Source organism: Roseofilum acuticapitatum BLCC-M154 (assembly GCF_030068475.1).
Taxonomy (GTDB): domain Bacteria; phylum Cyanobacteriota; class Cyanobacteriia; order Cyanobacteriales; family Desertifilaceae; genus Roseofilum; species Roseofilum acuticapitatum.
This window is the reverse complement of sequence record NZ_JAQOSP010000063.1, coordinates 57,672-115,342: the sequence shown is the minus strand read 5'-3', so window position 1 is coordinate 115,342 and position 57,671 is coordinate 57,672. Positions and strand designations below refer to the sequence as shown.

The 57,671-nt window shown below is 44.6% G+C and carries 45 protein-coding genes and 1 tRNA gene (1 of these 46 only partly in view); 21 read left to right on the top strand and 25 right to left on the bottom strand.

Annotated elements, in window-relative coordinates; genetic code table 11:
- Positions 1 to 370: 370 nt before the first annotated feature.
- Both PMG71_RS09155 and trxA read right to left on the bottom strand, forming a co-directional pair.
- Positions 371 to 441: transfer RNA gene (locus PMG71_RS09155), tRNA-Gly, on the bottom strand.
- A 104-nt stretch (positions 442 to 545) separates the two neighbouring features.
- A complete protein-coding gene (trxA, locus tag PMG71_RS09150; protein WP_283753363.1) occupies positions 546 to 863 on the bottom strand; it encodes a thioredoxin in 318 nt (105 codons plus the stop codon).
- 88 nt (positions 864 to 951) lie between these two features.
- On the opposite strand from trxA, the gene fabG reads away from it, so the two are divergent.
- Complete coding sequence (gene fabG, locus PMG71_RS09145; RefSeq protein WP_283753362.1) at positions 952 to 1,698, top strand: 3-oxoacyl-[acyl-carrier-protein] reductase; 747 nt, start codon at positions 952 to 954, stop codon at positions 1,696 to 1,698.
- Positions 1,699 to 1,757: 59 nt separating this feature from the next.
- On the opposite strand, the gene PMG71_RS09140 is transcribed toward fabG, so the two are convergent.
- Complete coding sequence (locus PMG71_RS09140; protein WP_283753361.1) at positions 1,758 to 2,834, bottom strand: ATP-dependent 6-phosphofructokinase; 1,077 nt, start codon at positions 2,832 to 2,834, stop codon at positions 1,758 to 1,760.
- A 144-nt stretch (positions 2,835 to 2,978) separates the two neighbouring features.
- On the opposite strand from PMG71_RS09140, the gene era reads away from it, so the two are divergent.
- Complete coding sequence (gene era, locus PMG71_RS09135) at positions 2,979 to 3,956, top strand: GTPase Era (RefSeq protein WP_283753360.1); 978 nt, start codon at positions 2,979 to 2,981, stop codon at positions 3,954 to 3,956.
- Between the two features lie 118 nt (positions 3,957 to 4,074).
- Positions 4,075 to 5,571 carry a hypothetical protein gene (locus tag PMG71_RS09130; RefSeq protein WP_283753359.1) on the top strand — a complete coding sequence of 499 codons (1,497 nt, stop codon included), beginning with the start codon at positions 4,075 to 4,077 and terminating at the stop codon, positions 5,569 to 5,571.
- A gap of 6 nt (positions 5,572 to 5,577) precedes the next feature.
- On the opposite strand, the gene PMG71_RS09125 is transcribed toward PMG71_RS09130, so the two are convergent.
- Complete coding sequence (locus tag PMG71_RS09125) at positions 5,578 to 6,531, bottom strand: ABC transporter permease (protein WP_283753358.1); 954 nt, start codon at positions 6,529 to 6,531, stop codon at positions 5,578 to 5,580.
- A gap of 231 nt (positions 6,532 to 6,762) precedes the next feature.
- On the opposite strand from PMG71_RS09125, the gene PMG71_RS09120 reads away from it, so the two are divergent.
- Together PMG71_RS09120 and PMG71_RS09115 are read left to right on the top strand one after the other, a co-directional pair.
- Positions 6,763 to 7,758 carry a S1C family serine protease gene (locus PMG71_RS09120; RefSeq protein ID WP_283753357.1) on the top strand — a complete coding sequence of 332 codons (996 nt, stop codon included), beginning with the start codon at positions 6,763 to 6,765 and terminating at the stop codon, positions 7,756 to 7,758.
- A gap of 58 nt (positions 7,759 to 7,816) precedes the next feature.
- Entirely contained in the window at positions 7,817 to 8,950 is a 1,134-nt protein-coding gene (locus PMG71_RS09115; RefSeq protein ID WP_283753356.1) for a DUF58 domain-containing protein, read from the top strand.
- 188 nt (positions 8,951 to 9,138) lie between these two features.
- Here PMG71_RS09115 and PMG71_RS09110 read toward each other — a convergent pair whose 3' ends face one another.
- Complete coding sequence (locus PMG71_RS09110; protein WP_283753355.1) at positions 9,139 to 9,450, bottom strand: c-type cytochrome; 312 nt, start codon at positions 9,448 to 9,450, stop codon at positions 9,139 to 9,141.
- A 334-nt stretch (positions 9,451 to 9,784) separates the two neighbouring features.
- Here PMG71_RS09110 and PMG71_RS09105 point away from each other — a divergent pair, with 334 nt between their 5' ends.
- The 5 genes from PMG71_RS09105 to PMG71_RS09085 all read left to right on the top strand — a co-directional run bounded on the left by PMG71_RS09105 (position 9,785) and on the right by PMG71_RS09085 (position 18,766).
- Positions 9,785 to 11,767: a cation:proton antiporter gene (locus PMG71_RS09105; protein ID WP_283753354.1), complete on the top strand. Its 1,983-nt coding sequence runs from the start codon at positions 9,785 to 9,787 to the stop codon at positions 11,765 to 11,767.
- 276 nt (positions 11,768 to 12,043) lie between these two features.
- Positions 12,044 to 12,328, top strand: coding sequence for a hypothetical protein (locus PMG71_RS09100; RefSeq protein ID WP_283753353.1), 285 nt, complete (start codon positions 12,044 to 12,046; stop codon positions 12,326 to 12,328).
- A gap of 171 nt (positions 12,329 to 12,499) precedes the next feature.
- Positions 12,500 to 13,996: an MBOAT family O-acyltransferase gene (locus PMG71_RS09095; protein WP_283753352.1), complete on the top strand. Its 1,497-nt coding sequence runs from the start codon at positions 12,500 to 12,502 to the stop codon at positions 13,994 to 13,996.
- Entirely contained in the window at positions 13,971 to 14,873 is a 903-nt protein-coding gene (locus PMG71_RS09090; protein WP_283753351.1) for a hypothetical protein, read from the top strand. The genes PMG71_RS09095 and PMG71_RS09090 overlap by 26 nt, the downstream gene beginning before the upstream one ends.
- Positions 14,874 to 14,893: 20 nt before the next feature.
- A complete protein-coding gene (locus tag PMG71_RS09085; protein WP_283753350.1) occupies positions 14,894 to 18,766 on the top strand; it encodes a glycoside hydrolase family 2 protein in 3,873 nt (1,290 codons plus the stop codon).
- On the opposite strand, the gene PMG71_RS09080 is transcribed toward PMG71_RS09085, so the two are convergent.
- The gene (locus tag PMG71_RS09080; RefSeq protein ID WP_283753349.1) at positions 18,751 to 20,007 is read right to left on the bottom strand and encodes a glycosyltransferase family 4 protein; all 1,257 of its coding nucleotides are present in this window, start codon (positions 20,005 to 20,007) and stop codon (positions 18,751 to 18,753) included. The two genes, PMG71_RS09085 and PMG71_RS09080, sit on opposite strands and share 16 nt — an antisense overlap.
- Positions 20,008 to 20,165: 158 nt before the next feature.
- Between PMG71_RS09080 and PMG71_RS09075 the strand changes: the two genes are divergently transcribed.
- Positions 20,166 to 21,185, top strand: coding sequence for a glycosyltransferase family 2 protein (locus PMG71_RS09075; RefSeq protein ID WP_283753348.1), 1,020 nt, complete (start codon positions 20,166 to 20,168; stop codon positions 21,183 to 21,185).
- Here the strand turns inward: PMG71_RS09075 and PMG71_RS09070 are convergent.
- From PMG71_RS09070 to PMG71_RS09055, 4 genes are all read right to left on the bottom strand, one after another.
- Entirely contained in the window at positions 21,182 to 22,054 is an 873-nt protein-coding gene (locus PMG71_RS09070) for a sulfotransferase family protein (protein ID WP_283753347.1), read from the bottom strand. The genes PMG71_RS09075 and PMG71_RS09070 overlap by 4 nt on opposite strands.
- A gap of 146 nt (positions 22,055 to 22,200) precedes the next feature.
- Complete coding sequence (locus tag PMG71_RS09065; RefSeq protein ID WP_283753346.1) at positions 22,201 to 22,998, bottom strand: class I SAM-dependent methyltransferase; 798 nt, start codon at positions 22,996 to 22,998, stop codon at positions 22,201 to 22,203.
- Between the two features lie 56 nt (positions 22,999 to 23,054).
- A complete protein-coding gene (locus tag PMG71_RS09060; RefSeq protein ID WP_283753345.1) occupies positions 23,055 to 24,500 on the bottom strand; it encodes an MOP flippase family protein in 1,446 nt (481 codons plus the stop codon).
- A 137-nt stretch (positions 24,501 to 24,637) separates the two neighbouring features.
- Entirely contained in the window at positions 24,638 to 25,969 is a 1,332-nt protein-coding gene (locus tag PMG71_RS09055) for an O-antigen ligase family protein (RefSeq protein WP_283753344.1), read from the bottom strand.
- An 82-nt stretch (positions 25,970 to 26,051) separates the two neighbouring features.
- On the opposite strand from PMG71_RS09055, the gene PMG71_RS09050 reads away from it, so the two are divergent.
- Complete coding sequence (locus PMG71_RS09050; RefSeq protein WP_283753343.1) at positions 26,052 to 27,599, top strand: polysaccharide biosynthesis/export family protein; 1,548 nt, start codon at positions 26,052 to 26,054, stop codon at positions 27,597 to 27,599.
- Positions 27,600 to 27,647: 48 nt separating this feature from the next.
- Positions 27,648 to 29,840: a GumC family protein gene (locus tag PMG71_RS09045; RefSeq protein WP_283753342.1), complete on the top strand. Its 2,193-nt coding sequence runs from the start codon at positions 27,648 to 27,650 to the stop codon at positions 29,838 to 29,840.
- Positions 29,841 to 29,957: 117 nt separating this feature from the next.
- Here the strand turns inward: PMG71_RS09045 and PMG71_RS09040 are convergent, their stop codons facing one another.
- From PMG71_RS09040 to PMG71_RS09025, 4 genes are all read right to left on the bottom strand, one after another.
- Positions 29,958 to 30,779, bottom strand: coding sequence for a DUF4114 domain-containing protein (locus PMG71_RS09040; RefSeq protein WP_283753341.1), 822 nt, complete (start codon positions 30,777 to 30,779; stop codon positions 29,958 to 29,960).
- Positions 30,780 to 31,015: 236 nt separating this feature from the next.
- A complete protein-coding gene (locus PMG71_RS09035) occupies positions 31,016 to 32,002 on the bottom strand; it encodes a glycosyltransferase family 2 protein (RefSeq protein WP_347179236.1) in 987 nt (328 codons plus the stop codon).
- 77 nt (positions 32,003 to 32,079) lie between these two features.
- Positions 32,080 to 33,024, bottom strand: coding sequence for a lysylphosphatidylglycerol synthase transmembrane domain-containing protein (locus tag PMG71_RS09030; RefSeq protein WP_283753339.1), 945 nt, complete (start codon positions 33,022 to 33,024; stop codon positions 32,080 to 32,082).
- Positions 33,025 to 33,056: 32 nt separating this feature from the next.
- A complete protein-coding gene (locus PMG71_RS09025) occupies positions 33,057 to 34,007 on the bottom strand; it encodes a hypothetical protein (protein ID WP_283753338.1) in 951 nt (316 codons plus the stop codon).
- Positions 34,008 to 34,154: 147 nt separating this feature from the next.
- Between PMG71_RS09025 and PMG71_RS09020 the strand changes: the two genes are divergently transcribed.
- The 4 genes from PMG71_RS09020 (at position 34,155) to PMG71_RS09005 (ending at position 38,155) form a co-directional block, all read left to right on the top strand.
- On the top strand, positions 34,155 to 35,042 hold the full coding sequence (locus tag PMG71_RS09020; RefSeq protein WP_283753337.1) for a glycosyltransferase family 2 protein: 888 nt from the start codon (positions 34,155 to 34,157) through the stop codon (positions 35,040 to 35,042).
- A 63-nt stretch (positions 35,043 to 35,105) separates the two neighbouring features.
- Entirely contained in the window at positions 35,106 to 36,239 is a 1,134-nt protein-coding gene (locus PMG71_RS09015; protein WP_283753336.1) for a glycosyltransferase family 4 protein, read from the top strand.
- A gap of 32 nt (positions 36,240 to 36,271) precedes the next feature.
- Positions 36,272 to 37,348, top strand: a complete 1,077-nt coding sequence (locus PMG71_RS09010) for an NAD-dependent epimerase/dehydratase family protein (RefSeq protein WP_283753335.1) — start codon at positions 36,272 to 36,274, stop codon at positions 37,346 to 37,348.
- On the top strand, positions 37,349 to 38,155 hold the full coding sequence (locus PMG71_RS09005) for a WecB/TagA/CpsF family glycosyltransferase (RefSeq protein WP_283753334.1): 807 nt from the start codon (positions 37,349 to 37,351) through the stop codon (positions 38,153 to 38,155).
- A 34-nt stretch (positions 38,156 to 38,189) separates the two neighbouring features.
- Here the strand turns inward: PMG71_RS09005 and PMG71_RS09000 are convergent, their stop codons facing one another.
- From PMG71_RS09000 to holA, 3 genes are all read right to left on the bottom strand, one after another.
- Complete coding sequence (locus PMG71_RS09000) at positions 38,190 to 39,683, bottom strand: sugar transferase (protein ID WP_283753333.1); 1,494 nt, start codon at positions 39,681 to 39,683, stop codon at positions 38,190 to 38,192.
- Positions 39,684 to 40,057: 374 nt separating this feature from the next.
- Positions 40,058 to 40,567, bottom strand: a complete 510-nt coding sequence (locus tag PMG71_RS08995) for a DUF4168 domain-containing protein (protein ID WP_283753332.1) — start codon at positions 40,565 to 40,567, stop codon at positions 40,058 to 40,060.
- A gap of 148 nt (positions 40,568 to 40,715) precedes the next feature.
- Positions 40,716 to 41,699 carry a DNA polymerase III subunit delta gene (holA, locus tag PMG71_RS08990; RefSeq protein WP_283753331.1) on the bottom strand — a complete coding sequence of 328 codons (984 nt, stop codon included), beginning with the start codon at positions 41,697 to 41,699 and terminating at the stop codon, positions 40,716 to 40,718.
- An 11-nt stretch (positions 41,700 to 41,710) separates the two neighbouring features.
- Here holA and PMG71_RS08985 point away from each other — a divergent pair, with 11 nt between their 5' ends.
- The 4 genes from PMG71_RS08985 (at position 41,711) to PMG71_RS08970 (ending at position 46,267) form a co-directional block, all read left to right on the top strand.
- The gene (locus tag PMG71_RS08985) at positions 41,711 to 42,832 is read left to right on the top strand and encodes a TRAP transporter substrate-binding protein (protein WP_283753330.1); all 1,122 of its coding nucleotides are present in this window, start codon (positions 41,711 to 41,713) and stop codon (positions 42,830 to 42,832) included.
- A 168-nt stretch (positions 42,833 to 43,000) separates the two neighbouring features.
- A complete protein-coding gene (locus tag PMG71_RS08980) occupies positions 43,001 to 45,097 on the top strand; it encodes an ATP-binding protein (RefSeq protein WP_283753329.1) in 2,097 nt (698 codons plus the stop codon).
- Between the two features lie 137 nt (positions 45,098 to 45,234).
- Positions 45,235 to 45,786: a phycobiliprotein lyase gene (locus PMG71_RS08975; RefSeq protein WP_283753328.1), complete on the top strand. Its 552-nt coding sequence runs from the start codon at positions 45,235 to 45,237 to the stop codon at positions 45,784 to 45,786.
- A 34-nt stretch (positions 45,787 to 45,820) separates the two neighbouring features.
- Positions 45,821 to 46,267 carry a hypothetical protein gene (locus PMG71_RS08970; protein WP_283753327.1) on the top strand — a complete coding sequence of 149 codons (447 nt, stop codon included), beginning with the start codon at positions 45,821 to 45,823 and terminating at the stop codon, positions 46,265 to 46,267.
- Positions 46,268 to 46,302: 35 nt separating this feature from the next.
- Here PMG71_RS08970 and PMG71_RS08965 read toward each other — a convergent pair whose 3' ends face one another.
- The 8 genes from PMG71_RS08965 to PMG71_RS08930 form a co-directional block, all read right to left on the bottom strand.
- Positions 46,303 to 48,036 carry a diflavin flavoprotein gene (locus PMG71_RS08965; protein WP_283753326.1) on the bottom strand — a complete coding sequence of 578 codons (1,734 nt, stop codon included), beginning with the start codon at positions 48,034 to 48,036 and terminating at the stop codon, positions 46,303 to 46,305.
- Between the two features lie 155 nt (positions 48,037 to 48,191).
- A complete protein-coding gene (locus PMG71_RS08960) occupies positions 48,192 to 49,460 on the bottom strand; it encodes a bifunctional folylpolyglutamate synthase/dihydrofolate synthase (RefSeq protein WP_283753325.1) in 1,269 nt (422 codons plus the stop codon).
- Positions 49,450 to 49,818, bottom strand: coding sequence for a hypothetical protein (locus PMG71_RS08955; protein WP_283753324.1), 369 nt, complete (start codon positions 49,816 to 49,818; stop codon positions 49,450 to 49,452). Before PMG71_RS08955 ends, PMG71_RS08960 begins: the two co-directional genes overlap by 11 nt.
- Positions 49,819 to 49,909: 91 nt before the next feature.
- Positions 49,910 to 51,703 carry a glycosyltransferase gene (locus tag PMG71_RS08950; RefSeq protein ID WP_283753323.1) on the bottom strand — a complete coding sequence of 598 codons (1,794 nt, stop codon included), beginning with the start codon at positions 51,701 to 51,703 and terminating at the stop codon, positions 49,910 to 49,912.
- 47 nt (positions 51,704 to 51,750) lie between these two features.
- Positions 51,751 to 53,313: a tetratricopeptide repeat protein gene (locus PMG71_RS08945; protein ID WP_283753322.1), complete on the bottom strand. Its 1,563-nt coding sequence runs from the start codon at positions 53,311 to 53,313 to the stop codon at positions 51,751 to 51,753.
- Between the two features lie 21 nt (positions 53,314 to 53,334).
- Complete coding sequence (gene pap, locus PMG71_RS08940; RefSeq protein WP_283753321.1) at positions 53,335 to 54,819, bottom strand: polyphosphate:AMP phosphotransferase; 1,485 nt, start codon at positions 54,817 to 54,819, stop codon at positions 53,335 to 53,337.
- A gap of 107 nt (positions 54,820 to 54,926) precedes the next feature.
- Entirely contained in the window at positions 54,927 to 55,946 is a 1,020-nt protein-coding gene (locus PMG71_RS08935; RefSeq protein WP_283753320.1) for a metal ABC transporter solute-binding protein, Zn/Mn family, read from the bottom strand.
- A gap of 88 nt (positions 55,947 to 56,034) precedes the next feature.
- Positions 56,035 to 57,671, bottom strand: partial view of a right-handed parallel beta-helix repeat-containing protein gene (locus tag PMG71_RS08930; protein WP_283753319.1) — the 3' portion only. Its footprint extends 28 nt past the window's final position; 1,637 of the gene's 1,665 nt are visible here — the last part of the coding sequence; its start codon lies off the right edge, out of view — the gene reads right to left on this strand; it ends in the stop codon at positions 56,035 to 56,037.

The following is a 57,671-nucleotide window of genomic DNA, read 5'->3' as shown; positions in this document are numbered from 1 at the left end:
TTCTGAGTTGGGTCACCCAGTGACCCAACAGAAGAATTATCAGAAGAATGGGTCTAAAACCCCATCCTAGAAGGACGGCTTTTCTTGTTCTTTAATGTACTGCATTAGAACTGCTATTGGCGCACCTCCAATGGAGCTAACCCAATAGCATTGACAGACCAATTCTAGCGCAAGTAATGAAAGCGAGATATCAAAACCGTTTCTATCAAACTGACCAACAGCGACAGAGTTGAGCTACTGTCCCCATGGCCTATTACTTGCCCCCCTCAATGGGGAGTGCTATGGTGAATTTAGGCAGATTTTAGGCATGGGAGCCGGTTCCCATGCTATTGATGGGGGTAAAAATTCTATACACCCAGGATACTTAAGAAGCGGGTAGGGGGAATCGAACCCCCATCAATAGCTTGGAAGGCTATGGTTTTACCACTAAACTATACCCGCAAGCTGGGCAAATCGACGGACACAACCGTTTATTACCCACTCTCACCAATCTAACATAACTTTTAGAAAAAAGCTAGACCTTGGGCAAAATTTTTGTACTGCCCTTAAATCAAGGCCTGGAGGCGTGCGATCAGGGGTTCGGCCTTAATCACGCCTTCAATTTTATCCACCGGTTTGCCCTGCTTAAACAGAATCAGGGTGGGCAAGGCTTCTACCTGGTACTCAGAAGCGAGTTGGGGGTATTTATCTGTGTCAATCTTCACCACTTGGATGGCTTTACCCATCTGAGCGCTTACTTGCTCCAAAATGGGAACCATCATTTGGCAAGGGCCGCACCAAGTGGCATAGAAATCGACCAACACAGGGACATCAGATTGGGCGAGGAGGTCAGAAAAACTTTTGAATTGCTTTTTAACGGCCATGTTAAATTCTCCAAAAGTGAGGCAATTCACCCCATTCTAAGGCAAAATGCCCTAAGCCTAACTTAAGAAATAGTCGGAGAACTGGTTTATGGGAAATCTATTACAAGATCGAGTAGCCCTAGTGACGGGAGCTTCTAGGGGAATTGGTCGGGCGATCGCCGTTTCCTTAGCCGCAGAAGGAGCCAAAGTTGCGGTCAACTACGCCAGCTCTAGCACAGCAGCCGAAGAAGTGGTCAGTCAAATTAAAGACCAAGGAGGAGAGGCGATCGCCCTGGGAGCCGATGTTTCCCAAGCCGAAGCCGTGGATACCCTAGTCAAAGCCGTCATGGAGCAATGGGGACAGATTGATGTCCTGGTCAATAACGCCGGAATTACCAGAGACGGTTTACTCCTACGAATGAAGCCCGAAGACTGGCAAGCCGTCATCAACCTCAACCTAACCGGAGTCTTTTTATGTACCCGTGCCGTCAGTAAAATCATGCTTAAACAGCGTCGAGGTCGCATCATCAACATTGCCTCCGTCTCCGGCCTGATGGGAAACCCCGGTCAAGCCAACTATAGCGCCGCCAAAGCCGGAGTCATTGGATTTACCAAAACCGTCGCCAAAGAAATTGCCAGTCGGGGGGTCACCGCTAACGCTGTTGCTCCCGGCTTCATTTCCACCGACATGACCAAAGACCTAGCCGCAGACGAAATTCTCAAACTCATTCCCCTCGGTCGCTATGGTCAACCCGAAGAAGTTGCAGGAATGGTGCGTTTCCTTGCTGCCGATCCCGCAGCCGCCTATATTACCGGTCAAGTCTTTAACGTTGATGGTGGCATGGTGATGGCCTAATCCCTTGATAGTCTTCCGGATCGATCAAGCAAGGGGCCCCAAGCCCCTTGTTTTGCCTGTTAATCTCCCAAACAAATGCCCAAACCTCTGGCGGTTTTGACTAATGTGCCTTCAGCATCAACCGTTTGGTAATGTTTAATCGCATCTTCAATGGGTACACTCACCACCTGGCGATTTTGCCAAGTCACCATGTAATCATATTTATCCTCAGCCACTAAATCAACGGCTGCCACACCAAAGGTAGAAGCCACCAGGCGGTCTGTAGCGGCGGGAATACCTCCTCGTTGGGTATGACCTAACACCGTCACCCTGGTTTCTGCACCAATTTTAGAGGTAATGCTATCGGCAATATAATGACCAATACCTCCATAGCGACGCTCTCCCAGAACATCCACATTAGTGATCGCTCCGCCATCAATGGTTTTTACCGCTTCGGAGATAATCACCAGAGAATAATTTTTACCGATATCTCGACGCTTAACAATATGGTCGCAAACCTTATTGATGTTGTAGGGAATTTCGGGAATTAAGATCACATCCGCACCGCCAGCAATTCCGGCACTAATGGCAATATGACCGGCATCCCGACCCATCACTTCCAGAATTAAGACCCGATTATGACTGGCTGCGGTAAACTGGAGTCGGTCTAGGGCTTCTGTTGCAATATTGACGGCTGTTTGAAAACCAATAGAGCGTTCAGTAATGCCAATATCATTATCAATGGTTTTGGGGATACCAATAATGTTCATATTGCCTTGTTTAGCCAGTTTTCGCAGAATGGCTAAAGATCCATCGCCACCGATCACCAGTAGGGCATCGAGACCCAATTGGTGGTATCCTTCGATCATTTCTTCTGAGCGATCGATTGATGTACCATCGGGCATCGGATAAGCAAAGGGGTCACCCTTGTTGGTGGTTCCTAGTATGGTTCCACCAGTGAGCAGTAAGCCACGAATGTTAGTGCGATTTAATTCGATCGCCTTTGGAGGACGTTCTAATAACCCCAATGTGGCTTGATAAATGCCAAAGACTTCATAACCATAGGTTCCTGTGGCATGATAGACGACAGCTCGAATCGCAGCATTGAGACCTGCACAGTCCCCGCCACTGGTTAAAATACCAATGCGTTTTCCCATAACCTTGTCCTCCCGTAGCTTTGAAGGTGAATGAAGACAAAGGGCCACTTAGCCCTTACAGGAGTAAATTAAACTTAAATTCTCTGAAAGTTCCATAACGTCAACTTGACTTAATCTTTGTTAATTCCTGACTTACGATCCTCCATGACTGATTCTCTTGATCCCCAATCTGAAGCTCTCTACGATTCTTCTGCTTTATCCTTTAATATAATTCCAGAACCCCCTCCTGGCTTTAAGTCTGGGTTTGTGGGCATTATTGGCCGTCCCAATGTGGGTAAGTCCACCATTATGAATGAGTTGGTTGGACAAAAAATTGCGATTACTTCACCGGTTGCTCAAACCACACGCAACCGCTTGCGGGGAATTCTGACGACTTCATCGGCTCAATTTATTTTTGTAGATACTCCTGGAATTCATAAACCCCACCATGAGTTGGGGAAGGTGTTGGTGGAAAATGCAAAGTTGGCCATTAAATCGGTAGATGTGGTGTTATTTGTGGTCGATAGTGGGGTGGCTGCGGGAGGGGGCGATCGCTATATTGTTGATTTACTGTCCTCCGTTAAGCTACCCATTATTCTCGGACTCAATAAGGCAGATCAACAACCGGAGGACTTTGAGGCGATCGATCGAAGCTATGCCCAACTGGCCCAAGCTCACCAGTGGCCTACCCTGAAATTTTCTGCCCTCACCGGTGAGGGATTAGACTCCCTACAAACCCTACTGGCGGATAATCTCGACCCTGGCCCCTACTATTATCCCCCCGATTTGGTCACTGACCAGCCAGAACGCTTTATTATGGGCGAATTAATCCGGGAACAAATTTTACTGCTGACTCGCCAAGAAGTGCCCCATTCCGTGGCAGTCGAAATTGAGCGGGTGGAAGAAACGGAGAAAATTACTCGCGTTTTTGCGGCCATTAATGTAGAACGGGACTCTCAAAAAGCGATTCTGATTGGCAAAAAGGGATCGATGCTCAAAAGCATTGGCACAGCAGCACGGGAACAGATGCAAAAATTGATTTTAGGCCAAGTTTATCTGGAATTATTTGTTAAAGTTAGACCGAAATGGCGACAATCTCGCGCTCGTTTGTCCCAGTTTGGCTATCAGGTGGGAGAAGATTGAGAATGTTATCATTGCTCTAGTATAGCTATGGTCATTTTCGTAGCCTGTAGTCTTGAGAGCATATCTCAACTGGTTCAAAGATATTAATCCTAGAGACCGTTTAGGAGCGTCTTCAACTATGAATTCAGTATTTAATCGAATTGGGGACTGGAATCCCCAATTATTAAGGGAGCTAAAAGGGAGGCTCAAACCCGCTCCCCTATTTTTAGCGTTGGGAGCAGCCGTGCTTTTGCAAGGTCTTCTGATCCTGATAGCAGCAGAATCTGATTATATCGGTCAGGAGTTTGCCTGGTCAGTTATTTTTGATTCCCTGGGTTGGATTATCCCTTTGACTTTATGGGTATGTGGAGTCTTTTTATTGACCAGTGATATGGCCAAAGAGGTGAGCAAAGGGACTCTGAATTTTATTCGCTTCAGTCCTCAAGAGAGTGAAAAAGTCTTATGGGGTAAGGTGTTGGGCGTTCCTATTATTGTTTACGTCTTTACCGTGCTGTGTTTACCTCTCCATGCTTTCGCTGCTCTACAGGAGTATTCTTTTGTGAGCCTTTTAGCTCTCTATAGCCTGTGGGGATTGGGATGTGGGGTGTGTTTCGCCTTTGCCCTCTTGGTTGGCCTCATGGGTAACGATAAGATGGGGGAACAAGCTCGTGCAGGTAGCTCTAGTGTCATCAGTTTAATGGTGATGCCTTATTATTTGCAGGGGGTGAATTGGTGCTTGGATCAGTATGTTTTGGGTAGTGCAGAATATATTAAGGAGTATTGGTTTACGTTTCCTCTATCTTCGGCTTGGGTGGGTTATGGATTAACGATCGCCACGGGTGTGGCGATCGCTTATGGGATTGCCTCTATTGTCAATCGAGTTTACCAAAATCCCCTAGGTACAAGAATGAGCAAAGCTCAAAGCTATGGGATGGTGGCACTGCTTCAGGTGTGGTTATTGGGGTTTATGCTGCCGATAGGCTTAGATTACCCTGAGCAAGGATTGCACATGCTGTTTTCCCTGAGCGTGTTTAATTTGATAGTCATTTTGTTCACCAGTTTTATGGTGACTCCAGAGCGGCAAAATTGTCTAGATTGGGCGAGATATCGCCATCAACAGTCTAGGGAAAATCGAAGGTTAATTCGGGATTTGCTCTGGGGTGAAAAGAGTCCTGCGGTGGGGGCGATCGCCCTGCAAGTGCTGATCGTTACAGCTATTTGGAGTTTTTGGGCGATCGCTCGCTTACCCAACGCCGAAAAAATGGGGGCAATTTTCTCTTTGATCCTCTCAGCTAATCTGATACTCATTTATGGAGTCATCATCCAACTGAGTTTACTCAACCGCTCTAAAAACCGGACGGCGATCGCCGGATCTTTAGTCATTACAGTATTAGTCTTACCCCTAATCATTGTCGCCACCTTAGAAATCAACCCCCAAACCTCAGCCAGTTGGTGGATGTTCTCCGTATTCGGAGGCAGTTGGTTTGCCCTCGAACAAACGGCCCCAACCTTAATCTTGCCCTTTGCCTTTTCCCTCTTAGCTCAATGGGCCATTTTCGCAGCCTTGAATAGCACCTTAATGTCTCGGTTGAATAAGTTAGGGCAATCCACCACCAAGGTTTTAATGGCAGATTAAAGCCATTTATTGGAGTGCTTGTTTCTGGGTAAAATAAAATACAAATCCTATGGGGCCGCGCTTTTTCCAGGAAACCTTTTTCGGTTTCCCTAAAGCCTGGGTGATCCGGTCTAATAAGATCGCCACTAAGACAATACTGACCCCGCCAACCGTTGCTAATCCAACATCCAGGCGGCCAATGCCCCGTAAGACCATTTGACCGAGACCTTCGACAGAAATCATGGATGCGACAACCACCATGGATAGGGCTAAGAGTATAGATTGATTCACGCCCGCGAGGATTGTCGGTAAAGCGAGGGGAATTTGGGCTTCCCAAAGGACTTGGTTGGGAGTGGAGCCAAAGGCGATCGCCGCTTCCACCACTTCCTTAGACACCTGACGAATCCCCAAATTCGTTAACCGAATCAAGGGCGGAACCGCAAAAATCAAAGTAACAATCACTCCCGGCACTTCCCCAATCCCAAAGAGCATCACAACCGGAACCAAATAAACAAACGAAGGTAAAGTTTGCATCGCATCCAGAAGCGGTCGCAAAATAGAGTCAAAGCGATCGTTTCTGGCAGCTAAAATGCCAATCGGCAGACCGATAATCATACAGAAAGTCACGGCACAAATGACCAGAGATAAGGTAGTCATTGCCGGTTCCCAGGTTCCCAGTAAACCAATAGCCACCATAGCCACCAGACTGTAGATAGCAATGGCAGCGCTACAAAATTGCCACACCAGCAACCCTAAGAGAATTAAGAACAAGGTGGGGGGAATAACCAGTAAACCCGCTTCAATTGTGCTGAGAACAAAGGCAAAGGGAATTCTAATCAGTTGAAAAAAAGGGCGAAACTGATCGACCAAGAAATTGACAAAATCGGTCACCCAATCTCCCAAGGGTAGGGTATACAATTGAAATGGGTCAAGAAAAACGGGCATTTCACCAACGAAGGATGAAGATAAAGAATCAAGCATGAATCTATAAAATTAAACGAAACTACAAAACTAAGGTTAAACTCGGATCGCCCAATCTTGATGTTCGGAAGCTATCCAATCCATCTCTCGCTCCAGATGGGCATTCTGGGTTATAGGTTGGTTAAATCTCTGAAGTAATTGATGACCCGTGCCTATTCTACAATCAGGAAACTATCAGCACCATCCTGTGTCATCCATTAAAGAAGGATTGCTAACCCTGGGTAAAGAATCATGATCCAACCAAAAACCTTATTCCTGTCTACCCTAGCAGTGGGACTATTCATCGCGCCACCAGCCCTCAGTGTACCGGAAATTGGACGACTCGCGCAATTTAGTGGGGAAGAACAAACGCGGATTCAAGTCTATCGCCAAGCCAGTCCTGCGGTAGTTACGATTAAAGCTGGACGAGGCTCAGGTTCAGGGAGTATTGTACGCTCTGATGGTTTAGTCTTAACTAATGAGCATGTGGTTTCTGAAGCCAGACGGGGACAGGTAGAGGTGAGAACCGCCCAAGGCAATCGTTATCCAGGTTATGTGATTGCTGTGGATCGCCGCAATGATTTAGCCTTAGTGCGTCTACAAACGAATGAGAGTTTACCTACCATTCCGATCGCCGATCGCCAAGGGGTACAAATCGGTCAACAAGTCTATGCTATTGGTAGTCCCTTTGGTCTGTCGGGAACCATTACCACCGGTATTCTCAGCCGCATTGATCCGGAAAATGGAGACCTACAAACCGATGCAGCCCTAAATCCTGGGAACTCCGGCGGCCCCTTACTCAACTCCCGTGGCGAACTGATTGGAGTCAATAAAGCCATTTTAAGCCGGAATGGAACCAATAGCGGCATTGGTTTTGCCACTAATGCTTTAATTGCCCAAGAGTTTATTGTGGCTAATGGCAATCAGCGCGATCCTGGCGTTCCCAATGATTCAGTGGCTCGACGCGATCCTACATTTCCTCAAGATAATCAGAATAACCGCGATCGCTTTTCCGATCCTCCCCGTTTAGGCGTAACCGTAGATCAAGACTTAACCGTATTAGAAGTTGAACGGGGTTCTTTAGCCGCAGATATCGGTTTTCGACCGGGAGATCGCCTCTTAGCCATTAATCACCGTCGGTTGCGAGGAGTCAACGATCTCATCGGTTTCCTAGAAACCCGTCCCCGTTCAATGCTGCTCACCGTGCGACGCAATCGCAGAATTGCCGAAGTCTTGGTTGAATTTTAATGGGTCGATCGAGAAGCGCTATAAAAGATGAAGGGGAAATGATATATGGAGTAAGAGCGTGATACAAGCGATCGCCGATTGGTTAGAGAGAAAATGGGTTAACCCCGCTTATGCGGGATGGTTGCTAGGCGCTCTGATGGTCTTTTTCTTTGGAGCAGCCACCAATACCATGGTCGGATGGCTCTATGTCATTAGTGGCATTCTCGCCGCACTGCTGTTTATGGCAGCTATTTTACCCGTGCGATCGCTACGGGGTCTCAAGATTCATCGCCATCGCATTCGCCCCATCAGCGCTGGCGATCATCTCACCCTTGAACTGGACATCGAAAATTGTACGAACCAACCCAAAACCCTGCTTCAAGTTCAGGATCTGCTGCCCTTTGTCCTCAGTCCTCCCCAAACCACGGCGATCGCCCATATCCCCCCTTACAGCAGCTATAAATGGATTTATGACCAACCGACCCAAAAAAGAGGAATTTATCGTTGGAGTACCCTACAGCTCAGGACAGCCGCCCCTCTAGGCTTATTTTGGTGTCGCCGTCGCCGGGAAGCGCCTGCCACGGCGATCGTTTATCCCCAAGTGCTACCCCTACGGAGTTGTCCCCTAATTGACGACCTTGGTCAAGACCAAAGCCCTAAATTTAAGCGCGACCATCAGGGCATCCAAAATTCTACAGAAGGCTTAACTCGCTCCTTGCGCCCTTATCGGGTGGGAGACCCCTTAAGACTGATTCACTGGCGCACCAGTGCCCGCTATGGAGACTTAAGGGTACGAGAATTAGAAATTATGGCGGGCGGTGATGATGTGTTGATTGCCCTCGATACGGAACTGGCTTGGCATCCCGCAACTTTTGAACAAGCGGTCATTGCGGCTGCTTCTCTCTATTTCCATGCCTCCCGTCGGCAAATGAATGTGAAACTCTGGACGGCTTATACTGGACTGATTCAAGGTTATCAAGTGGTCTTAGAAGCCTTGGCGGGAACTACATTTGGGGAACCTGCGCGGAATTTACCCAATGTACCTTTAATTTTACTGACTCAAAATAGCGATCGCCTCAATCAGCTCCCCGTCGGCAGTCGTTGGGTCTTTTGGCCTCCAGAAGAGGGGTTTGGCAGCATTAAACAAGATTTTAAAGGTTTAGAGATTAAGGGCGATCGGCCCCTAGAGTTGGAATTACAACAATCTGTGTGAGGATGGGGAGATGTTGACATACTCACCGTCCTAAAGGAGCAGTGATTCTTGACGCTTCACTGACTAATGCTACCGCCCAGCCTCGCCGCAGGCGATAGTAGTCTTACTTGCGTCTCCTGACACCTTCAGAGAATTTAATGTTAGCATGACCCCTAAACCTAATCGAGTCTTTACATTCTACTTATTTGCTACAGCGACTCTAAGTAACTTAACAAGTCCGCCATCACTTGGGGACTGGGCTGAAACTGGGGCATAGGTGGGGTTTTGCCACTGATCACTTGCTCAACTAACCGGCGCTTAGACTTATGTTCTGATACTCCTTGCAAGCTTGGCCCGACTTTGCCCTTAGCTTCCCAACCATGACATCCGGCACAATTCATTTGGAAAATAGCATGGCCTTGAACGCGATCGCCTTTCAAGGTCAAAACCTCCTTTAAGTAGGGAGAGGGCTGATCGAGATACTGAATCGAAAAGCAAATCAGACCCACCGATACCAGCATAAGGACGACTACCCCCCAAAAACGCTTACTCAAGAGGGGGTCACGGAAAGGATGATCCAACGTTTTATCACTAAACTGCTTCACCAAGAGGGTTAAAGTATCAAATGAAGATGATCGGAGCCGAACACAAAAATTGGAGAAATATGAATATTTAATAACATACTAATAACATAACTTAAAATTTCACAACTCCCAAGAAGGGCAAGTTTACTCAATTCTGGGTCTTCCCCTTAAATTTTTAGATAAACCCACCCCTATGACCCGATCTGGTCAAAGTGAAGAGAACACGCTAGGTTATATCTGTCTCCAACGCTGAACCAGCGCGATTTCGCATATGGAAGGATCATTTCAAATAACCCTCTTGATTATCCTCACGGTGATGGCCGGGATTAGTGCCCAGGTGCTGGCGGATTTTCTGCGCGTACCGGCGATCGTGTTTCTGTTGCCCTTTGGGATTTTATTGGGCCCCGATGGCGTGGGGTTAATCGATCCTCAATTACTCGGTATTGGTATTGAAGTCATCGTCGCCCTCTCAGTTGCCCTGATTTTGTTTGAAGGGGGGCTGAATTTAGAGCTGCGGGATCTGGGAAAAGTATCGGGAAGTTTGCGGAATCTGGTTACAGTTGGCACTTTAATTACCTTAGTGGGTGGGGGAGTCTGTGCCCATTATTTGGCTGAGTTTCCGTGGGGAATTGCTTTCTTATATGCTTCGTTGGTGGTTGTGACGGGGCCCACGGTGATTTCTCCCCTCCTCAAGCATGTGAAGGTGCAGCGACCGGTAGCCACCCTTTTGGAGGGGGAAGGGGTTTTAATTGACCCGGTGGGGGCGATTTTGGCGGTGGTCGTTCTGGATATTATCCTCAATGGAGATGCCGATCCCATCTCTATCATTAGCGGCTTGTTGTTGCGTCTGGGTATTGGAGGGGCGATCGGTGCTTTGGGGGGCTGGATACTGGGTTGGTTCCTCAAGCGCAGTCAATTTTTATCGGAAGATTTAAAAAATTTGGTGGTCTTGGCTGGTTTGTTGGGCCTGTTTGGTATTGCCCAAACCATCCGCTCAGAAGCGGGATTAATGGCTACAGTTGTCTCTGGAATTGTGCTGCGGGGGTCTTCACTACCGGAGGAGCGGTTATTAAGGCGGTTTAAGGGCCAATTAACCATGTTGGCAGTTTCAGTCCTCTTTATTCTCTTAGCTGCTGATTTATCAATTGCCAGTATTTTTGCTTTAGGTTGGGGTAGTGTCTGGACAGTCCTGATGCTCATGTTCGTCATCCGACCCCTGAATATTTGGGTCTGTACCTGGCCGAGTGACATGAATTGGCGACAAAAGTTATTTTTGGGTTGGATCGGCCCTAGAGGAATTGTTTCGGCTTCTGTGGCTTCCTTATTCTCAATTTTATTAACCCAACGGGGCATTAGTGGGGGAGATGCCATTAAAGCCTTGGTGTTTTTGACGATTATTATGACCGTCTTATGTCAAGGTCTAACGGCGGGATGGTTCGCCAACTGGCTGCAAATTACCTCGACTAAAGCTACGGGAGCGGTGATTGTGGGCATTAGCCCCTTAAGTCGGTTAATGGCGCGTTTGTTTGAGGAACAAGGGGAATCTGTTGTTCTGATCGATACGAATACGGAAGCGTGCCGTCAAGCGGAAGCGGAAGGGTTGCGGGTATTTGTGAGTAGTGCCCTAGATACGGCGGTTCTGGAGGAAGCGGGACTGGCTTCTATGGGGACATTTTTGGCGATGACTAATAATGGTGAGGTGAATTTTGTTTTGGCGCAACGGGCGGTAGAGGAGTTCGATCCGCCTAGGGTATACGCGGTTTTTCCCCGTGATTCCCAAGGGCAGCAACATTCGGGTAGCCCCAAGAAGATTGCCCAAGCGTTTATTCCCCACCTACCGATTAAGGTCTGGAATCAGTATGTGGATGAGGGTAAGGTGAAGTTGGGGGTAACGACGCTGAAGACGGAGGGGTTAGGGTTTCAACAGGCCCATTTACAAGCCCTGATTCGTGCTGGGGAGTTGGTTCCGATTTTGGTCTCTAGGGAGGGACGCTTGGAAGTGATGCCTGCGTCGGAAGAGTGGCGCAGTGGGGATTTGATTATTTATTTGCTCCACGATCCACGGCCGGCTCTGTTGAAGCGCTTGTCGGGGGCTTCTCAGGCGACTCGGTTATCGGTGGAACGGTTGCCGGAAGTGGAGGAAATTCCCCTAACTAAGGTAGAACCGGAAAAGATTTTAGAGGGTGTTCCGGCTGAATCAAAATCCGATCAGGTGTCCCAGACGAAGGCTAATGCTGTGACACAGCTAAAATAGTGCATTAGTGTAGGGTGGGTTAGGCGGCTAAAACCTAGACTGTGAGAGCAATCTATCAATCCGCCGTAACCCACCATTTTAGGGTTGTCACGGCACTAAGGTGGGATAGGGTGTTGGGAGGAGCGGGAATGTCAAGAATCATGACGGTTTTATCGATGAATTATTAAATATTTTTTCAGGAATATACCGGCTCTCAGAAGGTTAGGGTTCAATGGAAGTAGTAAGGAATTGATATGAATAAAGGATTGGGCCCATTGCAAGTAAGGACTTAAGGCTATGAAACGACCTTCACAACTCACGCGGTTGATCTGGGATTTTTATCGCGAAAATCAAGGGGAATTAAGGTGTTTGCTACCTTTGGCTCGATGTCAGGTATTTAGACGGTGGGGGGTGTTGCATATTCGCTGTTTGAATCGGGAGATGGCGGAGGGGATCGCCAAGGCCTATGCTTTGATTCGCGAGCCGGTGATCCAATTGAGGTTAGCCCATACGATTAAAATTCAGGTGGATCAGCGATCTATCGCGGTGGTTGATGTGCCTTCGGGAGAGTTGATGGCTTGATGGCTCCTGGGGTCTCCCTTGCCCTGAAAATCCCGGAATAGATAAAGATGAGAATTTTTGTTGGCGATCGCTAAAACAAATTCTCATCTTTTGACTGTTGACAAAAATCACTGCATCTCATTACGTTAGATTAAACTCCGCCCATCCCTCCCCTTTACCGGCCTTCAGGGTATGTTATTCACAAGCTTTACCTTCTTAGTTTTTGTTCTCATTACGTTTATCCTTTATTACTTACCCATTTTCAAGGGCATACAGGTTCCAATTCTCGTTACTGCTAGTTTTATCTTTTATGCCTGGAGTTCTCCAGCTCTGCTATTATTACTCATTATCTCGATTGGCATCAATGTTTTAACCAGCTTCAAAATTTGCCATACAGACAAGCGACAAGTTAGGATTCTCTGGGCCGTTTTGGGAGTAGCCGCCAATTTAGGGGTGTTGGGATTATTTAAGTACGGTGCATTGCTCACCAACCTATTTACAACCTTCTTGAATATTAATCCCACTCCAGAAGATGCCCTCATACAAACCCTTTTACATCTACCTCTCCCCATCGGCATCTCCTTCTACACCTTCCAAGGCATTAGTTTAGTCGTCGATGTCCTGCGTCAGCAAGATGCTGAATGGGAAGTCAGAAAACAACAAGAGAAATATTTTGTCCATCTTACCCCTATTCGCTATTTACTCAACACCTCCTTTTTTCTGTCCTTTTTCCCGCAACTGGTCGCTGGCCCCATTGTCAGAGCCAATGATTTTTATCCGCAAATTGCGAGAAAATATTTTCAGGATATCCCTTGGGAACTGGTTTTTCGGGCCCTGGTGTCTGGCTATTTCTTGAAAATGGTGATCGCGGATAACATAAAAGACTATACCTTCTGGATTACCTATCCCTATTATCAAAGTCAAGGCACTCTGACGAACCTAGTCTTGTTATTTGGTTATTCCATGCAAATTTTTGCCGATTTTGCCGGATATTCCTTAATCGCGATCGGTTTAGCGGCATCCTTTGGCTATACTCTACCCGAAAACTTCAATTTCCCCTATATTTCCCGCTCCATTGCCGAATTTTGGCGACGGTGGCATATTTCTTTATCAACTTGGTTAAAATATTATCTCTACATTCCCCTAGGAGGGAATCGGAAAGGTGAAATCCGAACCTATCTTAATTTAATGATTGTCATGACTCTGGGGGGATTATGGCATGGAGCGGCTTGGAGTTATGCAGTATGGGGGATGTTTCATGGTATGGGGTTAGCGGTAGAGCGATTATTGGGATGGGATCGTGTATCTCAATCTAGCGATCGCGATAGAATCCAATGGAAGCCATTCTTGACCGATACTATCCGAGTCTTAGCGGTATTTACGTTTGTTTCTTTCGGCTGGCTTTTATTTAAGCTTCCTGAGTTTAGTCAAGCGGTTGACTTCATGGTAACCCTGGCTAGAAATACTCAGGTGAAACCTGCTCTAATTCGCATTATTCCAGTCTTGCTCTTCTCTCTCCCTGTCTTACTGTATCATTTGCCTCATTTTCCCAATCTGCAAAGCAAAGGGGCGGAACTTCTTGGATCTGGAACCGGAAAAAAATTACAGGTCTTAAGTTTTGGATTGATGCTGGCATTGATAATTCTGAATAAAGGAAGTTCTAATGCGTTTATCTATTTTCAATTCTAAAGTCAGAAAAATAAATTTTGTCGGGCAATGTTTACTCTTATGCTTTACAGTGATGATTGGGTATCAAGTTTTGATTTTTTCAGGTTTGATTAGTCCCAGTGAAGGGATTCATCAAGCTCAGTCTAATTTCATTAAAGCAGAAGAATATGTTTATACTCCCATGAGTCATGCTCAAATGGTTTTGGTCGGAAGTTCGCTAACGGCTAATCTCGATCCCAAAATGATTGGTTCTGATGTGTTTAATTTGGCGATGCGGGGAGGTTGCACGCAAACAGGTCTAGAAATTGTAAGGAAAAAATCATCAAAACCTAAAATCATATTGGTTGAAGTGAATGAGACGATTCAACGGGAACTGGATGTATATTTGATTGATTCTTTGTACAATCCTTTTTTATATTTTATGCGCTCTCATTTTCCTATGTTTAAGCAAGAGTATAGACCGGTTAGTGTGTTGGTGGATAGTTTGAGGAAGTGGTCACAAGGGAATCAAGAATCTGGCACTGCGCCAGATTCTCCGTTGAGGTTACAGGAAATAGAAAGAGTGAAGAAACAATTCAGTAATCCTCTATCTGATGAGACAAAAGCATTGATTATTGAACAAGCTCAGGTGATCAAAAATCAATTATTGGCCATCAGTAGTCAGGAGTCGCGCATTGTTTTATTTAATGTTCCGGGAGAACCGGGTTTAGAAACAACGGTCAAAAAACAGGAAATCGAAGAGCTAATAGAAACTCTTTTTCCGAGCGATCGCTTTGAATGGTTACCGAATCCCCAGAGGGAGTGGAAAACGAGCGATGGGGTGCATCTAACTCAGGGTGATGCTCAAGAGTATGCTGTTTATTTGAGAGAACAATTACTCGATCCGATTTCGGGTTAAACCTTCAGCTCAATGGATTTATGAAGAAAAGGTTAGTACAGTTCTTGGGACTATTTTGTATAGGCTGGATTACGTTAAGCTGTATGGGCGATCTTGGCTATACCTCAGCACCGGATGGGGGGTTTTCTTGTAGAACGCTCCAGGTTACCAGTTATCCAGCACTGACTGAAGTTCCGGAAAATGGCGATCGCGCTCAAGTCTACCTGAATGGGGTATGGGATTTTCAACCGGCGATCGCCTCTACCACCACTCCCCCCCAAAACCATTGGGGAAAAATTCGCGTTCCTGGGGACTGGCGGCTAGAAAATGCCAAATTAGTCCCCAGCTTGCTTTCCCGTGGCACTGGAGCTGTATGGGAGGAGTATAACGGCAAAACGTTATCTCAGGCTTGGTATCAACACCCGATTAATATTCCCCAGGAGTGGGAAGGACGCAGAATTCTGGTGAGTTTAGAACGAGTCAGTACAGACGCGAAACTATATGTTAATCAGCAAGCTTGTGGTCAAGTGAATTGGCCCTATGGTGCTGTGGATATCACTTCATTGGTTAATCCTGGAGAAGAAAATAATTTAACCCTTTTAGTCACGGCAACTCCAGAAGCTGAGAATGAGTCTGAAGAGGAAATCCGTTTAGCTTCTCGCGGATTAATTGGAGAAGTAAGGTTACTCAGTATTCCTCAAGGCCCGTTTATCAGCGATGTTTTTGTCAAACCTTCAACCCGTCAGAAACAAGTAGAAGTAGAGGTTGAACTTACGGATATTACACAAGCGGGTTCAGTGGAAGTTATCGCCACAATGCTCAATGAACAGGGTCAGGTTGAGCGAGAATTTACAGCCCAAAAAAGGATTAAAGCACAAGGGATTCAAACTCTGAATTTAACCTGGGATTGGTCTAATCCTCGATTGTGGGATTTAGAAAAACCCAATTTGTATACCCTTCGATTGCAAGTGAAGGGAGAAGGAATTGAAGATACTTACGATCAGTCTTTTGGCTTTCGGGAATTTTGGATTGAAAATAAACAGTTTTACTTAAATGGGTCAGAAATACGCTTGCGTCCCGTGTACCATGAAGATATGTGGAATGCTTGGCCCGTGGGTATTCCTAAAGTCATCGATCGGATGATTGAGGGGTATCAGTGGGCGGGTTATAATATAGCTGAACTCTGGCCTTGGAATCATGATGAACGGGGGCGCTGGCATTTTCGGGAGTTGTTTGCTGAACGGGCAGATTTAAAAGGATTTCCGATTATGGCTCCGGCTTTAGATGCTGGAAGAAAAGGATATATTTTTCGCTGGAATGGCTCCCAAGGGAAAGTGAAATGGGAGCCACGCATGGTGAATGAGTTACGGCGATATCGAAATCATCCTTCAATTTTAATGTGGGCAACTACTCCTAACTTTTTTGCTCCTAAAGGTGACGATCAAAACCCTAGACGAATTGGAAAAAAAGAAGTTACAGGAACATTCGGAGAGGTTTGGGATCGGCGCTGGAAATCGTGGAAACAGCCCGGAGAAGATATGGTTTCTACGGTTAATGCTTATGACCCTACTCGGCCGGTTCTGGTGCATAATGGAGGGGCGATCGGTGATGTTTATGCTCTGAATTCTTATCTGAATTTAATTCCTCTCCAAGAGCGAGAAGAATGGATTTCTAACTGGGCAGAAGAGGGGGATATGCCCTATATGGTGGTCGAGTTTGGCACTCCTCTACATGGGGCGATGATGCGGGGAAAATATGGATTGCTGGAAGGCTCCCGGTTTGAACCGTTGATGACTGAATATACAGCTATTTATTTAGGAGAAGAAGCGTACCAATTGGAAAGGCTTGACTATCGCTCTAAAATTCCGCAAATGTTTATTAAAGACCAAGAGTATGAAAGTTGGCATTCTGCTCCAGAGTTGAATTTTTCTCCTGCTTTTCAAGAATTGCAATCTTTGTTTAGTCGGCAAACTTGGCGCAGTTGGCGAACTTGGGGAATCACAGGGGGGATGATTCCTTGGAATGATGGCCATGGATGGCAAGAGTCTGAGGAGGGAGAACAACGGGTTGCTTTGGGTTTATTTGAACCGGGACAACGAGGGGTTTATTTGCAGGAGGTTCCGCGAAGATTCCTGAATTATTTACAAGCTCCAGAGTTTAGGATTCATCCGGGAGGAAAAGCGCTGTTGGAGAATAACAGGCCGACTTTAGCTTGGATTGCTGGAGAATCAGAGAATTTTGTGGCGAAAGATCATAGTTATTGGGAGAAGGAAAGTCTCAATAAACAGGTGGTCTTGATTAATGATATGCGGGAAAGCGAAGGTTTTTCGGTTCACTGGGAGGTGAGGATTAATGGAGCGATCGCCCAAACCGGCGATCGGCAAGGAGAAATTGACCCAGCTCAGACCCTCTTTTTTCCCATTGAGGTTTCCTTGCCTTCTGTGACTCAAAAGACTGAGGGAGTGATTGATCTGACGGCCCAGATTGGAGAGAATCAACATCAAGATTCCTTTGATTTTCGGGTGTTTCCCTTTCCAACTGAGCAGAATTTACCGCCAATTTCGGTTCTCGATCCAGTGGGTAAAACCACGGCAGTGCTGGAAGAAATGGGTTATCGGATTACCTCCTGGGATGGATCGCAGACGGATGGGTTAGTGGCGATCGCCAGAGAAGCCTTATCCAAAAAACGGGGATGGGGAGACAGAAGCTTCAAACAACGATTGGCTCAGTTAGAACCCTTTGTCAAAAATGGAGGCAGAGCGCTCATTTTTACCCAAGATCCAGAGTGGATACAGGGAACTCTGGGGTTTCGAGTGGCTCCCCATCTGAGTCGTCGAGTATTTCCAGTCAACTCTGAACATCCTGTCCTTCAGGGACTCGATCGCCTGGATCTGCGAGACTGGAGAGGGGAAAGCACCCTCACAGAGGCTTATCCAGACACTACTAGAGGTGGGGTAAAGCGCAGTCCTCCCCGTGAGTTGCCTTGGTATGGATGGCATTGGGGAAACCGTGGGGTAGTCAGTAGCGTCTCCATAGAAAAACCCCATCGCAGTTCTTGGCGACCGATTCTGCAATCGGAGTTTGATTTAGCTTATACTCCTTTGATGGAGTTGGATTATGGTCAAGGTCGGCTCATTCTAACAACCTTGGATTTTGAGGAGCGCGGAAAGTCTGAGCCAGCCGCTAGAACACTTTTAGATCGGGCGATCGCCTATGCTGCGACAGCTCCCTTATCTCCCAAAGTCGAGAACGTCATTTTTATCGGTAGTGATGCCGAAGCGACTCAGTTAGATGAACTGGGAGTTATTTATCGGCGATCGCACAATTTAAATTCAGAAGCAGACTTAGCGATCGTCGGCTCTCAAGTCCAGCTTGCAGATGAAGCGATCCGGGAGTATCTCCGTCAAGGGGGACGGTTATTTTTTCTCTCCAGAACAGAAAACTCACCAACAGTTTTAGGGGTTACTTTTAGCAAGCAACAACCCTTTTCTGGGTCATTAGAAGTGCCCTCCTGGCCAGAAACAAGAGGTTTAAGTGCCTCAGATCTGCGATCGCGAACCGACTACCCAACCTCCTTAATTGTGTCAGGAGGAGACATGGGGAGTCATGGGTTATTCAGCCGAGTTCAAATGGGGACAGGAGTAGCCCTATTTTCCCAATTAAATCCCGCAGCTCTCAATAGCGATCGGTTGACCTATTTTCGCTATACACGCTGGCGACAGACCAGAGCTATGAGCCAGATTTTAGCCAATTTAGGGGCAAGATTCCAGAGCGATCGGTTAATTTTTGAAAATCTCCAGAAACCACCCCAAAAAAAGCATTTATCAGAGCCTGTTATCAATGAATTTTATCACCCGGACTATCGCACAGATTTTGAATTAGGGGATGACCCTTATCGCTATTCTTTATGGTAGTTGTCAATCAGTTCTGTAAACAGATCAAGGTAATTTTTAGCTTGGATCTCTAAGGTGAATTCTTGTTCGACTTTCCGACGAGCGCGATCGCACAACTCATTGTACCGTTCTTGATCCTGCAAAATCCAACCCATCCCCTGAGCTAAATCTTCACTTTCAAAAGGTTGCGCTAAATAGCCATTATTTTCATGTTCAATCATATCAGGAATTCCCCCAATCTTGAAAGCAACCACGGGAGTTCCACATGCCATAGATTCCATAATCGTATTTGGCAGATTATCTTGTACCGATGGCGCAACAAATAAATCCACACTCGCATAAATTAAACTGAGAGCCACATCATCTTTAAATTGACCCAAATAATGAATTTTAAATCCTAATTCAGGTTCTTGTTCTGGTCGAGAAGCACCAAAAATAACCAATTCAATTTTATCTTTCCAGTCAGACTGACTTAGAGATTTTAAGGCAGGTTCTAAGTATTGAAAGCCTTTACGAGGGTCACTGGTTGGATTTAAAGCACCAAAAAGGACTAAATGTTTATCAGCAGGTAAATTTAATCGTTCTCTGGCAGCCCTACGATTCATAGGTTTATAAATTTTTGTATTTAATCCATTCGGAATAACTTCGATCCGCTTATTGGCGAATAATGAACTATTTCGAGCGCAGTCAGCTAACCAATGACTAGGAGTCACAATAGTTAGGGGGAGATTGCACCAAGCCTTCGCTTTTCGTTGCCAAATCCAACGGGATAAATCGTTGTCTTTGCTACTGTTTAATTGGGGACATTGGCCACAAGATTTGAGGTAGCGATCACACCCTTCAGTATAGTGACATCCCCCTGTAAATCCCCACATATCATGACTTGTCCATACTAGAGGATAGGGAAGTTGTGCCAAGGTTTCAACTTGCATAAATCCCTGAGAAATCCAATGAAGATTAACAACATCAGGCTTTAAAATCTTCAATTTTCCAGAAACTTCATCTGGAACCCATTGCACAGAAAATAAACTCTTAGAAGACTTATCATAGGTTTTAATGGGTAAATTATCTAAAAACCGAGTCACCAAACCTCTCGCTTTACCTACCTTAGAATCATTAACTAAAACAGTTTCCTCTCGGTTTTTATTTCCCACTAATAACGTTGCATCAATTCGAGCATCATTCAAGGCATAATAGAGGCGACGCACCGCAACCGATGCTCCCCCACCGACATCAGACCGACTGAGTAAAGTGACTTTCATGATATCCTCTAGGAATTAGCTCACTTGGATAACGATTATATTGTGAAAATATTGTAGCGTCTAGAGAGAGTTTATTAAAATTATGGTAGGATTATCTTAAGAGTTTCTATGGTTCACTATTCTTATTCATTTACTCTAAATTTATCTCAATAAGAAATATGCATTCTGTAAAAATATCCATTGTCATCCCCACCTTAAATCGACGAGAGCTATTGACTCAAACCTTAGCCTCCGTCCAGGCACAAACTTTTGAATTTTGGGAAGCTTTAGTGGTTGATGACGGTTCAACAGATGGTACGAAAGAGTATGTCAGTGAGCTTCATCGCCAAGATACTCGTATCCATTATCTTCTCCGCGATCGCCACCATTCAGGGGCCCCAGCTTGTCGGAATCAAGGTACAGCCTCTGCTCAAGGAGAATATATTATCTTCCTTGATTCTGATGATTGCCTTGCCCCCCACGCCCTAGATAACCGCTTCCAGATTATGAAAGCCCACCCAGAGTTGGATTTTGCCGTATTTGGCTGTATTTTATTTGGCGATCGTCCAGGAGACACCCCACTATTGTGGAATGGAGACACAGGAGAAGATGATATCAATCGCTTCTTAGCCAATGATGTTCCTTGGCAAACCACTAGCCCGATTTGGAGAAAAAAAGCCTTAGATAAACTTGGCCCTTGGGATGAAACCTTAACTACTGGTCAAGATTGGGATCAGCATTTACGAGCCTTAATTCTTAATCTAAATTATCAGCGATTTCAACCCCCCGATTGCTATTGGCGAAAACCTCATGGTCAAACCATCGGTTCTCAATCTGCTGCTAGAGAATACTTAGCTTGCCGAGAAAAATTATTAGAGTTAGCTCATGAACGACTAGAAGCAGCAGGGTTACTAACTTTGGAGCGAAAAAAAATTCTTAGAAAACGCTATTTTAGATTAGCAGATAGCTGGATTTATGCAGGAGAAAATCACCAAGCCTTTCAGGTATGGCAACGGTGTTATGAACGGCAATTATCAGATGATTTCTTATATACTCAAGGATTAAGATATTTACAAATTATCGCTGCTTTACCATCAGGACTAAAGCGAATTGGACGAAAACTCATTCGAGAGTTCGGAAATTCTGCGGTCGTTTTTCACTGGCCGAAAGGATTCCGAAATACACCATTTGTAACTTAACTTCCTAAACCAATAGCATTCTTGTTTTTCAACTCTAAGTCATCTACATTAACCGTAGCTAGACATTGTAGAATATACTCTTGCTGTTGGTCATCAAAGAATTCATAAAACTTCTTACCATTAGCATTTTCAATGGGAGCAGCTACCGCCATTTTCCAAGTTTCATCAGGTCGCACCACTTGTTTAGCTGTTTCCCCATAAGCAGTTAACATAACTGGATCAAATTCTAACCCTAAAAACTGACATAACTGGATTAAAGTCTGCTGAGGATCATTCACTAATTTTTCATAGCGAATTAAAATATGATTAGATTTATGTAAGTGAGAACTAGAAAACTTAACCGAATCAATCCAAGTTGCAACACATTTATCAACATCCCAAGGGTCTCCCCAAATATCGCGACGTTTATGTTTACGAGAAACATCATATAAAGAAGCGACAACATCAGCCCCATTACGGATTAAATGAATAAACTTAGCGTCAGGTAATAAATGTTCAAACAGTTGGATGTAACGAATATTTTCTGGAGATTTCTCCAGCCAAATTGATTTTCCTTGTTTCTGCGTTGCTTGGTCTAGGGCTTGTTTAAAAACACTAACATATTGAGCTATAAACAAAGGTCTTTTTGGAAGTCGGGATTTAAATTCAGCTTGTCCAATTTCCTCTAAAAACCAGTTTAACTGCTCCTGACCTTTTAACGAGGCCAGACCCAGTAAACGACTCCAGTAAGGAATGCGTAATTTCCGGAAGAGATGAGACTCAGGAAAGGAGGCAATTTCTGGATGAGTTCCAAGAAGACTCTGGAGAAGAGTAGTTCCAGAACGGGGACATCCCCCCAAGAAAATAGATCGAGTAGAGTAAATATTCATGCATTTAGTTCTGATTCTATCCACTATTACTTAAATTAACGTCAGTTTTGCTTAAGGGAATTTTGCGCCTGATTTTACAAAGGAATGCGAATTACACACAACGATAGAATCAGGGTTGTAGCTTATCTAAAACTGACTTTAATTACTTATAGTTTTTTGATCGTCGCTATTACCCAATTACCATCATAATAACACCTGACTTCTGCCTGGGGACTAAACAATTCAGTAACATTATGCTTGCTGGATTGATTCCAAATCACAAACTTTCCGCCTTGCTCATCAAAATTCCATTGATGTAAACCTTGATATTGCTCTTGTTCAGCTTCATTTTTGTGATGCATCAGCACAACAAACCCATGTTTCTTTACAACAGAAAACATATTTTTGACTACTGACAAAGGATCGTAGCTATGGTCTAAAGCATTTCTGGAGTATGTGATATCAAAGCTTTCAGCAGAAAATAAATCCAACAGTTTTTCTCCAATCCCAAACTGAGTTCTCACTGGAGGAGTAATATTATGTTTGTCAAGAATAACATCATACTCACGAGCTAAAGGATCAATAGCTGTAATCTTCAGTTTTTGATCCTTATAAACTTTTCCCAGTGGTGTGAACGGCCCAGCTCCAACATCAAGAATGGTAAATCCTTCTTCCTTTAACTCCAGGGTATCTAAGCAATTAGCAATCTCCGGTTGCAGAGGCAGGGTTGGATCGAGTTTTTCCTTATATTTATCTTGAAACTTACCCAATCCCTGAGTTGCTATATATTCATCCCAAAAGTCAACTTCACTGGCTTGAGATCGTTCCCATAATTTTTCTGTGGGATAAAAACGATTTCTGAGTTTTCGGTAATTCAGGGCAATTTTCCGAGAAAACCAGGGAATGATTTTTGTTAGATAGTTAGTTGATGACATACTTGATTGAAAATTTACTTTGTTAACCATTGTACCATACTCTCAATAACTTGCAGAGTATTTTTATTTAGTAGGATAAAATCACTTTAGCTTGATTTTAGAGATCGGAATAAATCTAAAGTTTGATTAAATAAAGTAGGAAATAAAACTCGGATCGTTATGCCATAAGCCATAGGAGCAATAACCAGACAGAGACCTAGAGTCCAATTTAATGTCAAATAGGGATCTAAAACTGCCTTACTCCCTAGGATGGCCACCACCATAACTCCTGTAGCTACCAAAGCCGGAACTAATTGATTAATATAAGTTTTGAGATTGATTTGGATTAATTTCTTAACCATGATAATAAATGTAGGGAGAGGAATTAAATAGCCACGAATTACGAAAGCACTAGCAATAGCAACAATTCCCCATTGAACAACCAAAATAAATGCAGTAACATTAGTGACTGCATTAATGATGTTGACTTTTAATGCCCAATCGGGTTTTCCCATGACTAAGATAATACTTGTATTAATACTACCCAAGGAATGAACAATGCCAATCAGCATTAAAATTTGCATGACTGGGATACTTGGATGCCATTGTTCCCCAAACATAATTGGAATGATTTCAGGGGCTAAACTAGATAATCCAAAAAACAATGGAAATGAAATCAGGGCAGTAAATTGAGTACCTTTATAAAAGGCTGATTTGAGTTTCTCTGGTTCATTTTGCAGTTGGGAAAAAGCAGGAAATCCTACCTGAGTCATAGTAGTAATCAAGACAGTAACTGTCTTTAATAAACGATAGGCAATCGCATAATATCCTAAAGGAACTGGCCCTAAAAAATAACCAATCAAAAAGTCATCGGATCGTTTATTAAAGAAAGTTAATAACTTGATCCCTAAAATATTTACTCCAAACCCAAATAAATCATGAAAATGTCTTTTAGAAATTCTCAATTTAGGTTTCCAATCACTAACCCACCATAAAACTAGAATTCCCACACACTGATTCACTAATCGCTGACCGACTAAACTCCAAACTCCAAATCCCATAAATGCCATAGTTACGCCTACAATTCCACCTAATAACTGAGCGATTAGGGATCGTAAAGATAATTGTTTGAAAGCCAGACGACGAGTAAAAATAGCTTGTTGTATACCATTAAATGAAGAAAAAATAAGAGCCAAAGATAGCCACTTAATAATCGGTTCTAAATTAGGTTCTTTCAAAGCAATCGCAACCCAACCTGCACCAATAAACGTGATTAATGTCAAGCCAATACTGATAACTAAATTAATCCAAAATGCTGTATCTAAATGTTCATCTTCTAAGGCTTGACGTTGTACAATTGCCTGGGTAAAGCCTTGATCTGTAAAGACCTCTAGAAAAACCAAATATACATCAGCTAACGCAATTAAACCAAAGGATTCTGGCCCTAATAATCTAGCTAATACAAAAAAAACAATAAATGAAATAAGTTGATTCCCCAGCTTTTCAATGGCTGACCAAATCACACCTGCGATAGTTTTCTTTTTTAAATCCATAAACTAACAAAGAACAATAACAGATAAGACTTTAACATACTTTTTGCGATCGTGCTAGTCTTAATTGAGTCCTAAATTTTCTTTGTTTAACTAAATAGACATTATCTGATTTTACCTGATTTTGTTTTAATTTTATATTAATTCGTTTTTGTATTTTGTAGATCGCGACTCACTCTGACGTTAATCAAGATATATATAAACCACATTATACTAGGTGAAAACAGACTACTTACTGTAATATTAGGAATAATCATCCAAGTAAGTATTAGGGGGGGGAGTAAAGCTTCAGGAACCGAGCTAGATATCATATATTTTACAGACATTGATACTGTAATCAACAGTGCAAATAAAAACAATAATAATCCCAAAAATCCGAATTCTAAGAATAGTTCTAAAAAACCATTATGAGCATGAGGAGGAACCCATCCATTATCAGAAACAATACCATAAGCTGGGTTATCTTCTCCGCGCCAGTCTTGCCAAAAACTGTGAGTACCATATCCAAAAAATGGTCTATCCATTCCCCGTTCAATCATTTGTGGCCAAACAATAGTTCTCCCTGTTAAAGTTGGATCTTTATCTAATGAAACTAAAAGATTATTCCAATTTTCGAGAAGAATAAATGCTAAACAAGTTCCTACGAGCATGAAACTTAACACACCAACAAAAGCTTGTTTATATGGCAGTGTTCTTAAAATTTTTAATGCTCCCAGTAACATCATTAAGAGGATAATGACGATTAAACTGGTTTGAGAATTTGTATTTTCTCGCACATAGAGAGAGAGAGCAATAATACCGACTGCAATCACTCGCTGATTCTTATGATGCATGATATGAAACAACCAAAGGGTTATATTGAGTGCTAAGACAACCCCTAATCTATTTGGGTGTGACATTACTCCTTTCCATCCCTTAAACATTACTCCAATTGAAGGCTGAGTTAAGGAATAAAAGCAACTAAGAGCTGAGATCATGCTGGTACTCCATCGTAACAGGCTGATAATTTCAGCCCAACTGTACTCTGTTGCAATTTGAGCTGCAAGAAGGGTTATCTGCATCATCATTAAGGAATACTTTAGGGCATAAATTGGTGTTTCAGACCACAGTATTGATAGCAGGGTAAAACACAAGAATAATCCCAAACATATATTATTAAACAATGAAAATATAGAGTTGTTTATTTTTTTAAACCAATGTCTAAGAAATAATACAGACAGGCTATAATAAGATAAATTAATAACCAATTGAATTGGCCCTAAGTTCTCATTCATGAGCTGAACCGGCCGCAAAAGTGAAACCGGATAAACAGTGAAGTCACACAATACAAGAATAAAGATAAAGCTAAATAAGTAAATAATATTTTTTTGAAAAAAAACGTAGTCAGTCCAGTAGAAAAATAATACAAAATAAATTGTAAAACATATAAAAATGGGAAAAAGAAAAATAGGATCTAGTATCAGTTCTTTCATGGTTTACATAATGACTTTTTATTGAGCTATAATCAGGATCAATGATATGAACTGTATCGATCGCTAATTCAGTAAAAAAGTTATGATCATCATAAGATACGCTACAAAAAAAGTAGTAGAATTATTGAAATATGGTGGATGCTCTCTTCTTTTAACTTTACAACCTGTAATCAAGGCTCAAGCCCAGGTTAATCTATTTGAGTCTAATCTCCACTCCCATGAATATACAACCGAGCGGCTTGAAGAACCTCTCCAAAACTTGAGTCCCTCGTCTTCTCCGTTAACTACAAATACACCTCTGTATCGTTTGGGAGTTGGCGATCGCATTCAAATTGATATTTTAGAATCTCCCGAATATGGTGGAGAATATCTGATCGGGCCTGATGGCACTCTAGATCTACCATGGGTGGAGGCTATTTTTGTACTCAACCTTAGTTTAGAGCAACTTCGAGAAAAAATAGAAGAGCTATACACCCCCGTACTCAAGTATCCCGTGGCCACAGTGACTTTGACAGATGTTCGGCCAGTGGCTATTGCGGCCACAGGAGAAGTGAATAATCCAGGCCTTTATCCCATTGACCTAGATCTCGGTCGAGGGTCAGTTCCTCGATTTCGCTATCCCACTATCCCAGAAGTATTACAAGCCGCAGGAGGAATCACTCTGGCCGCTGATATTCGCCAAATTGAGGTACATCGTCCCCTCCCCAATAATCAAAAACAGATCATTACAGTCAATGCCCTAGATTGGCTTGAAACAGGTGGAAGCGGGGGAAATATGATTCTGCAAGATGGAGACCGAATATTTATTCCAACGCAAAACGAAACGAACCTCTCAGAAATTCCTCAACTCGCAACCCTGAGCTTTGCCACACCCCCCGATCAGCCTCGTAACGTTAGCATTATTGGAGCAGTCGTAAACCCTGGAGAATATGTTCTCATCGGCGGTGCGACTCGCTCCGAGTTTGAACCGGGAGGGCTACCCACTGTGAGCTGGGCTATTAGCAGAGCTGGAGGTATTCAACAAACTGCTGACTTACGTCGAATTGAAATTTACCGACAAACCAAAAGCGGGTCACCCCTTATCCTCAATATCGACCTTTGGGCATTTTTACAAGGAGAGAAGATCGATCAAAATACCATTATCCAGCATGGCGATGTCATTAGAATCCCATCAGTAGAAACCTTGGATGTGGGGGAAGCGATCGCCCTAGGTGAGAGTAGTTTAGCCCCAAGAAACATACGGGTGTTCATTGTTGGCGAAAAATCTACTAGGATTGGCATTGTCAAGGAGATAGAAGTTTCTTTAAATACTCCAATGAATCAAGCCTTGCTCTCATCAGATAGCTTTATTGATCGGCGGATACGCCAGACCTCAGTTGACTTAGTGAGTGTTAATCCTGATGGAAGCGTGATCAAGCGACAAATCCCGGTGAACTTAGGGGCTGATCTCAATCATGAGACTAACCCTCCTCTGAAAGATGGAGATATCATTATTGTTAGCCGTTCTCACTTGGCTAAATTCCTGGACTTGGTGGCTACAGTCGATGGAGTCTTGCAACTGACGCAACCCATTCGTGGTATTTTTAATACTCTAGAAGCCTTGGGATATATTGGAAATCCAGACAATTAACCTTATCCATAGACATTATCCTGGTGTTGTTTCTCAGACCTACTGTTTATGAACCTGACCGAATCATCAGATTATTCCCCTAACTCCCTCAATTCAGACCTGAAAGTCTTGAACACCAATCTCAATGATAAAGAGGATTCCGGTTTTGATTTTAACTGGGTTCTATCAGTATTTACCCGTCGCGCCCCAATCATGGGGATTGTTTTTGCTGGGATGACTGCTGTGATGGGAACCTTGATTATTCAACAGTCTCGTGAAGTAATTCCGATTTATGAAGGCTCATTTCGTCTGCTCGTCGAACCCGTAACCGCAGAATCTAGGGTTGCTCAACTTTCTCTACTTTCCCAAGATCCAGAAGATATTACTAAACAAGGTCGATTAGACATTAGCTTGGTGGATTATGAAAGTTTAATCCGAGTGCTGACGAGTCCTAAACTGATTAATCCTCTATTAGACAAAATAAATACCAAGTATCCCAACATGACCTATAACGGGTTAATGAGTAATCTCTCGACCACACGGGTGACCTATGAAAAAGATGCGAAAACGGAAGGTACGTCGTTGGTTCGAGTGAGCTATCTGAGTTCAGATGTAGAAAAAATAGAGTTTGTAATGAATATTCTGGCTCAAGGGTACACTGATTATAGTATTGAAGAACGCAGAGCTAATACTAAGCAAGGTATAGACTTTATTGAATCTCAGCTTCCTGAACAAGCGGCTAGAGTGAAAATGCTCGAAGATCGGATTCAAGACCTAAGAGAAGACTATAATTTAATCGATCCCCCCTCCCAAGGAGTACAAATAGCGATCGCCCACCGAGATATCACAGCAGAACGACTCAGAGTGGAAGCTGAATTGAATCAACAGCAAGCAATCGCTCAAGGTATGAAAGATCAATTTGACCAAGGCAATTATGTCTATTTACTCAATACCAGTAACTCAGGAAGTATCTATCTTACTCTGCTCAAAAATCTTCAGCAGCTTGATGCCGATATTGCCATAGCTTCTAGCCGACTCAATGATAATAGCATTCCCATACTGATCCTCAAAGAGCAGCGGGAAGAGTTAATGCAGCAAGTTCGCCAAGAAGCAGCAGCCCTCATTATAGATGCACAAAATCAAGTTCAAGGTTTGCAAGATAAGTTAGCGACTCTCCTTGAGGGAGAACAAGTGATTGAAAAAAAAATCAATGTCTGGCCATCAGCAACACGACAATACGATGAACTCCAAAGAGAACTAACCTTCGCCATTGATCGCTACAAAGAGCTATTATCCAAACTTGAAGCCCTGAAAATTGATGAAGCTCAAATTCAAAGCCCTTGGCAGATCATCGACCCGCCTAAAATTATGACTGACCCCAATGGAGAGCCAGTTTCCAGAGCAGAAAGCGACACTAAGAAAAAATTGGCTCTATTGGTCGTCGTCAGTACCCTATTAAGTATTGCGGTGGGTTTTCTGGTCGAAATTTCTATTCCAGTTTTTCATACTCCTGAAGAAATTAAGTCATCTGTCCCTCTAAAGCTATTGGGAGTTATTCCATTAGCCACTACCTTAGAACACAAAGAACGACATCTGCTAAAAATTCCATCCCTAAAACGCTCCCTATCGGTAGACCTACCTCCAAGGGTGATCCAACCCGAGTATAGCGCTCCCTTCATTGAATCCTTTCGATCGCTCTACAGTAACATTGCCCTGATGAGCAAAAGTCAACCCATCCGCTCCCTAGTTGTCAGTTCCGCCAGTTCTAGTGATGGGAAATCGACTGTAGCCCTTAATCTTGCCCATACTGCTGCTTCCATGGGACAACGGGTACTCTTAGTTGATGCTAACTTGCGATCGCCACAACTCCATGACTTGCTCGGTTTAGAAAATAGACGAGGACTCAGCGATATCATCACTGACTACTTAAGTCTCAACGAAGTGATTCAAACTTCACCCACCCAAGAAAATTTACTTTTCCTCAGTGCCGGTCATCTCTCCCCTGACCCAATTCGATTATTATCTTCCCAGAAAATGCCCTACTTAATGGGTCAGCTCAACGGCTTCTTCGATTTAGTTATCTATGACACGCCTTCTTTAGTAGGGTTAGCAGATGCTCATCTAATTGGCAACCACGCGGATGGGATGTTGTTAGTGGTTCGCCTTAAAAATACGAATCGAGCTGTTATTCAAAAAGCATTAGAAGAGTCTAATATTTCTGGTAGCTCTATACTGGGTCTTGTGGCTAACATGGCTAAGTAAACCAAAAACCTTCTCTAACATAGCTGACTTAGAGAAGGTTTTCGTAGCTTGATCATTGAATCTATAACTTAGAGTTTCTAGGGGAGTAGTTAACTCCCGAAGATAAGGAAGGAGAGACTAGGATGAACGACGACGCAGGCTCAGTAAACCGGTAACACCAAGAGCCATTAATCCGAGAGTAGAAGCAGGCTCAGGTACATCAGCGATGTGCCTTGCATTGCCTTCACCGATATCTACGACGAAGAATACATCATTGTAGTCCATATCTCCACCCCGGATAATATCTTCCCATCCCATCAGGATGTAGCGGTTATCCAGGACATAGGAGACAACATGCTGCAACCCATCGGAGTTTTCTGCGGTGCGGGTGCTGAAGACATCATCTCTATCCCAAACATGGTTGGTGAAATCTACTGTTTCGCCATTCCGTCTAGTAACCGTTTGGTGGCAGTTGGTATCCTCTGGGTTATCTAAACAATACCCATCAGCTCTAAGAGCGAAATCAAGTTGGCTACCTGCTCCAATTGTTCCGAGGCTTACCCAGTCACCCAAGTCGAGAGCGTCTCCACCCCAGTTACCGACCGCTTCTGCTGAGGAGATATCCTTGAAGACAACCCCTTCTCTATTGGTTGTACCTGTTGCTTCATAGGACAGTTGGTTTCTGTATTTCGCCCCTTCATTGATGAAGTGTACCTTAACTTCGTGGTCATACTTCAGGAAAAGACTATCAGGGTCAAACTCATATAGGTTGGCATCTTCTAGTTTGACTCTTTCTTCTTGGAAGAATCCTGCAAATTGCTCGTAGAAGCCAGTGGTGTCACTGTTGATGGTGGGTGCTGGGCCGCTGAAGGTGAATGCGGAAGCGGCTGTGGTTAGGGAAAAGAGTCCTGCAACTGTGGTTGCTGTTCCGAGTGCGATCGCCTTAACTGTGCTGTTCATGTCTGCTCTCCTGTCCTAGAACTGTTTTGTTTGTCTATATCCCTAATTTACGGCTTTCCAGAAGTTTTGACATTGGAAGATCTACTAAATTATTTCTTGAATATTCGGCGAAGCGGAGGAAATACGGAGGTAAGATTTCAGGAGATTCCCGGAGTTAGCTTTATGAAGATAGGATAAAGCTCCTGGGGTGTCCAAAGCGCTAAGAGTCTGATTCTCTTGACTAAGATAGCTAGAAGTCAGGATTGGCCGACGATCGCCCGGACTCTATAGATGGGCCGGTCTTGAGATTCGTGGTAGACTCGCATCAGTAATTCTCCCAGCAGGCCAAAACAAAAGAGCTGTATTCCAGTCAGAAGCAGGACAACCCCTAAAATGAGTAGGGGACGGCCGCCGATATCTTCGCCAAAACCCAACTTCAAGATAGTCAGATAAATCCCCAACAGAAATCCCAGAAACATGGACAGCAAGCCCATGGAGCCAAAGATATGCATCGGCCGGGTGAGGAATTTCTTCATAAACCAAACCGTGAGCAAATCCATTAGCACTCGGAAGGTGCGTCCCAGACCATACTTACTCTTACCATACTGTCGAGAATAATGGCGTACTGGTATTTCAGTAATTCTGGCTCCTTCAATAAAAGCTAGAGCGGGTAAAAAGCGGTGGAGTTCCCCATAAAGGTTCATATCAGCCACCAGTTCAGCACGATAGGCTTTCAGGGAGCAACCATAGTCATGGAGTTTTACCCCAGTGACTCTGCCGATGATCCAGTTAGCAATTTTGGAGGGTAAGAGCCGAGTTATAGCATGATCTTGGCGATTTTTCCGCCAACCACTGACGAGATCGTAGCCTTGTTCGAGGGTTTCTAAGAGTAGGGGAATATCGGCTGGGTCATTTTGTAGGTCAGCATCAAGGGTAATGACAACATGACCTTGGGCATATTTGAATCCAGCGGCCATGGCTGGAGTTTGGCCATAATTGCGGCGTAAGATTAGGCCTTTGAGATGGGGCGTTTTCTGGGCGAGTTGGGTTAGGAGTTCTGTGGAGCCATCGGTTGAACCATCATCAACACAGATCAGTTCGTAGGTATATTGGGTGGATGTGAGGCTTTTGGCGATCGCCTCGACCAGTAAAGGCAAGCTTTCAACTTCATTGTAAATCGGAACCACAACAGAAATATCCGGTTTAGGGACATCAAGGACTTCAGGAAGTTGGCAGGCGTTCATCGATTTAGCGATTTCTTCAGGGAGCTTAGGGCAGTTCAAGGACAATAGCACTAAAATGACCCGAATAGAGACCTGATTCAATCAACTTTGAGGAAATGACCCGAATTCAAGGATTGATAAAGCCAGGCAAGTAGAGCGCCGATCGCCTCGGCTAATACACTAATCACCCGATATAAAGCTACTCCACTGAGGATAATAGCAGGTGCATAGACTCCATCCAAGAGGGCGATCGCCGTGGCTTCAAAGACTCCCAGACCTCCAGGTGCGCCAGGAATCACTAAACCGAGTAACCAGGCAAAACTAAAGGCACTTATGAGTTGGGGCACTTGGTCAATTTCTATGGTAGATAAGGCGGCTACGGCAAATAAAAATCCCAATCCTCGAATCAACAGAAATCCCATTTCACCGAGTAAGGGTTTTAAGGGATAGCGCTTTAACTCTGCTGAGGGTCGATCCTGAGCGTCTAATTCTCCTTTTATTTTCTTTTTAGAGAGAAAAGTGAGGATGGGGTTTAAGATCCGAGGATGAACCCCAATCAAGACGATGACGAGGATCGCTCCTTGCAGCAGTCCTCGGCTTTGGGGACTCGCACCTGCGGCTAGGATCAGGGCTGAGGCAGCCATCAGTAGGGGTTCCATTAGAGTGCTGAGGATGGCGATCGCCCCTGGAACCCCCACACTTTGAGCGGCTCGAATGCGACCATAAAAATGCCACACATTACCGGGCAAATATTTACCAATATTGGTGATCAGATAGGTTTGAATGCTCCAAAGGGCTTTAACCGGTTGGTTAAACTCAGCTAAAATCCATCCCCAGATCCAGCCTGACCAAATATGAGCGATAATTGTAATCAGGAGGGCGATCGTCAAAGACATCCATCCCCAACCACTGATGCGGACGGACAGCACCTCCTGCCAATGATCCTTAAAAGCATTCGCTAGGAAGAACAGCGCTGCCCCAACAATAAACCATCTTAGGTAAGATTTCACTGTTGAAACTAGACGCTGTAGAATTTTTTTCATTTTTTTGTTATCCTACTTATTGTAAATAAGCTTCAAACAGAGAACCACTTTCTCAGCTTTTTCCTAACCTTCTTGTTATATTGTAGAGCCAAACTATACAGATCTTCTAAAAAGAGCCATGCCTTCGCTTGATTCCCTGAAAGACCATACTCTAAACCAGCAAACTGCTGACGAAAGAACGTCATCGGTTCTGAATAGGTTTTTGAGGTAAACAACCAAGGTTTAGGGCCTGCCCAATGAATCACACAAGCATCGTCATTTTGTACCACTGGGCCACTTTCACTGATAGGAAATCTAGCTTTTAATTCCTCAGCACTAAAGTCTTGACCCAGCACTTGCATATCCACTTGATTTAACCGCAATTGACCTTTATCTGCACCCTGAAAAATCATATAATTCAAGAAACTCATTTCACCACCAAAGGAAAACACATTGGGATATTCTTCCACAAAATCCAACATCCCAATGTATTTCTCTAAAGGGAAAATATTCCGTCGGGCAAAATAAGTTCCGGTACAAAAGTAATCGGATCGATGTTTTTGCCAGTCAAAGGTAGGGAAGTGCTGTTCTAAATTTTGGACATGGAAAAAAAATTGGTCGATCGCTTCATCAGAGTAAGTATAATTGGGTTGATCGATGATCAGATCAAAATCATCGAAGTTTGCATACTTGAGGACATCTCCCCAAATTAGGGTATCTGAATCGAGAAATAGGAACCTTTCCCAAGGACTTTCCCAGAAGGCAATCATTTTCGTGATTCCCCAACCAAAGCTGCGTTTTCTCAAAACATCAGACTGTACTGTTTTGGGCGTAATTGTCTGGACTCCGTAGGCTTGTTTTAGGGAATCTACTGAAAAATCACCATCAATGATTAAGCAGATGGGGACATCCCCTAAAAAATGGCGAATAGAGGCGCAACATCCTTTAAATAAATAATAATCTTGATCGCAGCAGGCAATGATAATCCCAAAATCATCGATCATTGAATTCACTCCCAAATTGCACAAATCCTAGGGTTGGCTTGAGGATGACCGCAGATAGAAGGAGGTATAAAAAAGTCAGGGCAGTGTGCTTAACGCTTATGGTATCATCAATGCTATAACAATAGCAACAGGAGTGGTCAATCATTTATGAGCCATCAAACCATTGCAGCCCTTCTCAGTTGCCACAATCGTAAAGCCAAAACCTTAGAGAGTGTGCAAAACTTATTAAATCAAGCTCTACCCCCTGGATTTTCCCTGGAGGTCTATTTGGTAGACGATGGCAGCACGGATGGCACTTCAGAAGAGATTTCTGGGGCTTATCCGCAAGTGAAGATCTTTACGGGAAATGGTAGTCTATTTTGGAATGGTGGGATGAGACTGGCTTTTACCGAAGCCATGAAAGACCACCCTGATTATTATCTGTGGCTTAATGATGATACCGTATTATATCCCTCGGCTCTCGAAACCCTATTAACCACTCATCAAAAATTAACTGCCCAACAGGAAGAAAAGGCAATTATTACCGGTTCGACTCAAGATCCCGACAGTCAAGAATGGACCTATGGCGGTTATCGACAACTGGGCTGGTTTTCTCCTCCCTTCAAATGCAAAAAAGTCCTTCCTCAATCTGAGCCACAACCGTGCGATTTAATGTGTGGTAACTTTGTCCTCATTCCTAAAAGTGTGGTTGAGGTCGTTGGCAATCTAGACCCTAACTTAACCCATTATGCCGGAGACTGGGACTATGGCTTACGGGCCAAACAAAAGGGCTGTAGCGTCTGGGTGGCTCCTGGATACCAAGGAACCTGCGCTCGCAACCCCAAACCTGCTCCCGGAAGCGCTCCCACTTGGGAAAAAGGATTAAAAAATATTAATCGACCCAAAGGACTGGCTCTAGAAAGTGTTACACTACAGCCTTGGGAAGAATGGAAATTGTTAATGAAACGCCATGGGGGAATTCTATGGCCGATTTACTCGGTTCTGCCCTATCGAAAATTTTTATTATCCTCTGTTTTTAAGTCTGACAAAAAATAATTACTCAGTGCTGTTCTGAGAAATAAAAAAGGCTTGTGTGAATGTTTTAAGATTAGGGCTATTATGAGTCAACGAGTTGCTTTTCTTACCCACTTTATCGCTCCCTACCGGCTGCCCCTGTACCAGTCTCTTGCTGCCGAGTTACAAGAGTTCAAAGTTTTTGTTTCTACTCCTATGGAACCCAATCGTCCTTGGGAGTCAAACTGGGGAGATTTAAACGTTCAAGTGCAACGAAAGTTTACCTTAATTCGCACTTGGAATCATCCCCAAGGATTCGCGGAAACCTTATATGTTCATATCCCCTATGATACCTTTTGGGTGCTAGGAAAATCTCAGCCAGATATTGTCATTTCTCACGAGTTGGGAATGCGAACTTTGCAAGCAGCGCTGTATTGTAAATGGAATAAAAAAGCCAAATTTATTATCTGGGCTAAATGTTCGGAGTCTACCGAACAAGGACGGGGAAAACTGCGGGAGCTGTTACGCCGTTGGCTGATCCCCCAAGCGGATGCTATTGTGGTCAATGGGGACAGTGGGGCCAGATATATTCGCCGGTTTGGTATTCCTTCAGAAAAGATTTTTCGCGCCTTTCAGTCTACAGATACGTCTAATTTTTCTGGAATACGACTAGAAAAAAGTCAGGAAGAAGCCTATCGACTTTTATTTGTGGGTCAGTTGATTGAACGGAAAAATATGCAGCGATTTCTGGGAGAATTGGTGAAGTGGGCTGAAAATCATCCGGAGCGATCGCTCGAATTTTGGTTAGTCGGAGATGGTAGGGAGCGATCGCCCCTAGAGAGCCAACCCGTCCCCGAAAACCTCCATCTAAAATTCTTCGGTAACATGGCTTATGACCAACTTCCAGACGTTTACGCCCAAGCGGGTATGTTTGTTTTTCCCACCTTAGCAGATGAATGGGGGCAAGTGGTGAACGAAGCCATGGCTTCTGGATTGCCCATTCTCGGTAGTTTGGGCAGTCAAGCCGTCGAAGAATTATGTACAGAAGGAAAAACCGGTTGGGTCTTTCAACCCGATCGCCCCTCAGAAATGTATCAAGCCATCGACCGAGCGCTCTCGACTTCCCCAGAAACCTTAGAGCAGATGCGAATAGAATCTCGCAAAAGAATTGAGGGCATGACTCCGGAATTTGTGGCCTCAAAATTTGTAGAAGCTATAAACTCAGTCATGGCTGGGTAAAAATTATTATGAATGATTTTCAGGAGTAACTTATGAGTATCGCGATTATCACTGGTTCTGCGGGTTTAATTGGCTCCGAAGCCTCCAAATTCTTTGCCGGAAAGGGCTTAGAAATTGTCGGAATTGACAATGATATGCGGCGGGTATTTTTTGGGGATGATGCCTCGACGACGTGGAACCGCCAGAGATTAGAGAGTTCTTTGGGCAAACAATACAAGCATTTAGAACTGGATATTCGCGATCGCGAGGCGATCGCCAAACTCTTCCAAGACTACAGTAAAGATATCGCCCTCATCGTCCATACCGCCGCCCAACCCTCCCACGACTGGGCCGCTCGCGACCCCCAAATGGACTTCACCGTTAACGCCAACGGAACCCTGAACCTCCTGCAAGCGACCCGCGACTTTGCCCCCGAAGCTCCCTTTATCTTCACCTCCACCAACAAAGTCTACGGCGACACTCCCAACCGCTTGCCCCTCATCGAACAAGAAACCCGATGGGAAATTGACCCCGAACATACCTACAACACCGGCATTCGGGAAGATATGTCCATAGACCAAACCACCCATAGTTTATTCGGCGCGTCTAAAGTTGCTGCGGATGTGCTGGTGCAAGAATATGGTCGCTATTTCCAGATCCCAACCGCCTGTTTTCGCGGCGGATGTCTCACCGGGCCCAATCATTCCGGAACGCAACTGCACGGGTTTCTCGCCTATTTAATGAAATGCACCGTCACCGGCAAACCCTATACCGTCTTTGGCTACAAGGGTAAACAAGTGCGGGACAATATCCACAGCGCCGACTTAATCAATGCCTTTGATGCCTTCTTCCAAGCGCCGCGAGTCGGCGAAGTTTACAATACCGGGGGCGGGCGCTATAGCAACTGCTCCATGCTCGAAGCGATTAAAATTTGTCAGGAAATCACCGGCAAAGATTTAAATTGGACGTATTCGGAAACCAACCGCATTGGCGATCATATCTGGTGGATTAGTGATAATGCTAAGTTTGCCAATCATTATCCCAACTGGAAACACCAATATGATGTGACCCAAATCTTGCGGGAAATTTACGAATTTAATCAAGAACGTTGGGAAAAGGAGACGATCTAAATGATTGATGCTGGCAAGCGGAATATTCTGGGCGTTCTCGTCAATATCATTGATTATGAAGGAGCAGTAGAGCTAATTATTCAAGCCGCCAAAGAAAAAAAAGGGCTATCGGTTTCTGCCCTTGCTGTTCATGGGGTAATGACGGGCGTTCTGGATAATACCCACCGCTTCCGGCTCAACCATATGGATTTAATTTGTCCCGATGGGCAACCCGTGCGTTGGGCGCTGAATTTTCTTCATAAAGCGGGATTATCCGACCGGGTATACGGCCCCAATTTAACCTTGAGGGTCTGCGAGCGAGCGGCTCAGGAGGGGCTGCCCATTTACCTGTACGGGTCTCGACAAGAAGTTTTAGATGCTTTTTCTCGAAATTTGGGCGATCGCTACCCTCAGCTCAAAATCGCCGGGTCTCAGCCCTCCCGCTTCCGGCAAACCAGCGCCGAAGAACAACAAGAAATTAGCCAAACCATCAAAGACAGTGGAGCAGCCATTACCCTAGTCGGTTTAGGCTGTCCTCGCCAAGAAGTCTGGGCCTATGAATACCGCGATCGCCTTTCCATGCCCCTTTTAGCCGTCGGTGCAGCCTTCGACTTCCATGCCGGACTCCTGCCCCAAGCCCCCCCGACCCTGCAAGCTGTGGGATTAGAATGGTTCTATCGCCTCATTCAAGAACCCAAACGGCTCTGGAAACGCTATGTTTTCCTCAATCCCTACTATGTTTGGCTGTTAAGCTTACAGATTTTGGGCTTGCGTAAATTCGATCCAGATAGCGCCACTCCGCCAGAAAACGAACTCCGCTATGGCTAACCTCTTTGTGTTTTCCGTGTCTCTGTGGTTCTATTTAATATGCTCCCCTGCGCCCTAAAACCACCTGCACTGTTTTCAATAAAATCTCAAAATCAAGGGCTAACGACCAATTATTAATGTAAGACATATCCAATTTATAGGCATCTTCAAAGTTTTTGATATCCGATCGCCCCGAAACTTGCCAAAGCCCCGTAATTCCCGGCAGAACATTGTGGCGCATAAAGTGGTGTTCGGCAAATCCTTCCACATCTCGCAAAGGCAAAGGGCGAGGGCCAACTAGACTCATTTCCCCAATCAAAACATTCACAATTTGGGGCAATTCATCCAAGCTATAGCGGCGTAAAAATTTACCGACTCTGGTAATTCGCGGGTCATCTTTCATTTTGAACAGAACTCCCCCTTTAATTTCATTTTTAGCTTCGAGTTCCTTCATCAACTGATCAGCATTGATGACCATGGTGCGGTATTTCCAGACCTTAAAGTGTCTCCCCTTGAGTCCCATGCGCGTTTGCTTAAAGAAGATCGGCCCTGGGGAATCGATTTTGATGGCGATCGCCAGAGCAATGAAGAGAGGACTCCCTAAGAGTAAAATCAGCAACGATACCAAGACATCAAACGTCCGCTTCATCCAAAAATCACTGCCCAATAAACCCGGAGGCTGAAACTGAATACTGGGCATTCCGCCAATCATCTCAATTTTGGGATTATGATGGGGAACTTCTAGACCAATGGGCAAAATTCTTAGAGCAATTCCGGCATTTTTCAAACTCCAGTAAAGGGGCATAATATTGCCGACGACATTCCAGGAACAGAAAAATACTTCTCCCACACCCAGAGATTGAATTTCTTCAAGAACGTGAGACCATTGATTGGTATTGCTTTGTAGAGATAGATCCAGTTGTCCCGCGATCGTAAACTCTTTATTGCTATCGAGTTTTAGGGCAATTTTAGCAATTAGGGTATCTTTGGAATTACCGATCAGAAAAATCCGACGAGGCACTCGACCCTGGCGACGAAGATTGGTAATCATGGCTTCGGCAATTAACCGTGCTGTGCCAACATATAAAATCACAAATAACCAGGATAGGAAGAACATCGACCGAGAAATAATCAGACCCGGTTGATAGATAAAGGCAATGACGATTAAGACCCCTTGAGCAAAGGTAATACTTCTAAGTAAATGACCAAACTGACGACGACTACCGCGATCGCCATATAATCCTCCTGTGGCAATCATCCCTACCGTAATCCACAAGATTGGAAATAGAAAGCCGGGTTGCTCTGGAGTGTAGGCCAATAAGTGAAAGGAGGGAACATGATCTAACCACTGGACTTGTTCTACAATCACTTTTGCACTCTTCCAAGCCAAAGAAATCATCACCGTATCTAAGCACAGAAAAGCCATAATTCTCAGCCAAGCAACGATCAGCCCTCGTCGCAAACCGACAATGGTGGGAACACGCAAATCAACGTGAGTACGGTGTGATTGATGGGTTTTGTAAGGAGTCTGGGGCAGATTATCTGACATAGTTTAACCTTGGCTGCCTCGATCGCAGGTGGAATCTTGAGTCTCAAATCTAATGTGAGCCATTCCCAAGCTAGGAAACAGGGGGATAGTAGATGGCGACTACAACCTGACGCGCTCTGAGACTCAGATGCTCTTCCAGCCGGAAATATTAGTTATCTCTAATCCTATTCTGAATAGAGTTGATTTTAACATTCTCAAGATAAGTTGTCCAAAGGTCAACACTCCCCTTTTAATCAATTGGGATTTTATGGGTATTTTTTATTTCTCTCGAATATAATCTCTAGCAGGCGATCTCTAGGCATAGCCGCGATCGCCTCCTGCCGTTGCCTTAGTTTTCTATCAAACTCCCTTAAAGATCTGTCCTTCTCAATCTGTTAACGGCAAATCTGTAATTGTGAATATCGGCTATTTTGACACAATTGCTGAAAAGCTTGCGTGATTTGAGGATACTGCATGGGGTTTTTCCCATACATCATAGTCATTTGACGAAACTCTTCTGGGGACAAATCATGCTCTTCTAAAACCGTTTGTGATTGACTACAAAAATTTTGTAAATAGCTAATCATAGTTGGAGGAATTCCCGCCGTATTACTCACCGTTCCTGCCTCTAGGTTACAATCAAAAACAGGTCTATTTCCGGTTGAGACCAGTGCTTGAGTATTCTGCAAAGCCGTTTCACGAGCCAATTCAATCTCCAAAACCGATTGCACAAAGTTAGACATTTGTACAGGAGAATTAAATTGAGCTTGTGCAGTGTTGGCCCCAGTCAATCCTCCACATACCGATAATAGAGTGGCGAGCAACGTCCGGCAGATCGATTGACGATGAAATCCGAATCGACCAGAAGACCGAAGTAGCAATTGAAAATTAAAGGAATCATTCATGATGGCGCTTTCAAAACACAAGACTATCAACTCTTTTGAATTCTTTTAGGAGGGTGAAGTTCCAGCTCTCCCCCAGATGGCTGGGTATCCTCTATAGCGCTGGGGGCTGGTCACCAGATTAAGTCTTAGATTAAGTCTTAATTGTACGTTAAGACTTCCGATAGAGCTGACATATCTGGATAATGTGACTCTGGAGAATTTCCCGTTCGGGTTTTCCCTGCTTGAGTCCCCACTCTAGGGAGAGTAGAAGGGGTAGAGTCTGTTGTAAGGAGGTCAAAGGGAGCGATCGCACCTCTTTTTTGAGAAAATAGACCCGTTTAGGATTATTGACCTCAGCAGCTTGGGCAATTTGGCGATCGTCTCTTTCCCCACTCTCAACCATCAATTTAACCCAGAACCACGTCCGAAACTGCCCCACCAGGGTAGCCACAACCCTTAAAGCCGGTTCATTCCTCTGGAGTAGACCCTCAATCAAACTTAAACTGCGATCTACCTCACCTTTAGCGATCGCCTGGGCCAATTCTAAACTCGTTTGCGTATTCGAGACCACCAACCGCTCCACATCCTGGTGACTCAACACACCCCCATCAGCATGATACAGTGCCAACTTCTGCAACTCATTCACCAATCGACGAGTATCATTACCCACCGACTGACTCAAAACTTCCGCCCCTCCCTGAGTTAATTTTACCCCCTCTTGACTCGCCATCTCCTGAACCCGTTGTAACAGCAAATCCGTCTTCCAGGGCGGAATTAAGGCAAATTCACGAAATTCAGCATACTTTTGCAGCAGTTTCGTCACTTTTAACCGTTGATCCGGTTTTCCGGTTACAGTCAGTAATAGCACAGATGATTCTAAAAGAACCGGTAGAGTCCGCTCTAACTCAGCCAACAGACTTCCAGAAGTTTGCTGAAACAACGATGTATTCACCAACCAGACCAAACGATTTCCTGAGCCAAAAGGGGGAGTCATCGCCTGGTTTAAGGCTTCCATCACACTACCTGGCTGATCTGGCAAGACCTCAGTATAATTAAACGAAATCCAACTGCGATCAAGCAAGCGATCGCGTAACTGCTTAACCGCCTGCTCCATAGCAAACCCATCATCTCCCCAATATACATAAATAGGCATCAACCTAAACCATGAAACGTCGAAACCTGATCCGTAAAATCGCCCTAGGTGCAGCCACAACCTATAGTATCACCGCCTGTCAATCCCCCAACCCCCCTGAACCTACTCCCGAATCCACCCCCAGCCAACCCCTCATTCGCTGGCGCATGGCCACCAGTTGGCCCAAATCCCTAGACATTCTCTTTGGAGCCGCAGAAATTCTCTGTCGGCGCGTCGAACAAATGACCGAAGGCCGCTTCACAATTACGCCCTATCCTGCTAATGAAATTATTTCTCCCCTACAAATCCTTGATGGTGTACTGGCTGGAACCGTAGAATGTGGTCATAGCAGTCTTCTCTTTTACTTTGACCGTAATCCTGCCCTGGGACTCATTTCTGGACTACCCTTGGGCATGAACCTTCAACAGCATCATGCCTGGTTTTTTTACGGGGGAGGACTAGAGGCAATGCAAAAAATCTATCAAGGTTTCGGTGTGAATGCCTTTCCTGCCGGTAATACGGGCATACAAATGGGAGGATGGTTTAATCGCAAAATTAATACCGTTGACGATCTCAATGGCTTAAAAATGCGAATTCCTGGTTTAGGGGGTAAAATACTAGAACGACTCGGCTGTGAAGTCCAAGTGTTACCTGGAGATGAAATTTTTCCTGCTTTAGAACAAGGAAAAATAGATGCTGCTGAGTGGATTGGGCCCTATGATGATGAAAAGCTAGGACTCAACCGTGTAGCCCCTTACTACTACTATCCGGGTTGGTGGGAACCCTCTGCCGTCCTCGTCGCTTTAGTTAATCGTAGCCAATGGGATCGGCTGCCCAAATCATACCAAGAAATTTTTCGTTCTGCTGCCCTAGAAGCCTATTTCTTAACTACTAGTCGATATGATGCAGCCAATGGAGAAGCCTTAGAACGAATGGTTTTAAGTGGCACTGAGTTACTCCCCTACAGTCAAGATATTTTAGAGCAGACTTACCAAATTGCCTTAGAACTTTATGACGAGTACGCATCAAATAATGAAGATTTTGCTACACTCTATCAACAATGGAAAAAATTTAAATCTCCCATTTCCAAATGGTATAAAACGAATGAACTCACCTATGCAAGTTTTACATCGAGAATGGCCGATCTCAATTAATTCAGGATTCATTTTCTCTGACAACTATTAGTTATGTTCAATAAAATTACTAGGCAGTTCCAGTTATCGACCGCTCGAACCCTGAAGATCATAAGAAGACAAAAAATTACAATTAAAGACAAACTCAATTTTGCTTTTGGCGGATTGATTGGGGTAACTTTTTTAATTATGGGAGTTAATTATTGGAGTAGCGTACAAGCTACTTTAAATATTAACCGCACACAAGAATTGCGAATGCCGATCGCCTTATCTTCTTCAGAAGCACAAAGTGATTTATTGAAAATGCTCTCTAATGTCCGGGCTTATTTAGTGACCGGAGATTCTATTTTTCGACAACAGTATCAAGAATCGCGGCATGACTTTGAACAAAATTTAGCAGAAATGGAGGTCTTATTTCAAGAATGGCAAGCACCTGTACAGCTAGAACAATTAAAAAACTTGCGTAAGTTTTATGAAGTTTGGTCTGAATTACCTCCTTATCTATTTGACTTAAAAGACAATCGATTTGAGAGTGAACCTGCTTTTCGCCTTTGGGAAGAAGAAGGCGAAATTTTAGCGCTTCAAATTCTAGATAATGTGGACAAAATCAGTCAGGAACAAAATGAAAAGTTTTTGTCAGGTTCTAATCTTGATTTATTTACAGAATCTATTGAGTTAAGAATAAATTTTTCTCTATTGATCGCTGATATCAGAAATTATATTACCACCAGACAAGAGAAATATCGTTTTGATTATGTTGCTCATTACCGTCGCACTCAATCAAGTTTAAATTTTCTCAACGATCGGGCTGATTTACTCAGTCAAGATCAGCAAGAATATCTAGATGAAGTTACTGAAAAATTCTTGAAAATAGAGGATATCATAGAGAAAATACTGCTGATTATGGAGGGCGATCGCTATCGAGAGGATCTTTATGTATATCAAATTAAAGCTGAACCGATCGCCAAAGAAATGCTAATCATATTAAATTATATTGTCGAGACTCAAGAATCACAATTTACATCAGAATTAAAGTCTGGTGTATCTAGTTTAAATACTTCCCAACTGCAAACCCTTGTCGGTTCCCTATTTATCCTAAGTTTAGGCATGGTGATGACCCTAATATTGCGGCGAACAATATCCGATCCAATTCAGAGATTAACTGAAGTTACTCGTTCAGTCAGAGCTGGAAATCTTGATATTAAAGCCTCAGTAGAATCAGGAGATGAAATTGGTATTTTATCTAAAACTTTGAATGAAATGACTGATTCTCTCAAAGACTCTCTTAAGGCCTTAGAGAATTATAGTAAAAATCTAGAATTGCTAGTAGAAGAGCGGACTCAAGAAATCCAAATCAAAAATGAAGAGTTACAAGATACTTTGAGTAATCTCAAAGAAGCTCAATCCCATTTGATTCAAGCGGAAAAAATGTCGAGCTTGGGGCAGATGGTTGCTGGGATTGCCCATGAAATCAATAATCCAGTGAGCTTTATTCAATGTAATCTTTCTCCTTTAATGGCTTATTGTCAAGATTTACTGGATTTGATTCAAGAGTATGAACAGAATCAACTAAATCATCCCGAAATCCAGGAAAAAGCAGAGGATATTGATCTCGAATATATTAAAGAAGACTTACCTAAATTGGTGGAATCTATGCATATGGGAACTCGTAGAATCCATGAAATTGTTTTATCTTTAAAGAATTTTTCTAGAATCGATCAAGCTAACTTAAAAGAAGCTAATATTCATGAAGGAATTGAAAGTACCTTGTCAATTTTACAGCATCGATTGAAAGGAGCAAATAATCAAGGAACAAAGATTGAAATCAAAAAAGAATATGGGGATTTGCCTTTGGTTGAATGTTACCCTGGGGAACTCAATCAAGTCTTTATGAATATTCTGGCCAATGGAATAGAAGTTTTAGAGTCGAGGGTAATAGAGGATGAAGATAGACCAAGTATGGAAGATGGAATCTTAACCATTCATACTGAATATCAGATAGAAACGGACAAAATTTTAATTCAAATTAGTGATAATGGGCCGGGAATGGATGTTGAAACTGCAAAAAAGATTTTCGATCCATTTTTCACGACTAAACCGGTGGGAAAAGGTACAGGTTTAGGGTTATCTATTAGCTATAAAATTATTGTTGAACATCATCAAGGGATGTTGAAATGTTATTCAAAACTTGGTCAAGGGGCAAGATTTGATATTGAAATCCCTGCTCATCAAAGATTGACTTTATCTCAAGATGTACCCCAGCTTGGTGTGGGTTCTCTAACGTAGTCCCTTGGACGGGGATAAGCAGGTTGCACGATCGCCAACCCCACGATAATATTAAGAAAAGTTAAAGTTATTGACACAAATCCCCAAATATGGGTTGAAATTGCGTCAACTTAAATCTCGCGTGAGGAGTAACCGTGATGATATCCCCAGCTAACTTGACCCCAACTCCCCTCCAAACCTCCCAGGAACAAGAGACTGAGCGGTTTTTCCGAGAAACAGCAGGACGTTGGTCTTCTCAGCGACGCTACTATACGCTACCAGATGGAGACCCCCAAGAAATTTCTAGCATTATTGAAATTACCTATTTACCCCAAGGGAGCGAACCCCTACGGCATTTAGCACGGTTACACCAGCTCGAAGATGAAAACATGCTCTTATTTGGTTCTGTGGTGAGTTGGCATTCTCAAGAGTCGATTACGGGGAAAAAACAGTCAGATGGAGAAACCATCATTGGAGTTTTGGGGAATTTGTTGTATCGCGATCGCGGTTTTGCTACCTCTAAACCGGTTACTGCCTCCTATTTTCTCTCCAATCCCCAAACCCTATGCTTACGCACCGAATATAACCGCTCGGTATTTGAAGAGGAAATTAAACTGATCGGCCAACACTATCGTACAAGACAGACGATTATCTCCCGCGCAGGTGAAGAACAAATGATTGGTCAATATCTGGAAAAACGGATAGATTAGGCTAAAAGATCTAAGGATCAGGAGATAAATTATAGTGCGGCAAATCCCCATTCTATCCCTTCTCTCGTTCCTGCTATTGTCAAGTGCAGGGACACCGATCGCCTATGCTCAAGCCACTGAAGTACCCGATTTCGATAACAATGGCGACTTCAAATCCTCTCGCGTGCAGGGAAATCGAGGCACTTATGCACATAAACAATGGTTGGTGGTCGATCCCGATGCCAATGGTTTGAACTGTCGCAATGACCAGGGGTCTGTTGTCGTCACTCTTAGCTATGGTTCAGTGGTAGATGCTGTTTTTACCAATAACCAAGATAATGCCATTAGATTGATGAATGGCAAACCCTGGCTTAGGGTTTCTGTTGGTCTTGTGGATATCCACACTCGCCAGACCAATGAGCGTTTAAACACTTACACTTGCTATGTTCGCGCCAATAGGGAGTATATCGCACCGATTAACCCCGACTCACAGAGCCGATAAGTAGGGATAGGTTTCAAACCTACCCCTACCAACCCTTAATAATAACTGCCGGTTTTGCGATGGTGAACGGCGGTTACTCCGGTGCGATCGAAGACTTTACCGCTCTCAACGGTGGCATAAACCATCCAATGATCGCCGCATTCCATGCGATCGCCGACCGTACACTCCAAATAAGCTAAAGCCTCTTTGAGAATTTTCCCTCCATTCTCAGCTATTTCTGTTTCCAAGCCCGCAAACCGGTCTTCACCGGGGGCAAACTTGCGGGTAAACTGGCGAATTAAGGGACTATTTTCCGGCAAAATATTCAACACAAACCGATCGCCAGAATGGGTTAAAGACTCCATTGCTCGGTCTTTGGCCACCGCAACCGTTAACCCTGGAGGATTAAACGTGGCTTGAGACACCCAACTGGCCAGCATTCCACTATGTAAATCTCCGCGATGGGCCGAAACCACACATAACGATCCGACGATCCGACCGACTGCTTGGGCCGTGCGATCGCTACTCGACACATTCACCGATCGCTTGGGGGTGCGTCGTTTCAAATCCTTCTTCAACTGCCCAGCAAAATCAATCCCCGCTTCCTCACATTGCTGTAAAATCCCATCCGTGGGGGTAAACTTCACCCGGATCGGCTCAAACCCAAACTGATACCCTGCATCTTCTAACTTACTCTGCAAAATATCGATCGCCTCTCCACTCCAACCAAACGACCCAAATACCCCAGCTAATTTCGTTTTTGCCGCCGTCGATAGCACAATTCCCAAAGCAGTTTGCACTTGGGTGGGGGGATGGCCGGCTAAGGTTGGAGAACCAATAATAAACCCATCACACTTTTCTACCTGGGTCTGAATCTCGGCCGGATCGACCAATTCGCAATCAATTAACTCAACCCCGACACTCGATTTGGTAATTCCATGGGCGATCGCCTGAGCCAAAGTTCCCGTATTTCCATAGGCTGACGCATAAATCAAGGCCACCGATAATTCCTGTCCGCTTTGCTTCTCACTCCAATGGCGATAGAGCTGGGTTAACTCCTGTTTGCCATAGCGCAATAGGGGCCCGTGTCCAGGAGCATAATATCGAGCTGGTTTATCCTGCATCCGCTCTAGGGCCGTCAGCACCTGTCGAGGTTGGGTCGCATGGAGACAGTCGTAATAATAACGCCGGTCTTCGCTATAGAGTTTCCATCCTTCATCAAAGACTTGATCCCCACAGACATGAGCGCCAAAAAACTTGTCGGTAAATAGGATTTGGGAGAGGGGATCGTAAGTGCAAATGCCATCAGGCCATCGGGGGGTTGGGGTGGGGATAAACTGAAGATGATGACCTTGACCCAAGTCGAGGTCGAGATCTGACCGGTTCACCAGTTGCACGTTGACCTCTATATCTTCCTCTTGCCAAAGCTTATCTAGGGCTAACTTGGCTGCTTTCGAGCAAACTATAGTCAATTGGGGAGCCAAGTTGAGCAGTGCTTTCAGGGTGGCTCCCCGATTCGGATTAAAGTGGTGAACAATCACATAATCAATGGATTTGAGATCGACTCGATCTTGTAGCGCTTTGATATAGTTATCGGTGAAGGATTCTCCTGGGGGATCGATCAGGGCGACCTTATCGCTTTTAATCAGGAATGAGTTGGCGGTTGTGCCCTTTTGTAGGGAATATTCGACTTCAAATTTGAGACGATCCCAAGTGCGCGATCGCAATAAAGTAGTTTGATGATCGAGATAAACGACTTGGACATCACGGGGTTTAATTAAGGATGACATAGGATCAAGGCGGTGAGAATACAAGGATCGGTTACCCAATAGTATAACTTTCTGGCTTGCACCAAAAGCCACCCCTATCTCTTTAGTAAAGTTTATGGCTGAGATTAAGCTTTACCAATGAAGGGATTTATGGCTGAAAAAAGCCCGTTTTTGGGTTATTCCTTGCCCTCTACAAGAGACAAATAATAACCCAACAGATATAGGGAACCAGAAAGTACAATTAAGCCCGAAGAGTCTATCAGGGCCGCATCTAGAGCATTAGAGAGATCGTCATAGGCTGCACTACTTTTTAAGTTCGGTTGTAGGCTTTTGGCTAATTCCGATAGCTCTTGGGGGGAGGCACAAGAGCTATCAGGAATGGGAACAGTGAAGAGGCGATCGCCTGGACGCAGGAGAATTTGGAAGATTTCTGTATGGGATTTGGTCGAGAGCATTCCCATCACCCAATGAATGGGTGATGATTCTAGGGTATCGAGATATTGGCGCAAGACGATCGCCGATTCGGGATTATGGGCCCCATCAATGAGGATGCGCTGGTGTCTCCAGATACTCCATTCTAGGCGACCGGCCCATCGGGTATTGGCGATTCCTTGTTGGATTGCTTGGGGAGAAATCACCCAGTCTGAAGGGGGTAGGGTTTGGACTGCGGCGATCGCCAAAGCGGAGTTTTGCCGTTGATGCGCTCCCACCAAAGGAAGTTGAACCTCAAGATCGCCAAACTTGACTTTTCCGTTACCAAGATCTTCTGCGGGTGGGGGATAAATGGCTGGGCAGTTTAATTCCTGAATGCGTTGCTCGATAACGGCTTGCGCTTCTGGAGGAACAGCACCAATAATGGCGGGACAGTGGGGTTTAAGGATACCGGCTTTTTCCCTAGCAATATCTCCTAGGGTGGGGCCCAACACTTGCCAATGATCCCAACCAATAGAGACAATGACCGTAGCTAAGGGGCGATCGCAAACATTCGTCGCATCTAAACGGCCCCCTAATCCCACTTCCATCACGGCTACATCACAAGCTTTTTGGGCAAAATAGAGCCAAGCAGCAGCCGTAAACACTTCAAACTGGGTGGGAGAATCTTGGGGATTGACGACTTCTAAAACTTGGACGAGAAGATGATAGAGGTCTTCTAAGGCGATCTTCTCACCATTAATACAGATTCTTTCTGTCCAATCGCGCAAATGGGGGGAGGTATAGCGCCCCACTCGATAGCCTGCGGCAGTTAAAATCGAGGAGACATAAGCACAAACTGACCCCTTACCATTGGTTCCAGCTACATGAATCACCGGAACCCGATCTTGGGGGTTTCCCAAAGCAACCAAGAGTTGCTTAATCCGATCCAACCCCAGATGAACCGCCACATGCTGATGGGGGGGTAACAAATCGGCGATCGCTTGGCCCCATTGAGATGCTTTATTCTTCAAGTTGCAATCTCAAATTCACGGTTCCAGAGGGGCGAACATCACCAGGAGAGCGAAATAATCCCAGACCTTCCCCCGATCCGGCGCTCTCTCTGTACATGACATCTACCTTTTCATTGAGTCTCAATTGGGGAATCCCTTGAGGCGATCGCTGATTGGATAGGCGCGGATCGACTCCCATGGAAGAGTCTGTAGATAGACCGGGAAAATCCTGAGTGCTACGACTCTCTACGGTTTGTAAAGAATCCCCTTTTAGGGTGACTCCTTCTTCTTCTTGAGACAGAGCGGGGTTGCCGAGGAAGGCAAACATCGCGCTGAAGGCGATCGCCCCAGTTACTGGCCATAACGATAAAGTCTTCATCCTTGACGTTCAGCTTAAAGATACTTGTACTTCCCATTATGGTGCTATATAGAAAGCCTTGGCAATCGGTTGTTTACAAAGTTTTAATATCCTACTGGTTTAGCAATTTCTGAGTTTGTTTCTCCCAGGTTAAGGTTTGCATCATTTTGGCGAATTGCTTACCTTGTTTTTTGGCTTGTTTACGATGTTGGTAAATCCATTCTAGGGTTTCTAGAATTTCTTCAATATCGCAGTTTCCCCAACCTTCTGTACCTCGGAAGTGGGGATGGGAAGGGACTGGAGATTGGTTTTTTAGGGGGTAACCTGCGCCTCGGTTGAGTAGGTCTAAATGTCCAGTATTCGCCGATAGGATGGTAGGAACGCCACAGGCTAAACATTCCATGGCAGCTAGGTTGGTTCCGCCTTCGGCACGACTGGTAAATATGGCTGCGTCAGCTTCCCGGAGAATTGGGGGAAGTTGGGAGTTGGGGGTTGGGCCGAGGGCGATCGCCGCCTCAGCCGGTACACCATTTTTCTGTAACCATTGCATCATCTGTAACTCTTTATTCTGGCTCACTTGGGGTAATCCCGTAACATTGCCAGTGGTGTCTAAGCCGAGCATTAAACTGGGCCAGCCATTATGCCAAGCAGTGATGAGCAATGCATCCCGATGGCGCTGGTGAAAGGCTTTGAAGGCAGCCACAATCTGATCTTGACCTTTGCGGTATTCGAGTTTACCCCCAGCAAAGATAACGAAGCGCTCTTTACCCCAAATTCCCAGTTTAGGTGCGGGGTGAAAGAGGGTAGGATCGATGCCTTGTAAGATGGTTTCAACATGGCTGAGTCCAGCACTGGTGAGCAGTTGGGTGTTCCAACTGCTACCGGCAATGAGGCGATCGTAGGTTTGGGCATTGGCGATCGCCTCCTTGTCCAAATCTGTATCTTCAAAAAACACAATCCCCACCGCAGAATTACCCTGTAAACGCTCCATTAAGGGTGATTTTCTAAACCCATGACCTAAACCATGTAAGATGGGAATATTGGGGCTGACTTTGGGTAAGGGGCCCCTTTCTTTGGCTTCTGCAAATACTTGACGCAAGGCGATTTGATGCAAGGGGTGCAAGTTCTTAATATTACCAGGGGCAACCAGTAAATGGGGATAAGTTTCGGTTTTTTTGACCCATTGCAGGGCTAGATTGAGTCCGTATATTCCCCACCCCGTGTGGTTGCCGAGTTGCCAAGCAATTCCGATACCATTTTGGGTAATATTTGGGTCGGTAGGGGCGGGTTCACCCATAACCTCGCTATCCCACCCAGATCTCCGTGAACCCGCCCCCGCGCTTACGCTGGAGGGGATGAATTGTGTGTTCTGGGTGATGGTGGGGCGGGTTAACTTCAATTTGGGTTGATCTTCTAAATCTTGGGTGAACCTGCCCCTACGGGTGACTAATTGGGTTTTGACGGCACTGATGACAGAATGCCAGTCGCTGCGTGCGGGTTGGCGGAAGATGCGGATGGTGGGATACCAGGGACTATCGGAGCGATCGAGCATCCAGCGCCAGTCGGGGACAAAGGAGAGTAACAGCCAGGTGGGTTTACCCATAGCTCCAGCTAGATGTACCAGGGAGGTATCGACGGTGATGATTAAGTCGAGTTGCTCAATTAGGTTGGCGGTGTCGGCAAAGTCCTGGATTATGGGGTCAAGGTTAGTGATGTTTTCTACCCCTTCTAGTTCTTGGGTGCGATCGCCTTTCTGTAAGCTGTAAAAGTCTATTCCTTCGATGTCTAACAAGGGCAGAAGCTCGGCAAATTTACAGGAGCGTTGGCGATCGTTTCCATGGTTGGGATTCCCTCCCCAGGCTAACCCCACCTTAAATTTATCCGATTTGGCGATCGCCCCATCCACCGTAGGGGCGGGTTTATCCGTATCTGAGGACGAAGAGGATAAACTCTCTAAACCCGCCCCCCTCTCACCGGATCTGAGGCAGAAGGCTGTAAATGCCCTAAACCCGCCCTAACCGGAGCGCGAAGATAAGGAATAGATGCGGGAATGGTGTCTAAAGTCGTACCTAAAATATAGGGCAAACTCATCAACGGGGCCCAAATATCATAGTCGGGTAAAGGTTGATCCCGTGGCACTAACCTAACGGGTTTATATCCATCAGCGCTATGTTCTGTTACAAAGTCTGCAAACAATGCGATCAACAGTCGGGGACATTCGAGAATCACTTCTCCCCCAAGCTCTTGCACCAAAGGCAAATAGCGCAAAAATTGGATGGAGTCGCCAAACCCTTGTTCACAATAGAGGAGTAACGTTCTTCCTCTAAATGGATGTCCATTCCATCGGGGCTGATAAACGGGTTTATGATGGCCAGAAGTTTGCCATTGATAGCGCCATTCATATTCTGCCCAACCGTTGGTAAAATCTCCGGCAAGTAAGAGCGCTATACCGAGGTTCGTGTGAGCTTCGGCATAGTCAGGTTTAAGACGAATACAAGTTTCATAAGCGGCGATCGCCCCATCATAGTCTCCAATTTTATCCAGAGCAACAGCGAGATTATTATACGCATCGGCATAATGGGGATTGAGTTCTAGGGATCTGTGATATTCGGCGATCGCCTCTTCCAATTTTTCCTGTTGACTCAGAGTTACCCCTAAATTATTGTGAGCTTCCGGTGAATTGGGTTCGAGTTCTAAGGAGCGATAATAATGTTGTGTTGCCCTTTCCAGTTGTTTTTGAGCGCTTAGAGCAACAGCGAGATCGTGGTGCAATTTGGGCGAGTTGGGATCGTGAATCAGGGCGGTTTCATAGTGAGGAATGGCTTGCTCGATCTGGTTTTCTTGATGCAGGAGAGAAGCCAGATGACCATGAATTTGGGTATAGTCTGGGTTAAGATCTAGCGCTTTTTGGTAATGGGAAATCGCTTCTTTGCGTTCGTTTTGTTGATGGTAACAGAAGGCGAGGCTATAGTGAACCCCAGCATGATCGGGAACTTGATCAATAACCTGTTTTAACTCAAGAATAGCGGGTTCATAGTCTCCCTGTTCTAAATAGAGATTGCCTAAATTTTGCCGCGCTTGGGTATAGTCAGGATTAAGTTTTAAGGCTTCTTGGTAATTCTCAAGGGCTAAATCCAGGTTACCCAGGGTTTTGTAGGTTTTCGCCAGATTATAGTAACTTTCTGTATAGTCAGGGGCAAGGGCGATCGCCTGTTTATAATGGTTTACCGCTTCCGTGGGGCGATCGCTTTGAGCGAGGGCAGTGGCTAGATTATTATGGGTTTGCGGTTGATTGGGGTCAACCTTAAGGGCATTTTGATAGGCTGCGATCGCCTTTTGAATATCCCCGGCACTATAGTAAGTCACACCCAACAGATGCCAAACCTGTCCATTTTGGGGATTTTGCTGGAGAATCTGCCCGCACCGGTTTAGCGCCTCCTGGAACTGTCGTCCTTGAATCGCGCCAATAATTGGGTTCAGTTGTGCCCTGTTCAGAATAACCGTGTAATTCTCCACTATATTACTCGGTAGAATACGTTAACGTCTTAAACCCAGTTCGATCGCCGCGATCGCTGACTCTAATACCTTCACCCGTGCATAGAGCTTATCATTGCCCGCCACCACTGTCCAAGGCGCATTAGGCGTATGAGTGCGCCCAATAGCCTGATTCACTGCTACCTCATATAATCCCCACTTTTCCCGGTTGCGCCAATCTTCCTCAGTTAATTTATAGTGCCTAAAGGGGTCATCCTGGCGGGACTCAAATCGCTTTAATTGCTCCTCTGGACTCACATGGAGCCAAAACTTAACCAAAACATAGCCCGCATCCGTCAGCATAGCCTCAAATTCGTTAATTTCACGATAAGCCCTGCGCCATTGAATATCAGTGGCAAAACCTTCAATGCGCTCGACTAAAACTCGACCATACCAGGTGCGGTCAAAAATACCAATCTTGCCAGCCGTGGGTAAATCCCGCCAAAATCGCCAGAGATAATGATGCATTTTTTCTTCAGCCGTGGGTGCAGAAAAGGCTCTTACTTCATAACTGCGCGGGTCTAAATTATCGGTTAAGCGCTTAATGGCTCCCCCTTTTCCGGCTGCGTCCCATCCTTCAAATACTGCCAATACGGGCAATTTAGCCTTAAAAATCTTCAGTTGTAATTCCTGTAATCTTACTTGGGCTTTTTTCAGCCGTTTCTTATACTCTTTCTTGGATAAGGATGCGCCCAGATCCACCCGTGCTAGAAAGTCGGGTTCTGTGGGTTCTAGTTGCTCTTGGGGAGGTAAGGGAGCGGGAATGAGTTGACTTTGGCGACGGTCTAAGGCTTCTCGTAAGGTAGCGGCGACGGTTTGCAAGACTTTGACTTGGGCCCAACGTTGACAGTTTCCTTCGACTAATGTCCAGGGGGCAAACCCGGTACTGGTTTGAACGATCATTTCTTCGGCTAACATCCGATAGTCTTCATATCGTTTGACCTGTTGCCAATCTTCATCCCGGACTCGCCAAGAATTCAGGCGGTCTTTGGCATAAGCGTGGAGCCGTTGCTTGAGTTCTTTTTTACTCAAGTGAATCCAAAATTTGGCGATCGCACAACCATCATCACTCATTTGTCGCTCAAAGGCGTTAATATGACGCATCAGGCCTGGAACTTCCGATTCTCGAACCCGATCAAAGAGCCGGTCTTCGAGAACATGGGTATACCAGCTATGGTAAAACAGGCCAATGCTGCCGTAGTGGGGGATTTTTTGCCAAAATCGCCAGAGGACTGGATAATTTTGTTCTTGGGCGTTGGGGGGCCAAATGGGATGTAGTGCAAATCCCCTAGGGTCCATATAGCCGATCACTTTTTTGACTAGAGCGCCTTTACCTGCGGCTGCCCATCCTTCGAGAACAACGATCATGGGTAACTTTTTTTCCCAACAGGCATGTTGAAGCGATCGCAACTGTTGCATGAGATCTTCTATTTCGGTTTTGTAGCGGTGCTTGTCGAGAGAGCGATCGAGATCCAGTTGCTTGAGCATTCCTAATGTATGTCCTTGTATGGTTCAGCTTCTATGATCGGCGATCGCTTCCCAATTTTAGCAATCCTTTGGTTTATTTTTAACTTTGAACCCTAGACCGCAAGAGATTAGTCACTTAAAGCTTCGACTAAATTAGTCACATTCTCTTCCATCCTTCTTAAATAAACTGTCGGTTCACTGCTGCTTGTTTCTCCAATAGCAATGGGATCGAAAATGCTAACTTTGATTTTGAGATCTTCAGCTAAGGTTTCAAAGGCTTTGGTTTCAACTCCTGGTTCTTGCAGCAAGGCTTTGATCTGTTCGGCTTGCACAATTTCGATTAAACGACGCATATCTTCAGGAGAAGGATTTTCTTCAGGGATGTCCACCAAAAACTCGGATCTCAGACCATAACTCTGGGCAAAATAAGCAGCGAAATCATGGAAGGTGATCAAGGTTTGGCCGGCGTAAGGTTGCAGTTTTTCGGTGGTTTGAGCATCTAAGGCTTTGAGTTCTTCGATAAAAGCAGCCGCATTTTGAGTGTAAATTTCTTGTCCTTCTGGATCGACGGAAATTAAACCATCACGAATATTTTCGACTTGCTGAATGGCTCGTTTAGGATCGAGCCAAATGTGGGGATCGAATTCTCCATGATCGTGACTATGTTCATCTTCATGGTCACCATCTTCATGGTCATGATCATGGTCATGGTCATGGTCATGGTCGTGGTCTTTTTCTGCAAATCTCAAGGGTTCAATACCGGCACTCGAATCAACGATGATTAAATCGCTATTCTCGGCATTTTTAATCATGTTATCCAGGTAAGATTCTAATTCTAAGCCATTTTTGACTAAAATATCGGCTTGGGCGATCGCCTGAACATCCGCAGGTTTGGCTTGGTAGTCATGGGGGCCCACATTGATTGGTAGTAATTGTACGACTTCTGCGCGATCGCCGACTACAGCCTTCGTAAATTGGGTCATCGGTAAAAATGTAGTCACCACCTCCAACTCGTCCTGCTCTTCCACAACGGCTGTATTTTCCCCTGTAGTGCTTTCAATGCTGGAGTTAGCCACACAACTGACCCCAGATAGAGCGGTGAAAACGGCGAGGGTTAAGTGACTGAACCTCTTTGCTAGAATCATCATCGACTGTAATTAGAATGATTATCATTTTTATTTTAATGCAAGCTGGGAGCGATCGCCAGCAAATCCCCCATCCCCCATCCCCCATCCCCTATAGGCACTCTTTTTGCTCAAATCCCCGATTTCCCTTCACGGAAACTGAACAAGAAAACTCTAAAACGCCCTCACCTGTAGACTGATTATTAACAATGGTATTACCTTGTCCCCCTTGAGAAGCCTTAACCACAATATTGCCAGGGACTTGATTATTCTCAATTCTGACATTATTCATCCCACTTTCTCCCCGATTCGTATCCGCACTCACATAAATATTGGAGTCTCCAATGGGAGCAGGTAAAAGAATATTATCTATAATCGTCACATTCTCAATTTCAGGAATCTTATAAATCCCAATATAAGCATTCCCTTGATTGCCGCGAATAACTACCCCTTTAACTGAAGTCCCTCCACAACACTCTTGAATTAAAATCCCTTCTCCATCCACACTCCAATAGCGATTCTCCATAATTCGATGGCGATAAACCTCATACTCATTCCCCTCAATTGTCACCTGATGACCCGACCAATCAATTCCCCGATTTTCATAGGTATTAGAATTTCTTGGTTGCGTTAATCCTGTGGGATGAGTCCAGACTTGTTTTCCTGGTTTATCATGAATTTCATTATCTTTAATCACCAATCCTTGACCAGAGGCTTGAATTCCTGTACGCATGGTATGATAAACCCAATTATCTCGGATGGTAATTCCCTGGCGAAATAATCCCGGTTGAGTGGTGGGAGTTTCGGCTAAATCGAACTGGCCAGAACGATTGACGGCAATGCCATGGTGGGCGCTATAATCAAAGGGGACGCGATCGCCTTGAGCATAAGTAATAATGGTTTTCTTGTCCAGGCTTTTTACTTTATATCCCGGTTGCTCATAAGTATCGGTAATCTGGTCATTGAGGCGATTATTGGCCACTAAAATCTGTTCATAGCCATTCACCTTCAAATTGGCTGTAAACCGATCGCTAAACCGCATCCAACCGTCCTGGAAGGAGCGATCGGGCACTCTACCATCAGGATAGGCCACATTGTTGCTGCGAAGGCCAAATAGAATGATATTACGGTTTTTGGCTGAGGCTAAATCCGGTTTAATCTGCACTCCAGCGCGATTGATATCTAAATAGACTAATCCCAGATTACTATCGGTTTCGGGATGAGCGGTGCGAATGGTCTTAAATGCAGTTTTATTGGGGGTTCCATCTCCCGATAACTGGGGTTTATACTGGGGGAACAGCAGACGGGAGGGGGGTTGGAAGTTATCGGATTTTGCCTGAGCGATCTGCGGTGTTTCTCCGCGAAGGATAATGCGATCGTCTAAAACCAAATCATCAGTAAATTCATAGGTTCCAGCCGGGAAATAAATCACGCCACCTCCCTGAGCCAAAACGGCGGCTTTAGCTTGCTCAAATTGGCGATCGCTGGTTTCTCCAGGAAAATCTGTGATATTATAGACACAATCCCAAGGTAACTGATTACTCCAGGGATAAGCCTCTTTTCCATAAAACGTGGCGATCGGATCATTTTCCAGTTGCGAATCCTCTACAGCACAACCCTTCTGTGCAACTTCACGAACAGATACCGGTGAATCAGCAACCTGAACAAGACTTGGAGAGAGTTTTAAAAAGACCAGAGAAATTATTAAACCTAAAATTATTATCCATCCAATAGACCAAAATTTATTTT

What these genes read in the sequence shown, in the direction of transcription:
- trxA (WP_283753363.1), bottom strand. Translation starts at nt 863, where the DNA reads ATGGCCGTTAAAAAGCAATTCAAAAGTTTTTCTGACCTCCTCGCCCAA.
- fabG (WP_283753362.1), top strand. Translation starts at nt 952, where the DNA reads ATGGGAAATCTATTACAAGATCGAGTAGCCCTAGTGACGGGAGCTTCT.
- PMG71_RS09140 (WP_283753361.1), bottom strand. Translation starts at nt 2,834, where the DNA reads ATGGGAAAACGCATTGGTATTTTAACCAGTGGCGGGGACTGTGCAGGT.
- era (WP_283753360.1), top strand. Translation starts at nt 2,979, where the DNA reads ATGACTGATTCTCTTGATCCCCAATCTGAAGCTCTCTACGATTCTTCT.
- PMG71_RS09130 (WP_283753359.1), top strand. Translation starts at nt 4,075, where the DNA reads ATGAATTCAGTATTTAATCGAATTGGGGACTGGAATCCCCAATTATTA.
- PMG71_RS09125 (WP_283753358.1), bottom strand. Translation starts at nt 6,531, where the DNA reads ATGCTTGATTCTTTATCTTCATCCTTCGTTGGTGAAATGCCCGTTTTT.
- PMG71_RS09120 (WP_283753357.1), top strand. Translation starts at nt 6,763, where the DNA reads ATGATCCAACCAAAAACCTTATTCCTGTCTACCCTAGCAGTGGGACTA.
- PMG71_RS09110 (WP_283753355.1), bottom strand. Translation starts at nt 9,450, where the DNA reads ATGCTGGTATCGGTGGGTCTGATTTGCTTTTCGATTCAGTATCTCGAT.
- PMG71_RS09105 (WP_283753354.1), top strand. Translation starts at nt 9,785, where the DNA reads ATGGAAGGATCATTTCAAATAACCCTCTTGATTATCCTCACGGTGATG.
- PMG71_RS09100 (WP_283753353.1), top strand. Translation starts at nt 12,044, where the DNA reads ATGAAACGACCTTCACAACTCACGCGGTTGATCTGGGATTTTTATCGC.
- PMG71_RS09095 (WP_283753352.1), top strand. Translation starts at nt 12,500, where the DNA reads ATGTTATTCACAAGCTTTACCTTCTTAGTTTTTGTTCTCATTACGTTT.
- PMG71_RS09090 (WP_283753351.1), top strand. Translation starts at nt 13,971, where the DNA reads ATGCGTTTATCTATTTTCAATTCTAAAGTCAGAAAAATAAATTTTGTC.
- PMG71_RS09085 (WP_283753350.1), top strand. Translation starts at nt 14,894, where the DNA reads ATGAAGAAAAGGTTAGTACAGTTCTTGGGACTATTTTGTATAGGCTGG.
- PMG71_RS09080 (WP_283753349.1), bottom strand. Translation starts at nt 20,007, where the DNA reads ATGAAAGTCACTTTACTCAGTCGGTCTGATGTCGGTGGGGGAGCATCG.
- PMG71_RS09075 (WP_283753348.1), top strand. Translation starts at nt 20,166, where the DNA reads ATGCATTCTGTAAAAATATCCATTGTCATCCCCACCTTAAATCGACGA.
- PMG71_RS09070 (WP_283753347.1), bottom strand. Translation starts at nt 22,054, where the DNA reads ATGAATATTTACTCTACTCGATCTATTTTCTTGGGGGGATGTCCCCGT.
- PMG71_RS09065 (WP_283753346.1), bottom strand. Translation starts at nt 22,998, where the DNA reads ATGGTTAACAAAGTAAATTTTCAATCAAGTATGTCATCAACTAACTAT.
- PMG71_RS09060 (WP_283753345.1), bottom strand. Translation starts at nt 24,500, where the DNA reads ATGGATTTAAAAAAGAAAACTATCGCAGGTGTGATTTGGTCAGCCATT.
- PMG71_RS09055 (WP_283753344.1), bottom strand. Translation starts at nt 25,969, where the DNA reads ATGAAAGAACTGATACTAGATCCTATTTTTCTTTTTCCCATTTTTATA.
- PMG71_RS09050 (WP_283753343.1), top strand. Translation starts at nt 26,052, where the DNA reads ATGATCATCATAAGATACGCTACAAAAAAAGTAGTAGAATTATTGAAA.
- PMG71_RS09045 (WP_283753342.1), top strand. Translation starts at nt 27,648, where the DNA reads ATGAACCTGACCGAATCATCAGATTATTCCCCTAACTCCCTCAATTCA.
- PMG71_RS09040 (WP_283753341.1), bottom strand. Translation starts at nt 30,779, where the DNA reads ATGAACAGCACAGTTAAGGCGATCGCACTCGGAACAGCAACCACAGTT.
- PMG71_RS09035 (WP_347179236.1), bottom strand. Translation starts at nt 32,002, where the DNA reads ATGAACGCCTGCCAACTTCCTGAAGTCCTTGATGTCCCTAAACCGGAT.
- PMG71_RS09030 (WP_283753339.1), bottom strand. Translation starts at nt 33,024, where the DNA reads ATGAAAAAAATTCTACAGCGTCTAGTTTCAACAGTGAAATCTTACCTA.
- PMG71_RS09025 (WP_283753338.1), bottom strand. Translation starts at nt 34,007, where the DNA reads ATGATCGATGATTTTGGGATTATCATTGCCTGCTGCGATCAAGATTAT.
- PMG71_RS09020 (WP_283753337.1), top strand. Translation starts at nt 34,155, where the DNA reads ATGAGCCATCAAACCATTGCAGCCCTTCTCAGTTGCCACAATCGTAAA.
- PMG71_RS09015 (WP_283753336.1), top strand. Translation starts at nt 35,106, where the DNA reads ATGAGTCAACGAGTTGCTTTTCTTACCCACTTTATCGCTCCCTACCGG.
- PMG71_RS09010 (WP_283753335.1), top strand. Translation starts at nt 36,272, where the DNA reads ATGAGTATCGCGATTATCACTGGTTCTGCGGGTTTAATTGGCTCCGAA.
- PMG71_RS09005 (WP_283753334.1), top strand. Translation starts at nt 37,349, where the DNA reads ATGATTGATGCTGGCAAGCGGAATATTCTGGGCGTTCTCGTCAATATC.
- PMG71_RS09000 (WP_283753333.1), bottom strand. Translation starts at nt 39,683, where the DNA reads ATGTCAGATAATCTGCCCCAGACTCCTTACAAAACCCATCAATCACAC.
- PMG71_RS08995 (WP_283753332.1), bottom strand. Translation starts at nt 40,567, where the DNA reads ATGAATGATTCCTTTAATTTTCAATTGCTACTTCGGTCTTCTGGTCGA.
- holA (WP_283753331.1), bottom strand. Translation starts at nt 41,699, where the DNA reads ATGCCTATTTATGTATATTGGGGAGATGATGGGTTTGCTATGGAGCAG.
- PMG71_RS08985 (WP_283753330.1), top strand. Translation starts at nt 41,711, where the DNA reads ATGAAACGTCGAAACCTGATCCGTAAAATCGCCCTAGGTGCAGCCACA.
- PMG71_RS08980 (WP_283753329.1), top strand. Translation starts at nt 43,001, where the DNA reads ATGGGAGTTAATTATTGGAGTAGCGTACAAGCTACTTTAAATATTAAC.
- PMG71_RS08975 (WP_283753328.1), top strand. Translation starts at nt 45,235, where the DNA reads ATGATATCCCCAGCTAACTTGACCCCAACTCCCCTCCAAACCTCCCAG.
- PMG71_RS08965 (WP_283753326.1), bottom strand. Translation starts at nt 48,036, where the DNA reads ATGTCATCCTTAATTAAACCCCGTGATGTCCAAGTCGTTTATCTCGAT.
- PMG71_RS08955 (WP_283753324.1), bottom strand. Translation starts at nt 49,818, where the DNA reads ATGAAGACTTTATCGTTATGGCCAGTAACTGGGGCGATCGCCTTCAGC.
- pap (WP_283753321.1), bottom strand. Translation starts at nt 54,819, where the DNA reads ATGCTCAAGCAACTGGATCTCGATCGCTCTCTCGACAAGCACCGCTAC.
- PMG71_RS08935 (WP_283753320.1), bottom strand. Translation starts at nt 55,946, where the DNA reads ATGATGATTCTAGCAAAGAGGTTCAGTCACTTAACCCTCGCCGTTTTC.